Annotated in this window: 60 protein-coding genes (2 of these 60 only partly in view); 34 read left to right on the top strand and 26 right to left on the bottom strand. The window is 68.4% G+C overall.

What is annotated here, in order from left to right; translation table 11 throughout:
• From FSV73_RS13430 to FSV73_RS13395, 8 genes are all read left to right on the top strand, one after another.
• Positions 1-984, top strand: partial view of an SIS domain-containing protein gene (locus tag FSV73_RS13430; RefSeq protein WP_186309234.1) — the 3' portion only. Its footprint begins 27 nt before the window's first position; only the last 984 of its 1,011 coding nucleotides appear in the window; its start codon lies off the left edge, out of view; it ends in the stop codon at positions 982-984.
• 199 nt (positions 985-1,183) lie between these two features.
• The gene (locus FSV73_RS13425; protein WP_145008352.1) at positions 1,184-1,810 is read left to right on the top strand and encodes a helix-turn-helix transcriptional regulator; all 627 of its coding nucleotides are present in this window, start codon (positions 1,184-1,186) and stop codon (positions 1,808-1,810) included.
• Positions 1,807-2,190: a curli production assembly/transport protein CsgE gene (gene csgE, locus FSV73_RS13420; RefSeq protein WP_145008351.1), complete on the top strand. Its 384-nt coding sequence runs from the start codon at positions 1,807-1,809 to the stop codon at positions 2,188-2,190. The genes FSV73_RS13425 and csgE overlap by 4 nt, the downstream gene beginning before the upstream one ends.
• The gene (locus FSV73_RS13415; protein ID WP_145008350.1) at positions 2,187-2,594 is read left to right on the top strand and encodes a curli assembly protein CsgF; all 408 of its coding nucleotides are present in this window, start codon (positions 2,187-2,189) and stop codon (positions 2,592-2,594) included. The genes csgE and FSV73_RS13415 overlap by 4 nt, the downstream gene beginning before the upstream one ends.
• A gap of 15 nt (positions 2,595-2,609) precedes the next feature.
• The gene (locus FSV73_RS13410) at positions 2,610-3,449 is read left to right on the top strand and encodes a CsgG/HfaB family protein (protein ID WP_017641598.1); all 840 of its coding nucleotides are present in this window, start codon (positions 2,610-2,612) and stop codon (positions 3,447-3,449) included.
• A gap of 107 nt (positions 3,450-3,556) precedes the next feature.
• The gene (locus FSV73_RS13405; protein ID WP_145008349.1) at positions 3,557-4,003 is read left to right on the top strand and encodes a curli fiber surface-exposed nucleator CsgB; all 447 of its coding nucleotides are present in this window, start codon (positions 3,557-3,559) and stop codon (positions 4,001-4,003) included.
• A 23-nt stretch (positions 4,004-4,026) separates the two neighbouring features.
• A complete protein-coding gene (locus FSV73_RS13400) occupies positions 4,027-4,947 on the top strand; it encodes a hypothetical protein (protein ID WP_260856073.1) in 921 nt (306 codons plus the stop codon).
• Positions 4,944-5,276 (top strand): hypothetical protein, encoded by a 333-nt coding sequence (locus tag FSV73_RS13395; protein ID WP_145008347.1) that lies wholly within the window; start codon positions 4,944-4,946, stop codon positions 5,274-5,276. The genes FSV73_RS13400 and FSV73_RS13395 overlap by 4 nt, the downstream gene beginning before the upstream one ends.
• A gap of 32 nt (positions 5,277-5,308) precedes the next feature.
• Here the strand turns inward: FSV73_RS13395 and FSV73_RS13390 are convergent, their stop codons facing one another.
• Positions 5,309-6,262 (bottom strand): homoserine kinase, encoded by a 954-nt coding sequence (locus tag FSV73_RS13390; RefSeq protein WP_145008346.1) that lies wholly within the window; start codon positions 6,260-6,262, stop codon positions 5,309-5,311.
• A gap of 62 nt (positions 6,263-6,324) precedes the next feature.
• Positions 6,325-6,615: a DUF2782 domain-containing protein gene (locus FSV73_RS13385; RefSeq protein ID WP_145008345.1), complete on the bottom strand. Its 291-nt coding sequence runs from the start codon at positions 6,613-6,615 to the stop codon at positions 6,325-6,327.
• 111 nt (positions 6,616-6,726) lie between these two features.
• On the opposite strand from FSV73_RS13385, the gene polA reads away from it, so the two are divergent.
• Positions 6,727-9,474: a DNA polymerase I gene (gene polA, locus FSV73_RS13380; RefSeq protein WP_145008344.1), complete on the top strand. Its 2,748-nt coding sequence runs from the start codon at positions 6,727-6,729 to the stop codon at positions 9,472-9,474.
• A gap of 398 nt (positions 9,475-9,872) precedes the next feature.
• Here the strand turns inward: polA and etfB are convergent, their stop codons facing one another.
• The 7 genes from etfB to FSV73_RS13345 all read right to left on the bottom strand — a co-directional run bounded on the left by etfB (position 9,873) and on the right by FSV73_RS13345 (position 19,166).
• On the bottom strand, positions 9,873-10,673 hold the full coding sequence (gene etfB / locus FSV73_RS13375) for an electron transfer flavoprotein subunit beta (RefSeq protein WP_145008343.1): 801 nt from the start codon (positions 10,671-10,673) through the stop codon (positions 9,873-9,875).
• Positions 10,663-11,898 carry an electron transfer flavoprotein subunit alpha gene (gene etfA, locus FSV73_RS13370; protein WP_145008342.1) on the bottom strand — a complete coding sequence of 412 codons (1,236 nt, stop codon included), beginning with the start codon at positions 11,896-11,898 and terminating at the stop codon, positions 10,663-10,665. Before etfA ends, etfB begins: the two co-directional genes overlap by 11 nt.
• Positions 11,899-12,067: 169 nt before the next feature.
• On the bottom strand, positions 12,068-14,059 hold the full coding sequence (gene dgcB / locus FSV73_RS13365) for a dimethylglycine demethylation protein DgcB (protein ID WP_145008341.1): 1,992 nt from the start codon (positions 14,057-14,059) through the stop codon (positions 12,068-12,070).
• A gap of 184 nt (positions 14,060-14,243) precedes the next feature.
• Positions 14,244-16,304, bottom strand: a complete 2,061-nt coding sequence (gene dgcA / locus FSV73_RS13360; RefSeq protein ID WP_145008340.1) for a dimethylglycine demethylation protein DgcA — start codon at positions 16,302-16,304, stop codon at positions 14,244-14,246.
• Positions 16,305-16,409: 105 nt separating this feature from the next.
• Positions 16,410-16,940 carry a DUF5943 domain-containing protein gene (locus FSV73_RS13355; protein WP_145008339.1) on the bottom strand — a complete coding sequence of 177 codons (531 nt, stop codon included), beginning with the start codon at positions 16,938-16,940 and terminating at the stop codon, positions 16,410-16,412.
• Between the two features lie 118 nt (positions 16,941-17,058).
• The gene (locus FSV73_RS13350) at positions 17,059-18,036 is read right to left on the bottom strand and encodes a dipeptidase (protein ID WP_027597310.1); all 978 of its coding nucleotides are present in this window, start codon (positions 18,034-18,036) and stop codon (positions 17,059-17,061) included.
• 131 nt (positions 18,037-18,167) lie between these two features.
• The gene (locus FSV73_RS13345; protein WP_145008338.1) at positions 18,168-19,166 is read right to left on the bottom strand and encodes a GlxA family transcriptional regulator; all 999 of its coding nucleotides are present in this window, start codon (positions 19,164-19,166) and stop codon (positions 18,168-18,170) included.
• A 154-nt stretch (positions 19,167-19,320) separates the two neighbouring features.
• Between FSV73_RS13345 and choX the strand changes: the two genes are divergently transcribed.
• The 7 genes from choX (at position 19,321) to FSV73_RS13310 (ending at position 25,281) form a co-directional block, all read left to right on the top strand.
• Complete coding sequence (gene choX, locus FSV73_RS13340; protein ID WP_145008337.1) at positions 19,321-20,253, top strand: choline ABC transporter substrate-binding protein; 933 nt, start codon at positions 19,321-19,323, stop codon at positions 20,251-20,253.
• 16 nt (positions 20,254-20,269) lie between these two features.
• Positions 20,270-21,157, top strand: coding sequence for a 3-keto-5-aminohexanoate cleavage protein (locus FSV73_RS13335; protein WP_058772050.1), 888 nt, complete (start codon positions 20,270-20,272; stop codon positions 21,155-21,157).
• Positions 21,154-22,098, top strand: coding sequence for an L-carnitine dehydrogenase (locus tag FSV73_RS13330; RefSeq protein ID WP_145008336.1), 945 nt, complete (start codon positions 21,154-21,156; stop codon positions 22,096-22,098). Before FSV73_RS13335 ends, FSV73_RS13330 begins: the two co-directional genes overlap by 4 nt.
• Positions 22,099-22,107: 9 nt before the next feature.
• A complete protein-coding gene (locus FSV73_RS13325) occupies positions 22,108-22,578 on the top strand; it encodes a thioesterase family protein (RefSeq protein ID WP_145008335.1) in 471 nt (156 codons plus the stop codon).
• 36 nt (positions 22,579-22,614) lie between these two features.
• Complete coding sequence (locus FSV73_RS13320) at positions 22,615-23,769, top strand: gamma-butyrobetaine dioxygenase (RefSeq protein WP_145008334.1); 1,155 nt, start codon at positions 22,615-22,617, stop codon at positions 23,767-23,769.
• The gene (locus tag FSV73_RS13315) at positions 23,766-24,680 is read left to right on the top strand and encodes an alpha/beta hydrolase (RefSeq protein WP_145008333.1); all 915 of its coding nucleotides are present in this window, start codon (positions 23,766-23,768) and stop codon (positions 24,678-24,680) included. The genes FSV73_RS13320 and FSV73_RS13315 overlap by 4 nt, the downstream gene beginning before the upstream one ends.
• Positions 24,681-25,032: 352 nt before the next feature.
• A complete protein-coding gene (locus tag FSV73_RS13310; protein WP_145008332.1) occupies positions 25,033-25,281 on the top strand; it encodes a hypothetical protein in 249 nt (82 codons plus the stop codon).
• A 13-nt stretch (positions 25,282-25,294) separates the two neighbouring features.
• Here FSV73_RS13310 and FSV73_RS13305 read toward each other — a convergent pair whose 3' ends face one another.
• From FSV73_RS13305 to FSV73_RS13295, 3 genes are all read right to left on the bottom strand, one after another.
• On the bottom strand, positions 25,295-26,086 hold the full coding sequence (locus FSV73_RS13305; protein ID WP_145008331.1) for a phosphatase PAP2 family protein: 792 nt from the start codon (positions 26,084-26,086) through the stop codon (positions 25,295-25,297).
• Between the two features lie 104 nt (positions 26,087-26,190).
• Complete coding sequence (locus FSV73_RS13300) at positions 26,191-27,069, bottom strand: alpha/beta fold hydrolase (RefSeq protein ID WP_145008330.1); 879 nt, start codon at positions 27,067-27,069, stop codon at positions 26,191-26,193.
• Position 27,070: 1 nt separating this feature from the next.
• A complete protein-coding gene (locus FSV73_RS13295) occupies positions 27,071-28,156 on the bottom strand; it encodes a tartrate dehydrogenase (protein WP_145008329.1) in 1,086 nt (361 codons plus the stop codon).
• A 105-nt stretch (positions 28,157-28,261) separates the two neighbouring features.
• Between FSV73_RS13295 and FSV73_RS13290 the strand changes: the two genes are divergently transcribed.
• The 3 genes from FSV73_RS13290 (at position 28,262) to FSV73_RS13280 (ending at position 30,700) form a co-directional block, all read left to right on the top strand.
• Positions 28,262-29,158, top strand: a complete 897-nt coding sequence (locus FSV73_RS13290; protein ID WP_145008328.1) for a LysR family transcriptional regulator — start codon at positions 28,262-28,264, stop codon at positions 29,156-29,158.
• 71 nt (positions 29,159-29,229) lie between these two features.
• On the top strand, positions 29,230-30,069 hold the full coding sequence (locus FSV73_RS13285) for an AraC family transcriptional regulator (RefSeq protein ID WP_145008418.1): 840 nt from the start codon (positions 29,230-29,232) through the stop codon (positions 30,067-30,069).
• Between the two features lie 46 nt (positions 30,070-30,115).
• Positions 30,116-30,700 carry a LysE family translocator gene (locus FSV73_RS13280; protein ID WP_145008327.1) on the top strand — a complete coding sequence of 195 codons (585 nt, stop codon included), beginning with the start codon at positions 30,116-30,118 and terminating at the stop codon, positions 30,698-30,700.
• On the opposite strand, the gene FSV73_RS13275 is transcribed toward FSV73_RS13280, so the two are convergent.
• On the bottom strand, positions 30,697-31,605 hold the full coding sequence (locus tag FSV73_RS13275) for a LysR substrate-binding domain-containing protein (RefSeq protein ID WP_145008326.1): 909 nt from the start codon (positions 31,603-31,605) through the stop codon (positions 30,697-30,699). The genes FSV73_RS13280 and FSV73_RS13275 overlap by 4 nt on opposite strands.
• A 110-nt stretch (positions 31,606-31,715) precedes the next feature.
• Between FSV73_RS13275 and FSV73_RS13270 the strand changes: the two genes are divergently transcribed.
• Positions 31,716-32,318 (top strand): FMN-dependent NADH-azoreductase, encoded by a 603-nt coding sequence (locus FSV73_RS13270; RefSeq protein WP_145008325.1) that lies wholly within the window; start codon positions 31,716-31,718, stop codon positions 32,316-32,318.
• Between the two features lie 559 nt (positions 32,319-32,877).
• Here FSV73_RS13270 and FSV73_RS13265 read toward each other — a convergent pair.
• Positions 32,878-33,858 (bottom strand): aldo/keto reductase, encoded by a 981-nt coding sequence (locus FSV73_RS13265; protein ID WP_145008324.1) that lies wholly within the window; start codon positions 33,856-33,858, stop codon positions 32,878-32,880.
• Between the two features lie 119 nt (positions 33,859-33,977).
• Between FSV73_RS13265 and FSV73_RS13260 the strand changes: the two genes are divergently transcribed.
• Positions 33,978-34,406, top strand: a complete 429-nt coding sequence (locus tag FSV73_RS13260; protein WP_145008323.1) for an OsmC family protein — start codon at positions 33,978-33,980, stop codon at positions 34,404-34,406.
• Between the two features lie 113 nt (positions 34,407-34,519).
• Positions 34,520-34,648, top strand: coding sequence for a hypothetical protein (locus FSV73_RS25795; protein WP_260856072.1), 129 nt, complete (start codon positions 34,520-34,522; stop codon positions 34,646-34,648).
• A gap of 129 nt (positions 34,649-34,777) precedes the next feature.
• Here FSV73_RS25795 and FSV73_RS13255 read toward each other — a convergent pair whose 3' ends face one another.
• From FSV73_RS13255 to FSV73_RS13245, 3 genes are all read right to left on the bottom strand, one after another.
• Positions 34,778-35,050 (bottom strand): cupin domain-containing protein, encoded by a 273-nt coding sequence (locus tag FSV73_RS13255; RefSeq protein ID WP_145008322.1) that lies wholly within the window; start codon positions 35,048-35,050, stop codon positions 34,778-34,780.
• 171 nt (positions 35,051-35,221) lie between these two features.
• On the bottom strand, positions 35,222-35,455 hold the full coding sequence (locus FSV73_RS13250) for a hypothetical protein (RefSeq protein WP_145008321.1): 234 nt from the start codon (positions 35,453-35,455) through the stop codon (positions 35,222-35,224).
• A 65-nt stretch (positions 35,456-35,520) separates the two neighbouring features.
• Complete coding sequence (locus FSV73_RS13245; RefSeq protein WP_145008320.1) at positions 35,521-35,937, bottom strand: MarR family winged helix-turn-helix transcriptional regulator; 417 nt, start codon at positions 35,935-35,937, stop codon at positions 35,521-35,523.
• 54 nt (positions 35,938-35,991) lie between these two features.
• On the opposite strand from FSV73_RS13245, the gene FSV73_RS13240 reads away from it, so the two are divergent.
• Together FSV73_RS13240 and FSV73_RS13235 are read left to right on the top strand one after the other, a co-directional pair.
• The gene (locus tag FSV73_RS13240) at positions 35,992-36,786 is read left to right on the top strand and encodes a siderophore-interacting protein (protein WP_186309228.1); all 795 of its coding nucleotides are present in this window, start codon (positions 35,992-35,994) and stop codon (positions 36,784-36,786) included.
• Positions 36,783-38,129 (top strand): MFS transporter, encoded by a 1,347-nt coding sequence (locus tag FSV73_RS13235; RefSeq protein WP_145008318.1) that lies wholly within the window; start codon positions 36,783-36,785, stop codon positions 38,127-38,129. Before FSV73_RS13240 ends, FSV73_RS13235 begins: the two co-directional genes overlap by 4 nt.
• On the opposite strand, the gene FSV73_RS13230 is transcribed toward FSV73_RS13235, so the two are convergent.
• Positions 38,126-39,250, bottom strand: coding sequence for an aminopeptidase (locus FSV73_RS13230; RefSeq protein ID WP_145008317.1), 1,125 nt, complete (start codon positions 39,248-39,250; stop codon positions 38,126-38,128). The genes FSV73_RS13235 and FSV73_RS13230 overlap by 4 nt on opposite strands.
• On the opposite strand from FSV73_RS13230, the gene FSV73_RS13225 reads away from it, so the two are divergent.
• Both FSV73_RS13225 and FSV73_RS13220 read left to right on the top strand, forming a co-directional pair.
• Positions 39,249-39,671: a hypothetical protein gene (locus FSV73_RS13225; RefSeq protein ID WP_145008316.1), complete on the top strand. Its 423-nt coding sequence runs from the start codon at positions 39,249-39,251 to the stop codon at positions 39,669-39,671. The two genes, FSV73_RS13230 and FSV73_RS13225, sit on opposite strands and share 2 nt — an antisense overlap.
• Positions 39,672-39,705: 34 nt before the next feature.
• Positions 39,706-40,137: a hypothetical protein gene (locus FSV73_RS13220; protein ID WP_145008315.1), complete on the top strand. Its 432-nt coding sequence runs from the start codon at positions 39,706-39,708 to the stop codon at positions 40,135-40,137.
• Positions 40,138-40,179: 42 nt separating this feature from the next.
• Here the strand turns inward: FSV73_RS13220 and FSV73_RS25575 are convergent, their stop codons facing one another.
• On the bottom strand, positions 40,180-40,356 hold the full coding sequence (locus FSV73_RS25575; protein ID WP_186309227.1) for a hypothetical protein: 177 nt from the start codon (positions 40,354-40,356) through the stop codon (positions 40,180-40,182).
• A gap of 103 nt (positions 40,357-40,459) precedes the next feature.
• On the bottom strand, positions 40,460-40,690 hold the full coding sequence (locus FSV73_RS13215; RefSeq protein ID WP_145008314.1) for a DUF1161 domain-containing protein: 231 nt from the start codon (positions 40,688-40,690) through the stop codon (positions 40,460-40,462).
• A gap of 147 nt (positions 40,691-40,837) precedes the next feature.
• Between FSV73_RS13215 and FSV73_RS13210 the strand changes: the two genes are divergently transcribed.
• Positions 40,838-41,506 carry a hypothetical protein gene (locus tag FSV73_RS13210; RefSeq protein WP_145008313.1) on the top strand — a complete coding sequence of 223 codons (669 nt, stop codon included), beginning with the start codon at positions 40,838-40,840 and terminating at the stop codon, positions 41,504-41,506.
• Here FSV73_RS13210 and FSV73_RS13205 read toward each other — a convergent pair.
• Positions 41,488-42,717: a nucleoside recognition domain-containing protein gene (locus FSV73_RS13205; RefSeq protein ID WP_145008312.1), complete on the bottom strand. Its 1,230-nt coding sequence runs from the start codon at positions 42,715-42,717 to the stop codon at positions 41,488-41,490. The genes FSV73_RS13210 and FSV73_RS13205 overlap by 19 nt on opposite strands.
• A gap of 127 nt (positions 42,718-42,844) precedes the next feature.
• On the opposite strand from FSV73_RS13205, the gene FSV73_RS13200 reads away from it, so the two are divergent.
• The 3 genes from FSV73_RS13200 to ubiA all read left to right on the top strand — a co-directional run bounded on the left by FSV73_RS13200 (position 42,845) and on the right by ubiA (position 44,979).
• Entirely contained in the window at positions 42,845-43,414 is a 570-nt protein-coding gene (locus tag FSV73_RS13200) for a DUF2780 domain-containing protein (protein ID WP_145008311.1), read from the top strand.
• On the top strand, positions 43,398-43,955 hold the full coding sequence (locus FSV73_RS13195; RefSeq protein ID WP_145008310.1) for a chorismate--pyruvate lyase family protein: 558 nt from the start codon (positions 43,398-43,400) through the stop codon (positions 43,953-43,955). Before FSV73_RS13200 ends, FSV73_RS13195 begins: the two co-directional genes overlap by 17 nt.
• 76 nt (positions 43,956-44,031) lie before the next feature.
• The gene (ubiA, locus tag FSV73_RS13190; RefSeq protein WP_260856071.1) at positions 44,032-44,979 is read left to right on the top strand and encodes a 4-hydroxybenzoate octaprenyltransferase; all 948 of its coding nucleotides are present in this window, start codon (positions 44,032-44,034) and stop codon (positions 44,977-44,979) included.
• Here ubiA and FSV73_RS13185 read toward each other — a convergent pair.
• Both FSV73_RS13185 and FSV73_RS13180 read right to left on the bottom strand, forming a co-directional pair.
• Complete coding sequence (locus FSV73_RS13185) at positions 44,964-45,944, bottom strand: DMT family transporter (protein WP_145008309.1); 981 nt, start codon at positions 45,942-45,944, stop codon at positions 44,964-44,966. The two genes, ubiA and FSV73_RS13185, sit on opposite strands and share 16 nt — an antisense overlap.
• A 417-nt stretch (positions 45,945-46,361) precedes the next feature.
• Positions 46,362-47,315, bottom strand: a complete 954-nt coding sequence (locus tag FSV73_RS13180; protein WP_145008308.1) for a LysR family transcriptional regulator — start codon at positions 47,313-47,315, stop codon at positions 46,362-46,364.
• 246 nt (positions 47,316-47,561) lie between these two features.
• Between FSV73_RS13180 and FSV73_RS13175 the strand changes: the two genes are divergently transcribed.
• From FSV73_RS13175 to FSV73_RS13160, 4 genes are read left to right on the top strand one after another with little or no spacing between them, the layout of a single operon-like run.
• Positions 47,562-49,064 carry an efflux transporter outer membrane subunit gene (locus FSV73_RS13175; RefSeq protein WP_260856070.1) on the top strand — a complete coding sequence of 501 codons (1,503 nt, stop codon included), beginning with the start codon at positions 47,562-47,564 and terminating at the stop codon, positions 49,062-49,064.
• Positions 49,061-51,217, top strand: coding sequence for an FUSC family protein (locus tag FSV73_RS13170; RefSeq protein WP_145008307.1), 2,157 nt, complete (start codon positions 49,061-49,063; stop codon positions 51,215-51,217). Before FSV73_RS13175 ends, FSV73_RS13170 begins: the two co-directional genes overlap by 4 nt.
• The gene (locus FSV73_RS13165) at positions 51,207-51,407 is read left to right on the top strand and encodes a DUF1656 domain-containing protein (RefSeq protein ID WP_145008306.1); all 201 of its coding nucleotides are present in this window, start codon (positions 51,207-51,209) and stop codon (positions 51,405-51,407) included. Before FSV73_RS13170 ends, FSV73_RS13165 begins: the two co-directional genes overlap by 11 nt.
• 10 nt (positions 51,408-51,417) lie before the next feature.
• Positions 51,418-52,317, top strand: a complete 900-nt coding sequence (locus FSV73_RS13160; RefSeq protein WP_145008305.1) for an efflux RND transporter periplasmic adaptor subunit — start codon at positions 51,418-51,420, stop codon at positions 52,315-52,317.
• 303 nt (positions 52,318-52,620) lie between these two features.
• Here the strand turns inward: FSV73_RS13160 and FSV73_RS13155 are convergent, their stop codons facing one another.
• The 3 genes in view from FSV73_RS13155 to FSV73_RS13145 are tightly spaced (at most 29 nt apart) and all read right to left on the bottom strand, a layout consistent with a single transcriptional unit that may run on beyond the window.
• Positions 52,621-52,782 (bottom strand): DUF1328 domain-containing protein, encoded by a 162-nt coding sequence (locus FSV73_RS13155; protein ID WP_007160206.1) that lies wholly within the window; start codon positions 52,780-52,782, stop codon positions 52,621-52,623.
• A gap of 29 nt (positions 52,783-52,811) precedes the next feature.
• Positions 52,812-53,033, bottom strand: coding sequence for a hypothetical protein (locus FSV73_RS13150; RefSeq protein ID WP_186309226.1), 222 nt, complete (start codon positions 53,031-53,033; stop codon positions 52,812-52,814).
• A gap of 10 nt (positions 53,034-53,043) precedes the next feature.
• Positions 53,044-53,083, bottom strand: partial view of a hypothetical protein gene (locus tag FSV73_RS13145; RefSeq protein ID WP_007160204.1) — the 3' portion only. It continues 215 nt past the right edge of the window; the window shows 40 of its 255 coding nt (coding positions 216-255); its start codon lies beyond the right edge, outside the window — the gene reads right to left on this strand; its stop codon occupies positions 53,044-53,046.

The raw sequence follows: 53,083 nt of genomic DNA, 5'->3' as shown, positions 1-53,083 counted from the left end.
GCGGCGGTCGCTCGTCAACTGGCGACCATCGACCAGGCCCTGGCGGCGCTGGCCGACGATCTCCGGGCCGACCCGCCGCAACTGGCGCTGACCGTGGCCCGTGGCAGCTCGGACCATGCGGCCAGCTACTTCGCCTACCTGGCCATGGCCCATCTCGGCCTGCCAGTGCTGTCCCTGCCGCCCTCGCTGGTCACCCTGCGCCAGGCACCGCTGCGCGTCGAAGGCCAGCTCGCGCTGGGCTTTTCCCAGTCGGGTCGCAGTCCGGACCTGATCGAGACGCTCACCGCCCTGGATCGCTATGGCGCCCGCACCGCGGCCCTGGTCAACGAGATCGACTCACCGCTGGCCCTCGCCTGTCGCCACGCCATCGGCGTCCAGGCCGGGCCCGAACGGAGCGTCGCCGCCACCAAGAGCTTCATCGCCACCCTGGCCGCCGCGGCCCGGCTGATCGCCCACTGGCAGCAGGACGAGGCGCTGCTCGCGGCCGGTGCGGCCCTGCCCGCGGCCCTGGATGGCGCCGCCGAGCTGAGCTGGGCACCGGCCCTGCCGGTGCTGCGCGACGCCGAGCGCTGCATGGTGGTCGGCCGCGGACCCGGCTTCGCCATCGCCCAGGAGGCGGCGCTCAAGCTCAAGGAAACCTCGGCGCTGCAGGGCGAGGCCTTCAGTGGCGCGGAATTGCAGCATGGCCCGCTGGCCCTGGTGGAGCGTGGCTATCCGCTGCTGATCTTCGCTCTGCGCGGCCCCGAGCAGGCCGGCCTGCTGCAGCTGGCCCAGGACCTGCGCGGGCGGGGTGCGCGGGTGCTGCTGGCGGCGCCGGACGAGATCGCCGAACGCGACCTGCCCCTGGCCGTCGCCGGTCATCCCGACCTGGACGGGCTCCTGGCGATCCAGAGTTTCTACCGCATGGCCGCGCTGCTGGCCGAGGCCCGTGGCCAGGACCCGGACCAGCCGCGCCATCTGCGCAAGGTCACCCTGACCCGCTGAACGCGACCGGCGCCCTCCCCGGGCGCCGCGGCTCCATCCTTGGAGCTAAGCCCTTGGAGCTAGCAGCGAAACGCCAAGCTGGTGGCAATCTGCCAAGCGGTCCACAGAGCCGTCAAGTCGTTGGAAATCGGTCAATTTTTTCTTGTCGCCCTGCGCGATTTGTCTCAGCGTTCGCGCAACGGATGATGAGGCAGCACATATGGACATGCGCATGGAACCGGCGGGCAAGGTCCGCCTGACGACGGGAAACGTCCTCCTGGCGGAATTGCTCAAACCCTTCCTGGAAGAACGCCACGGTATCGAATTGGCCTGCGGCCAGGCGCTGGATGAGGCCGGCGAGGCCAGCCTGGTGCTGGTCGACCTCGGCAGCGTGCCGGAGGCACCCCTCGAGCGCTGGCTGGAAAGCCTGACGCCGACGGTGACGGTGGCCTTTCTCAACGCCACCCATGACCAGGCCCTGCCCTGGATCGAACGCTTTCCCGCCATCCAGGGCGTGTTCGCGCCCCAGGCCAGCCGCGAGCAGCTGCTCCAGGGGCTGGGCGCCCTGCTGGCCGGCGAGGACTGGCTGCCCCGCGCCATCCTGGCGCACCTACTGCGCCGCTCGCGGGAGCGCACCAGCAGCGCGGCCGATGGCCTGACCCGCCGCGAGCGGGAGATCCTGCGCCTGGTCGGCCGTGGCCTGTCGAATGCGGCCATCGGCGAGGCGCTCTGCCTGAGCACCCATACCGTCAAGAGCCACATGCACAACCTGCTGCGCAAGACCGGCGCCGCCAACCGGGCCGAGGCGGCGCTGCGCTTCCACGCCGGCCAGGACCTGCCGGGATGAAGGCGGCCTGGCTGCTGTTCGGCCTGTTGCTGGCCGGACCGCTGCGGGCCGACGGCGACCTCATCCAGGGGCTGCTGGTGGACAACACCATCTCGCGCTTCGGCCACGACTTCTATCGCCATTTCGCCGACCGCCTCACCGACACCACCGACCTAGACTTCAACCTGGTGGTCCGCGAAAGGCCCTCGGCGCGCTGGGGCAGCCTGGTCTGGGTCGAGTACGAGCAGCGGCTGCTCTACCGGCAATTCATTCCGCCGAACAACAGCGAACTCAAGAATGCGGCCTATGCCGCCGCGGACCAGGTCCACGAGGGCATCACCCGGCGCCGCCTGGAAAACCTGCTGCAGGACACTTTCGACATGGATAGGGACGAGTTATGACCGCGCACGCCTGGCAGGCCCTGCCACTGCTCTGGATCCTGGGAATCGCCTCGGCCACCGCGACCGAGCTGGTCTACACCCCGGTGAACCCGTCCTTCGGTGGCAATCCGCTCAACGGCAGCTACCTGCTGAACAACGCCACCGCCCAGGATCGCCACAAGGATCCGGACCTGCGCAGCAGTGCCAGCAGCCAGTCACCACTGGAGCGCTTCACCAGCCAGCTGGAATCGCGGTTGCTGTCCCAGGTGCTGACCGACATCAAGGACGGCAACTCGGGCACGCTCTCCACCGACCAGTTCATCGTCAATATCGTCGACGATTCCGGCAACCTCACGGTACAGATCACCGACCGCGGCACCGGGGAGATTTCGGAAATCTCCGTCAACGGCTTCAACCAACCCTGAGCACGGATGCCTGCCATGAACGCCTTTTCCCTGGCGGCGGCCCTGACCGCCGCCCTCGTCCTGACCGGCTGCGTGCGCGATCCCATGCCGGCCGAACAGAACGCCGCGCCGACCCTGACGCCGCGCGCCTCCACCTACTACGACCTGCTGGCGCTGCCGCCGCCCAAGGGGCCGCTGGTGGCGGCCGTCTACGGCTTTCGCGACCAGACCGGGCAATACAAGCCCAATCCGGCCAGCTCCTTCTCCACCGCCGTCACCCAGGGGGCCGGCAGCATGCTGGTGGACGCCCTGCAGGCCAGCGGCTGGTTCGTGGTGCTCGAACGCGAGGGCCTGCAGAACCTGCTGACCGAGCGCAAGATCATCCGCGCCACCCAGAACAAGCCGGACCTGCCGGAAAACCTGCAGCAGGCGCTGCCGTCGCTGCAGGCGGCCAACCTGCTACTGGAAGGCGGCGTGGTGGCCTACGACACCAACGTGCGCAGCGGCGGCGAAGGGGCGCGCTACCTGGGCATCGGCCTGTCCGAGGAATACCGGGTGGACCAGGTGACGGTGAACCTGCGCGCCATCGACACCCGCAGCGGCCGGGTGCTGGCCAATGTCATGACCTCCAAGACCATCTATTCCATCGGCCGTCAGGCCGGCGTCTTCAAGTTCATCGAATTCAAGAAGCTGCTCGAAGCCGAGTCCGGCTACACCACCAACGAACCGGCGCAGCTGTGCGTGCTCTCGGCCATCGAGGCGGCGGTCGCCCATCTGGTCGCCCAGGGCGTGGAGCGGCGCCTGTGGCTGGTGGCCGACGGCCGCGATCCGCGCGATCCGGCGCTGACCAAGTACCTGGAGCCGACCCGGCGCTAGGGCTTAAGCCTGGCGTCGAGCGGGTTTCGCTCCCTGGAGCGATAGCGATGGGCCAGGCGGCTCCGGACAATGCTTCGCGGAGAATCCACGCAATGACGGTGACAGCCATGCGCAGCCCCTTCCACGGCCTCGCCGTGATCCTCGCCCTGGCGCTCGGCCTGGGGGCCAGCGCGTCGGCCGCCGACCTCATGGAAACCGGTGACCTGGGGCAGCTGCCGGCCGCCCAGCGCGACGCCGCCATCCGCCAGTTCGGCGTGGGCAACCAGGCGCTCATCGACCAGCGTGGCACCGCGCTGCGCGCTCGGGTCGTCCAGAGCGGTGCCGCCCAGGAAGCCAGCCTGCTGCAGGACGGCAGCGACCTGAGCGCGGTCATCCTCCAGGGTGGCTATGGCAACGTCGCGCGCATCGAGCAGGTCGGCAACGGCAACCAGGCCGACATCCTGCAACTCGGCGTCCAGGGCAACGCCCGCATCGAGCAGCATGGCTCGGGCCTGTCCAGCCGCATCGTCCAGTACGGAAGCAACCAGAACACGGTGGTACGCCAGTACCGCTGATGGCACTCATGGAGATCAGACAGATGTTTCTACTCAGGCCCCTGGCCGCCCTGACGCTGGCCCTCGTGGCCGCCAACGCCCTCGCCCAGAACAGCACCGCCACCGTCCAGCAGGACGGCAACAGCGGCACGATCACCCTGGACCAGAGCGGCCCCGGTAACAGCGCCGCCCTCTATCAGCTGCAAGGCGAGAGCAACCAGATCAGCGTGGTCCAGACCGGCGCCAGCAGCGCCACCATCACCCAGGGCGGCGACGTCTACGGCTACGCCCAGGGCAACGTGGCGAGTCTGCGCCAGGAAGGCGGCAGCAGCGTCCATACCCTGACCCAGGACGGCTTCGGCAACCAGGCCACCCTCACTTCCGTGGGCAGCAACAGCGGCACCCTGGTCCAGTCGGCCTCCAGCGCCCAGCTGACCCTGGAGCAGAACGGCGACAACAACCAGGTACGCGTCGATCAGAGCGGCGATGCCGTGACGGCCACTCTCGCCCAGTCCGGCACCGACAACCGCATCGACCTGACCCAGCAGGGCTACTCGGTCGACACCGTGGAACTGACCCAGCGTGGCCAGGCCAATGCCGCCACGGTGCTCTCCTCCGGCAAGTTCAACGAACTGACCTTCACCCAGGACGGCAATCGCAACACCCTGAACGTCGACCAGGCCGGCCGCGGCAACCGCTTCAGCGGCAGCTCCACCGGCGACGACAACCTGGCCAGCGTCACCGTCCAGGGCGACAGCAACCAGACCAGCATCGTCCAGACCGGCAACGGGAACGAGGCGCGACTCGACGTCACCAGCGCCATCAGCACGGCCAGCGTCAGCCAGGTCGGCGACAGCAACCGCGCGAGCATCCTGCAGACCTCGGCCAACTTCAACGGCTTCAACGACAGCGCGCAAATCACGCAGAGCGGCTTCGGCAACAGCGCCACCATCAACCAGCGGTGACGCGCGCCGCCTGGCTGCTCGCGGCCCTCCTGCCCCTGGCGGGAGGTGCCGCGGCCAGCGCCAGCCTCGACGTGACGGCGCTGCCGACAGGGGCTCGGGTACAGCTGTGCTTCGCCGGCGAAGACGCGCCCCTGCGCTACGAACTCAGCATCGAATTGCGCGGGCCCGGGGGCATCGCCCGCACCCGCCAGGCCGGCGAGGCCAGGGGTGAAGGCTGCCCGGTCACCACGCGCCTGGGCGCGGCGCCAGGCAGCCTGATCAAGGCGACGCTGAGTTGGCAGCGGCAAGGCCAGGCGCGACCCGCCATCGAGCGACGGTTACAGCTGTAGCTCGGCGGCGAGGTTCCACGTGGAACCACGGATCACAGGGTCAGCGGCAATTCCAGCACGGCCTGCTGACGCGCCGCCAGGCGCTGCTGGAATTCGGCCGGATCGTGGATCAGCACATCCTGCCCGGCGAAGGCCTGGGCGGCGATCAGTCGTGACAGCCAGAAGCGTACGCAGGCGACGCGCAGCAGCACGGGCCACAGCTCGGCTTCGCGCGGCGTGAAGTGGCGGTCGGCGGCATAGGCCGCCAGCAGTGCCCGGGCCCGCGGCAGGTCCAGGGCACCGGCCTCGGTGGAGCACCAGTCGTTCACCGTGATGGCGAGGTCATAGAGCATCCAGCCCGAGCTGGCGTTGTAGAAGTCGATGACGCCCGACAGCCGCGGGCCGTCGAACATCACGTTGTCGCGGAACAGATCGCCGTGCAGGTTGGCCTCGGGCAGCGGCGGCTGCTCGGCCAGCAGGCTGCGAATCTCCGCCAGGGTGCGTTCCAGCAACGGCCGGGCGGTCGCGTCCAGGGTCGGCGCCAGGCGCTCGCCCTCGGCCAGCATCCAGGCCAGGCCGCGATCGCTGGCGCGCTCGATGCGTTTTTCCGCCGCGGTAGCCCGATGCAGATGGCCCAGCAGGTGGCCGACTTCGCCGCAGTGATGGGGATTGGGCGTGCGCTCGTGGCGCCCGGCCAGGCGCGGCTGCAACAGCGCCGGCTTGCCGGCCAGCTGGCGCAGGGCCTGGCCATCCTGGGTGCGCACCGCATAGGGCACCGGCAGGTCGGCGTCGTGGAGGACGTCGAGCAGCTCGATGAAGAACGGCATCTCCGCCACCGGGCCGCGCTCCACCAGGGTCAGGACGAATTCGCCACCTTCCAGGCTGATGAAGTAGTTGGTGTTTTCCGACCCCTCGGCGATGCCCCGGAAATCCCGCAGCCGGCCCAGGCCATAGGGCGCCAGGAAGGCTTCGAGGGTAGGACGATCGAGGGGCGTGAAGACGGACATGACGGGGCCTGGCGGGAGAATGTGCGAGCGGCGCGCAGTTTACCGGTCCAGGCGCCTTGCGCCTACCAGCTGAACAGCCGCCAGCTGGGGACGTGCAGCGTCGGCTTGTCGTTGGCGGCGGTGCTGCTGCCGTCGGCGGGCACCAGCTCGTAGGGCGCGCCATGCTTGGGAATGACCCGGGTGGACTGCAGCACGCCGCGGATGCGCGTCTCCTCGATGGTCTGCTCGCCGGCCTGGTAGCGGATCACCTTGATCTCGTCAGGCAAGGGCTTTTCCCCGGGCGGCAGCGGTTCCGCGGCCTGCACCAGCGGGGCCAGCAGCAGAGCGGCGAGGAGGAAGCGACGAGCACCCATGGTAACCTTTGACCTTTTGAACGGAGCGAGTGGTCGATTCTAGAACCCGGCCTTGCCGTCGTCGAGACTGGCCGGACAGACGCCGCACACGCCACGACAAAGGTCCAGACCATGAGCCACGCCCCTCTCGTCCTGGTGGACGGTTCCTCCTACCTCTACCGCGCCTTCCACGCCCTGCCGCCGCTGATGACCTCCACCGGCAAGCCGACCGGCGCGGTGAAGGGCGTGCTGAACATGCTGCTCTCGCTGCGCCGCCAGTACCCGGACAGCCTCTTCGCCGTGGTCTTCGACGCCAAGGGCCCTACCTTCCGCGACGAACTCTTCGCCGACTACAAGGCCCAGCGCCCGGCCATGCCCGACGACCTGCGCGGCCAGGTCGAGCCGCTGCACGCCTGCATCCGCGCCCTGGGCCTGCCGCTGCTGGCGGTCGAAGGGGTGGAAGCCGACGACGTCATCGGCACCCTCGCCCGCCATTGCGCCAGCGCCGAGCGCCCGGTGGTGATCTCCACCGGCGACAAGGACATGGCCCAGCTGGTCTGCCCCTATGTCACCCTGGTCAACACCATGAGCGGCAGCGTGCTGGACGTGGAAGGGGTGAAGACCAAGTTCGGCGTGGGTCCGGAGTTGATCATCGACTACCTGGCGCTAATGGGCGACAAGATCGACAACATCCCCGGGGTCCCCGGGGTGGGCGAGAAGACCGCCGCCGGCCTGCTCAACGGCATCGGCGGTGGTCTGGATGTCCTCTATGCCAACCTGGAGGCGGTGGCCGCCCTGCCCCTGCGCGGCGCCAAGTCGCTGGCCGCCAAGCTGGACCAGCACCGTGAGCAGGCCTACCTCTCCTACCAGCTGGCCACCATCAAGCTGGACGTGCCGCTGGAGCTGACCTTCGAGGAGCTCACTGTCGGCGAGCCCCATGTGGAAGCCCTGATGGCGCTCTACCAGGAGCTGGAATTCAAGTCCTGGCTGGATGACCTGATCCGCGACACCAAGCGCCAGGGCGCGCCCCTGCCGCTGGCCGAGGATGCCGCCACCACCCAGGTGGAAACCCACTACGACACCGTGCTGGAGCAGGCCGATTTCGACGCCTGGCTGGCGCGGCTGCAGGCCGCCGACTGCTTCGCCTTCGACACCGAGACCACCAGCATCGACGCCCAGCGCGCCGAACTGGTGGGGCTGTCCTTCGCCGTGGCGCCGGGCCAGGCCGCCTACGTGCCCCTGGCCCACAGCTACATGGGCGCGCCGACCCAGCTGGCGCTGGAGCCGGTACTGGCGGCGCTCAAGCCGCTGCTGGAAGACCCGGCCAAGCTCAAGGTCATGCAGCACGGCAAGTACGACCTCAATGTGCTGGATCGCTATGACATCCGTATCCAGGGCATCGCCTTCGACACCATGCTCGAATCCTATGTGCTGGACGCCACCGCCACCCGCCATGACATGGACAGCCTGGCGCTCAAGTACCTCGGCCACAGCACCATCCGTTTTGAAGACATCGCCGGCAAGGGCGCCAAGCAGCTGACCTTCGACCAGATCGCCATCGAGCAGGCCGGGCCCTATGCCGCCGAGGATGCCGACGTCACCCTGCGCCTGCACCAGACCCTCTGGCCCCAGCTGGAGGCCGTGCCGGGCCTGGCGGCGGTGCTGCGCGACATCGAGATGCCGCTGGTGCCGGCGCTGGCGCGCATCGAGCGCAATGGCGCCCTGGTGGATTCGGCGCTGCTCGGGGTGCAGAGCCGCGAGCTGGGCGAGAAGATGATCGCCCTGGAAAAGGAGGCCTATGAACTGGCCGGCCAGGAATTCAACCTGGGTTCGCCCAAGCAGCTGGGCGAGATCCTCTTCGTCAAGCTAGGCCTGCCGGTGGTCAGCAAGACCGCCTCGGGCCAGCCCTCCACCGCCGAGGCGGTGCTGCAGGAACTGGCCGACCAGGACTTCCCGCTGCCCAAGGTGCTGATGCAGTACCGGCAGATGAGCAAGCTCAAGAGCACCTACACCGACAAGCTGCCGCAGCAGATCAATCCGCGCACCGGGCGCATCCACACCAGCTATCACCAGGCGGTGACGGCGACCGGCCGGCTGTCGTCCAGCGACCCGAACCTGCAGAACATCCCGATCCGTACCGCCGAGGGCCGACGCATCCGCCAGGCCTTCGTCGCGCCCAAGGGCTATCGCCTGCTGGCGGCGGACTATTCGCAGATCGAGCTGCGCATCATGGCCCACCTGGCCCAGGACGAAGGCCTGCTGCACGCCTTCCAGAACGACCTGGACGTGCACCGCGCCACCGCCGCCGAGGTGATGGGCGTGCCGCTGGAAGAGGTCAGCAACGAGGACCGCCGGCGCGCCAAGGCCATCAACTTCGGCCTGATCTATGGCATGAGCGCCTTCGGCCTGGCCAAGCAGATCGGCGTCGGCCGCGCCGAGGCCCAGGCCTATATCGACCGTTACTTCCAGCGCTATCCCGGCGTGCTGGCCTACATGGAGCGCACCCGCGCCCAGGTGGTGGACCAGGGCTACGTGGAGACCCTCTACGGGCGCCGGCTGTATCTGCCGGACATCCACTCCAAGAACCAGGGCCTGAGACGCGCCGCCGAGCGCGCGGCGATCAACGCGCCCATGCAGGGCACCGCCGCGGACATCATCAAGCGCGCCATGATCGCCGTGGACGCCTGGCTGCAGGCGACCCCGGAGCTGGACGCTCGGGTGATCCTGCAGGTGCACGACGAACTGGTGCTGGAGGTGCGCGAGGACCAGGTGGACCGCCTGCGCGAAGGCCTGCTGCCGCTGATGAGCGGCGCCGGCCAGCTGGACGTGCCGCTGCTGGTGGAGTCGGGGGTGGGTGGCAATTGGGACGAGGCGCACTGATAGGCGTCGGAGGTTGGGATCGTTGGGCTTCGCAGGCTCAGCCCAACCTACGGGGTCCTGCACGTCGTGGTAGCTCCGTAGCGTGGAAAGCGGCGCAGCCTTCCACCTGAGGCTTGGGTACCGGGGCTTCCCTCACCCTAGCCCTCTCCCCGAGGGAGAGGGATGGTTTGGAGCGTGGCGTCGGCTCCGTAGCGTGGAAAACGGCGCAGCCTCTTCCACCTGAGGCTTGGGTACCGGGGCTTCCCTCACCCTAGTCCTATCCCGCAGGGAGAGGGAATGGTTTGGAGCGTGGCTTCAATATCGTAGCGTGGAAAACGGCGTAGCCTTTTCCACCCGAAGCTTGAGTTCCGAGCCTCCCTCACCCCAGCACTCTCCCCGAGGGAGAGGGGGTTACAGCTTCAACGCACCACGCCTTCCTCGCGCAGCACCTTGAGGATGGCGGCGGCCGCGGCTTCGGGAGCCAGATCCTTGAGGACCTGGCCGCCATCGCCGGAGGCCTTGGCCGTGGCGGCCTTGAAGCGGTCGGCGGCGGTCTTGGCCTTGATCACCTTGAGGCGCTTGGGACGGGCCTTGGCCGGTTGCAATTCGCCGTCCTCGAACAGGCTGTCCTGCACCACCTCGGTGGTCTCCACCTGCAGCTCGCCACGGCGCGCGGGGCCGAAGGCGCTTTGCCGGGGTGCCGGGGCGGCGCTGTCGACGCTGGCGACGAAGGGCAGGCGCACCCGCAGCCGGCGGCGTTGGCCGCGCGGCAGGGCTTGCAGTACGGTCGCCTGGCCGCCTTCCACGGCTTCCACCGCGGCGAGCCCGACCACCAGGGGCCAGCCCAGGGTTTCCGCGAGGAGATAGGGCAACAAGCCCGAGCCCTCGCCCGTTTCTGCCTGGCTGCCGGTCAGTACCAGGCCCGCGCCGACCTCGCGCAGGGTGTCACCGAGGGCCGGCAGGGCATCGGCGCCCGCCGGCTGCTCCAGCACGTGCAGGGCCGGCACGCCCATGCCCAGGTAGCCGCGCAGGGCTTCCTCGGCGGGATCGCCGGCGTGCAGTACGCGCAGCTTGTCGCCCACCAGGCGCAGGCCGAGTTCCACGGCACGGGCATCCTGCTCTGCGCGCCGTGCGCGACCAGAGGTGGGGTGGGCGCCGACCGAGACCAAGGCGACGACCTTGACGCCGTCCAGCGACGGCAGCTTCTGCTCAGGCGACATCCTGCAACTCCCCTGCCCGCTGTTGTTCGACCAGCCGCGCCAGGGCGGCCAGGATGGCGTCACCGTTGCCGATCACCGACAGGTCGGCGCGCTTGACCATGTCGCAGCCCGGATTGGTGTTGATGGCGATGACCTTGTCGCAGCTGGCGATGCCCTGCAGGTGCTGCACGGCGCCGGAGATGCCCACGGCCAGATAGACCCGGGCGGTGACCCAGGTCCCGGTGGCACCGACCTGGCGGTTGCGCGGCATATGGCCGTCGTCCACCGCTACCCGCGAGGCGCCCTCGGTGGCACCCAGGATGGCGGCGGTGCTGTGGAACAGATTCCAGTCGCTGATGCCGTTGCCGCCGGAGAGGATGAACTCCGCCTCGCCCAGGGGGATCTGCATGGGATCGACCGCCACTGGGCCGAGGTCCTCGATGCGGGGCAGATGGCGGGCGATGCCGCCGCTCAGCTGGACCGGCAGGACTTCGTGCCGGGTCTCGCCGACCGGCTCCGCGCATTCCGGCAGGGCCAGCACCAGGCGCGGCAGCGGCTGCTGCAGATCCTGGCGACCGGCACCGGCGCGGCCGATGGCCAGGCCGTCCTTGACCTGCCAGACGCGGGTGGCGGGACGTTCGTGCAGGGCCGCGCCCAGGCGTCGACCCAATTCGCCCCCGCCGCTGCGGCTGTCCGGCAGCAGCCAGTGACGCGGCTGCAGTTCGTTGTTCACCGCGCGCAGGGCGAGGACCCGCTGCTCGGGCGCATAGCCCTGGAATTGCTCGCCTTCCAGATGCAGCAGGCGATCCACGCCGGCGGTATCGAAGGCGCTTTCCTTGACCTCGCCGAAGACCACCGCCAGCACGGCGCCCTCGGCACCGGCCAGTTGCCGGGCCAGGCCCAGCAGGTCACGGTCGTGGGCGGTCAGGCGACCGCTGACCAGGTCCGGGACCACGGCGATGTAGAAGGCCGGTTCGACGATCCGGTGCAGCGGCAGTTGTTCTTCCACCGCCTGGGCCGCGCCACGGCGGCCACCGCCCTGCTGGGCGCCACTGCGGTCGATCCGCTTGACGCCCTGGGGGCCAAGGAAGCCGGCGGCCGCGGCATGGGGATTCTTGCGGACCAGGCCATTGGGGCCCATCCAGCGGACTTCGGCATCGGCGCTGCTGGCGATGCTCGCGTGCAAGGGATGCAGACGGTTGCGCGCGATCCACTCGCGGCGCGGATCGCGACGGATGATGCTCATGCTGGGCGCTCCGTTTGGAAATGGCAGGTGAGGTGCGCGGTGGGCCCCTCACCCCAGCCCTCTCCCCGGAGGGGAGAGGGGGCGAAAAGCGACTGAGCTTGCCGGACACCCGTAGCCATCCCCTCTCCCCTCGGGGAGAGGGCTAGGGTGAGGGGGCTACCAACCGTACTCACGACAAGGCCTCGGCCACCGGCCGCCGTGCCGCGGTCGGCTTGCTTTCGACCGGCGCCTCGACGATGGCCTCGGCCACCAGCTCGGCGATGTCCTTGATCTCCGGGCGCGGCGCGACCACGCCTTCCAGCATCAGGGTGCACTGGGGGCAACCCACGGCCACCAGCTCGGCGCCGGTTGACTGGATGTCGGCCATGCGCATGTCGGGGATCCGCTGCTTGCCGGGGATGTCGGTGATGGGGGCACCGCCGCCACCACCGCAGCAACGCGAGCGGAAACCGGAACGCTCCATCTCCTTGACCGCGATGCCCAGCGCCTTGAGCACCGCGCGCGGGGCCTCGTACTCGCCGTTGTAGCGGCCCAGGTAGCAGGGATCGTGATAGGTGATGGTGGCGCCCTGCTCGGCCAGCGCATGCTGGCCCAGGTACAGGGTGCCGCGGCTGAGCAGGGTCTCGATGAAGGTGCTGTGGTGCTGCACCTGGTAGTGACCGCCCAGGGCGCCGTATTCGTTCTTGAGCACGTGGAAGCTGTGCGGATCGCAGGAGACGATGGTCTGGAAGCGATATTTGCCCAGGGTCTCGATGTTGCGCCTGGCCAGTTGCTGGAAGGTCGCCTCGTCACCCAGGCGACGGGCCACGTCGCCGCTGTCGCGCTCTTCCAGGCCGAGTACGGCGAAGTCCACCTTGGCCGCCTTGAGCACCTTGACGAAGGCGCGCAGGGTGCGCTGGTTGCGCATGTCGAACGCGCCGTCGCCGACCCAGAACAGCACCTCGGCCTGGCCGCGGTCCTTCATCAGCGGCAGGTCCAGGTCGGCGGCCCAGTTCAGGCGACCACCGGGGGCGAAGCCGCCGGGGTTGTCGGTGGCGATGAGATTTTCCAGCACCTCGGCGCCCTTGTTCGGCGTCTCGCCGCGTTCCAGCGTCAGGTGCCGGCGCATGTCGACGATGGCATCGACGTGCTCGATCATCATCGGGCATTCCTCGACGCAGGCGCGGCAGGTGGTGCAGGACCAGAGGGTCTCGGCGTCCACCAGGGCCTTGCCCTGGCGGGCGACGATCGGCAGGTGCGGACCGCCGGCGTGCTCGCCGACCGGCTTGCCCGGGTAGGGCGAGCCGAAATAATGGGCATCGCTGCCGCCCTTGAGGCCGACCACCATGTCCTGAATCAGCTTCTTGGGATTGAGCGGCTGGCCGGCGGCGAAGGCCGGGCACATGGCTTCGCAGCGGCCGCACTGGACGCAGGCATCGAAGCCGAGCAGCTGGTTCCAGGTGAAGTCGGCGGGCTTTTCCACGCCCAGCGGCGCCTGGGGATCGTCCAGGTCCAGCGCCTTGAGGCCGCTGGAGCGGGCGGCGCTGGCGTTGTGTGGGGTGCTGAAGCGCTCGGCGCGGCGGTGCCAGGCCAGGTGCAGGGCACCGGCGAAGGCGTGCTTGATGGGACCGCCCCAGGTCATGCCGAGGAACAGCTCGGACACGCCCCAGGCCACGCCGACCGCCAGCACCGCGGCCAGCAGCCAGCCACCGAAGTCCGGCGGCAGGATGCCGGCGACCGGCAGGGTGGCGATGAAGAAGCTCGCGGCGAAGGCCAGCAGGCTCTTCGGCAGGCGCATCCAGGGGCCCTTGGACAGCCGCGCCGGCGGGTTGCGGCGGCGCTTGGCGACGAACAGGGCGCCGGTGAACATGCAGGCGGTGGCCGCCAGCAGCGCCCAGCCGAGGATGCGGCTGTGCAGGCCGAAGCCATGCACCAGGATGGCCAGCAGCGCCGCCAGGACGAAACCGCCGGCGGTGGCCACGTGGGTCTTGGAGATGTACTTGTCGCGGTCGACCACGTGGTGCAGATCCACCAGGTAGCGGCGCGGCATCTTCAGCAGCCCACCGACCCAGTCGACCTCGGCCGGGCGGCCCTGTCGCCAGAGACTGAAGCGGCGCACGGCACCGATCACGGTGAGGGCCAGGGCGGCGAAGAGCAGGATGGGGAGGATGGTACTGAGCATTGCGGGTCTCCCTACGGGACCTCGGGTGGCGGCGGATCGCCCGCTCTCCCTGGGGAGAAAGCCGGAATGAGGAGCCTGAGTTAACGCCTGGGCGTCAGCGCAGCTCCCTCACCCCCGCCCTCTCCCTCAGGGAGAGGGAGCTGTCCGTGCCGACCGGACGTTGCGAACCCTCACGGGGCGTGTCTTAGAAGTCCTTGCACAGGCGCAGGGCGTCGTAGATGGCGGCGTGGGTGTTGCGCTGGGCCACGCAATCGCCGATCCGGTAGAGCAGGTAGCCGTTGCCGGCCTCGTTCAACGCCGGCTGCGGCTCGATGGCGAACAGCGCCTCGATGTCCATCTGGCCCTTGTTGCGCGAGTCTTCCTTGAGGGCGTAGTAGAGGCCCTCGTCCGGGCGCACGCCGTTCTCGATGACGATCTGGTCGACCACGCGTTCTTCGCGGGCACCGGTGTATTCGTTCTCCAGCACCGCGACCTTCTTGTCGCCCTCGGCGTAGACCTTTTCCAGCATCAGGTCGCCGGTCATGATCACTTCCTTGGGATAGAGGCTGCGGTAGTAGGTCGGGAAGGTGGTCCCGCCGATGGCCACGCCCGGCTTGATGTCGTCGGTGACGATTTCCACCTGGGCGCCCTTGTCGGCCAGGTAGTCGGCCACCGACATGCCGGTGAATTCGCAGATGGTGTCGTACACCAGCACGTTCTTGCCCGGCTCGACCTTGCCCGAGAGGATGTCCCAGCTGCTGACGACCAGGCCGTCGGCGGCGTGCCAGTGCTCGACCTGTTCCAGGAAGGGATGGCCGCCGTTGGCCAGGATGACGATGTCCGGGCGCAGGTCGAGGATGGTCGCCGGATCGGCGGCGGTGCCCAGGCGCAGGTCGATGCCCAGACGCGCCAGTTCCAGCTGGTACCAGCGGGTGATGCCGGCGATCTGGTCGCGTTGCGGGGCGCGGGAGGCCAGGGTGATCTGGCCGCCGAGCTGCTCCTGCTTCTCGAACAGGGTGACGTCATGGCCGCGCTCGGCCGAGACGCGCGCGGCCTCCATGCCAGCCGGGCCGCCGCCGACGATGACCACCTTGCGCTTGGGCCCGGTGGACTTCTCGATGATGTGCGGCAGGCCCATGTATTCGCGGCTGGTGGCGGCGTTCTGGATGCACAGCACGTCCAGGCCATTGTACTGGCGGTCGATGCAGTAGTTGGCGCCGACGCACTGACGGATCTGGTCGACCTGGCCCATCTTGATCTTGGTGATCAGGTGCGGGTCGGCGATGTGGGCGCGGGTCATGCCGACCATGTCGACGTAGCCGCCCTCGAGGATGCGGGTGGCCTGGTTGGGGTCCTTGATGTTCTGGGCGTGCAGCACCGGCACGTTGACCACTTCCTTGATGCCCGCGGCCAGGTGCAGGAAGGGCTCCGGCGGATAGGTCATGTTGGGGATGACGTTGGCCAGGGTGTTGTGGGTGTCGCAGCCCGAGCCGACCACGCCGATGAAGTCGAGCATGCCGGTGTCGCTGTAGTACTTGGCGATCTGCTTCATGTCGTCGTGGGACAGGCCATCGGGGTGGAATTCGTCCCCGGTGATGCGCATGCCGACGCAGAAGTCGTCACCGACCTCGGCGCGCACGGCCTTGAGCACCTCCATGCCGAATCTCATGCGGTTCTCGAAGCTACCGCCCCATTCGTCGGTGCGCTTGTTGACCCGCGGCGACCAGAACTGGTCGATCATGTGCTGGTGCACGGCGGACAGCTCGACGCCGTCCAGGCCACCGGCCTTGGCACGGCGGGCGGCCTGGGCGAAGTTGCCGATCACCCGCCAGATCTCTTCCGGCTCGATGGTCTTGCAGGTGGCGCGGTGCACGGGCTCGCGGATGCCCGACGGCGACATCAGGGTCGGCCAGTGGCCGCCGTCCCAACGCGAACGCCGGCCCATGTGGGTGATCTGGATCATGATCTTGGCGCCATGCTTGTGCATGGCGTCGGCCAGATTCTGGAAATGCGGAATGATGCGGTCGGTGGAGAGGTTGACCGAACTCCACCAGTGCTGGGGGCTGTCGATGGCGACCACCGAGGAACCCCCGCAGATGGCCAGGCCGATGCCGCCCTTGGCCTTCTCTTCGTAATACTTGACGTACCTCTCGGTGGTCATGCCGCCATCGGTGGCATAGACCTCGGCGTGGGCCGTGGAGAGTACGCGGTTGCGGATGGTGAGCTTGCCGATCTGGATCGGCTGGAACATTGCTTCGAAGGCCATGACCTTCTCCTCGATCGGCTGGTGCGCGGTCTTGAGCCGCGCTCTTGCTCTGGGGTGTTGCTGGGGTGGCGGCGAGTGGGTCGGCGGCCACCCGGGGGCGTGGCGTTACTTCGGCCGGGTGACGAAAAGGCCGTCGTCGTGGCCCTCTTCGGAACCGCTGTATTCCTGCACGGTGACGGTGCGGATGGCACTGCCCTTGTCGGCCAGGATCTGGTCGATGGCGCCGGAGAACCAGCCGGTGAACATGTAGTCGACCTTGCGGTTGACCTTGCCGTAGACGTAGACGAAGGCGGAATGCTTGAGCTTGACCTCGGCATGACCGGTGTCCAGGTCGAGCTTCTGGGTCTCGAACAGGCCCCAGCCGCGCTGCGACAGGCGCTTCATGTAGTGCTCGAACACCGCGGCGCCCTGCAGGCCATGGCACTCGGCTTCCTTCTCGCACCAGTGCCAGGCGGACTTGTAGCCGGCCTTGTAGAGGATCTCGGCGTATTGGTCGGCGCCCAGGACTTCTTCGATGCCCATGTGGTTGTTGACGAAGAAATGCCGGGGTACGTAGAGCATCGGCAGGGCGTCGGTGGTCCAGACGCCGGTTTCGTCGTCGACCTGGATGGGCATTTCGGGGGCGTGGCTGGCCATGAGGTACTCCGGAGCAGAGAGTCGTAGGTCGGGCTGAACGTTAGCGAAGCCCGACGGTAGGAAAGGGGTGGTAAAGGTTTGTCGGGCTTCGCTGTGCTCAACCCGACCTACATCAGGATCATTCGCCCCAGACTTCGCCGAGGATCCTCATCCAGTTCTCGCCCATGACCTTGCGCACGGTGCGCTCGGGCATGCCGCGCTTGAGCAGGGTCTCGGTCAGATTGGGGAATTCGCCCACGGTACGGATGCCCAGCGGGTTGACGATCTTGCCGAAGTTGGTCAGGCGGCGGGCGTAGCCCTTGTCGTGGGTCAGCCACTCGAAGAAGTCGTGGCCATGGCCCTGGGTGAAGTCGGTGCCGATGCCGATGGAGTCTTCGCCGACCAGGTTCATCACGTACTCGATGGCCTCGGCGTAGTCGTCGATGGTCGAGTCGATGCCCTTGGCCAGGAAGGGGGCGAACATGGTCACGCCGACGAAGCCGCCGTGGTCGGCGATGAACTTGAGTTCGGCATCCGACTTGTTGCGCGGATGCTCCTTCAGGCCGGACGGCAGGCAGTGGGAGTAGCAGACCGGCTTCTTCGACTCGAGGATGACTTCCTCGCTGGTCTTGGAGCCGACGTGGGAGAGGTCGCACATGATGCCGACGCGGTTCATCTCGGCGACGATCTCGCGACCGAAGCCGGATAGGCCGCCGTCACGCTCGTAGCAGCCGGTGCCCACCAGGTTCTGGGTGTTGTAGCACATCTGCACGATGCCCACGCCGAGCTGCTTGAAGATCTCGACGTAGCCGATCTGGTCCTCGAAGGCATGGGCGTTCTGGAAGCCGAACAGGATGCCGGTCTTGCCCTGGGCCTTGGCCTGGCGGATCTCGGCGGTGGTGCGCACCTGGACCACCAGGTCGCTGCACTCGCGGATCAGTTTCTGGCTGGCGGCGATGTTGTTGACCGTGGCCTGGAAGCCCTCCCATACCGAGACGGTGCAGTTGGCGGCGGTCAGGCCACCCTTGCGCATGTCCTCGAAGAGTTCGCGGTTCCACTTGGCGATGATCAGCCCGTCGATGACGATGCTGTCGGCGTGGAGTTCGGTGGCATTCATGACGGGCTCCGGCGGAAGTCTTGCGCCGGAACGGGTGCCGGCGATTCGAGGCCAGCATAGCCCCGGGGTTCCCGCCGACCGGATGCAAAAACGACAGGGGTATCACCAGAAGCGTCAGCGCCGGGGTCGTCCTAGGCCGGCGGGAGGGCCACGGCCGTCGCCAGGACGTCCGCCGGCGACGAGCGGCCGGGATCGCGGCGGGGCCGGTCCTCGCGCGGACTCAGGCCGAAGCGCTGGCGGTAGCAACGGGAAAAATAGGAGGCGGATTCGAAACCGCAGGCCAGGGCGACCTCCAGCACGCTGGCGTCACCCTGCTGCAGGAGCTGGCGCGCCTTGTCCAGGCGCAACTGCAGGTAGAAGGTCGAGGGCGTCGTATCCAGATAGAGGCGGAACAGCCGCTCCAGCTGGCGGCGGGTCACCTGGATGCCGGCCGCCAGTTCCAGGGTGCCCAGGGGCGTCTCGGTATGCCGCTCCATGCGTTCCACCACGCGGATCAGCTTGCGATTGGCGATGCCGTAGCGTTGCGCCACCTGCAGCCGCTGGTGCTCGCGCGGCGGGCGGATGCGGCCGAGGACGAATTGCTCGGAAACCTGCACCGCCAGGTCGCTGCCGTGGCTGCGACCGATCAGCTCCAGCAGCAGGTCGAGACTGGCCGTGCCGCCGGCGCAGGTGATGCGGCCGCGGTCGATCTCGAACAGCTCGCCGGTGACCTCCAGCTGCGGCCAGGCTTCGCGAAAGGCGGCCACCGCTTCCCAGTGCAGGGTGACTCTATGGCCGTCCAGCAGGCCGGCGCGGGCCAGCACCAGGGTGCCGGTATCGATGCCACCGAGGGGATGGCCGTGGCGGGCGACCTGGCGCAGCCAGCTGGCGAGGCCGTCGTCGTAATGGGCGAGGGCCTCGAAGCCGGCCACCACGAACAGGGTGGTGCCGGGGGCCAGGGTTTCGAGGCCGCCGTCGACGTTGACCGACATGCCGTTGCTGGCGGTCACGGCGGCGCCCTCGCGCCCGAGGATGCGCCAGGCGTAGCTGCCCGGGCGAAAACGATTGGCCACCCGCAGCGGCTCCAGGGTGGCGATGAAGCCCAGGGCGGAAAAACCGGGTAGCAGCAGGAAGGCGAAGGACTGCGGCATGGGGGACCCTGCTCGGTAACGATGGCTACTGGCAAGCAAGAAGGTCGCCAGGATGCAAATTCCGGTCGTCGGGCTGCGCATGATCGCCCAGCGAGGCGCCTAGGGTAGAAGGCACCGGCAGTCATCCTCGGCAAGCCGCCACCAGGAGTTCGCCATGCCTCCCAAGACGCTTTGCTCCACCCTCCTCGCCTGCGGCCTGCTGGCCGCCACCCTCGGCAGCGCCCGGGCCGCCGAGCCCGACAGCTGCCAGACCGTGCGCCTGGGCATCGTCGGCTGGACCGATGTGGTCGCCACCAGCGCCCTCGCCGAGGTCATGCTCGAGGGCCTCGGCTACGGGGTCAAGCCGACCACCGCCTCGCAACAGATCATCATGGCGGGCATGGGCAACAAGGACCTCGACGTCTTCCTCGGCTACTGGCAGCCGACCATGCAGCCGGTGGTGCAGCCCTTCGTCGACAAGGGCCAGGTCAAGGTGCTGGCCCCGCCGCTGCTGGCCGATGCCCAGTCCACCTTCGCGGTGCCCGACTACGTCTACGAAGGCGGCCTGAAGACCTTCGCCGACATCGCCCGCTTCAAGGACAAGCTCGGCGGCAAGATCTATGGCATCGAGCCGGGCAGCGGCGCCAATCGCGCCACCACCGAGATGATCAAGACCAACAGATTCGGCCTCAAGGACTTCCAGCTGGTGGAGTCCAGCGAGGCGGGCATGCTCAGCGCCGTGCGCCGCGCCGAGAAGCGCCAGGAGTGGGTGGTGTTCTTCGGCTGGAAGCCGCACCCGATGAACCTGCAGATCAAGATGCACTATCTCACCGGCAGCGAGGACATCTTCGGCCCCAACGAAGGCCAGGCCACCGTCTCGGTGGTGACCACCGCGGACTACCCGCAGCGCTGCCCCAATGTCCAGCAGCTGCTCACCAATCTGCACCTCGACAGCGCCGAGGTCAGCGCCGTGATGGCCCCCATCCTGGAGCGCACCGCGCCCAAGGACGCCGCCCGCGCCTGGCTCAAGGCGCATCCGCAACGCCTCGACGCCTTCCTGCAAGGCGTCACCACCCATGCCGGCCAGCCGGCCGCCGTCAAGCTCTGATCGCCAAGGAAAGACCATGAACACCGATGTCATCATTACCTGCGCCCTGACCGGCGCCGGTGATACCGTAGGCCGCAATCCCCATGTTCCCGTTACCCCGGCGCAGATCGCCGAGGCCGCCCTGGAGGCCGCCCGCGCCGGCGCCACGGTGGTGCACGCCCATGTCCGCGATCCCGCCACCGGCAAGCCGAGTCGCGACGTGGCGCTCTATCGCGAGGTGGTCGAGCGTATCCGCGAGGCGGACGTCGACATCATCGTCAACCTCACCGCCGGCATGGGTGGCGACCTGGAGATCGGCCCGGGCGAGACGCCCACCGAATTCGGGCCCGGCTCCGACCTGGTCGGCCCGCTGACCCGCCTGCTGCACATCGAGGAGCTGCGCCCGGACATCTGCACCCTGGACTGCGGCACCCTCAACTTCGGTGACGGCGACTTCATCTATGTCTCCACCCCCGCGCAACTGCGCGCCGGGGCCAAGCGCATCACCGAGCTGGGGGTGAAGGCGGAGCTGGAGATCTTCGACACCGGCCACCTCTGGTTCGCCAAGCAGTTGCTCAAGGAAGGCCTGCTGGAAGACCCGCTGTTCCAGATCTGCCTGGGCATTCCCTGGGGCGCGCCGGCCGACACCACCACCATGAAGGCCATGGTCGACAACCTGCCAGCGGGCGCCTGCTGGGCCGGCTTCGGCATCGGCCGCATGCAGATGCCCATGGCCGCCCAGGCCATGCTGCTGGGCGGCAACGTCCGCGTCGGCCTGGAAGACAACCTCTGGCTGGACCGCGGCGTCCACGCCACCAACGGCAGCCTGGTGGAGCGGGTCATCCAGATCATCGAGCGACTGGGTGGCCGGGCCCTCAGCCCCGCCGAAGGGCGCAAGAAGATGAAGCTGGGAGGTGCCCAATGAGCGCCGTCTTCGCCGCCCTCGGCACCGGAGTGATCGGTGCCGGCTGGATCGCCCGGGCCCTGGCCCGCGGCCTCGACGTCCGCGCCTGGGACCCGGCGCCCGGGGCCGAGGCGGCCCTGCGTACCCGCCTGGCCAATGCCTGGCCGGCACTGGAGGCCCAGGGCCTGGCACCAGGCGCCAGCCTGGAGCGCCTGACGTTCCATACCGACCTGGAAGAAGCCGTGGCCGGCGCCGATGTGATCCAGGAAAGCGCGCCCGAGCGCCTGGAGCTCAAGCGCGACCTGCACGCCCGGGTCAGCCGGGCGGCTCGGCCCGACGCCCTGATCTGCTCCAGCACCTCGGGGCTGCTGCCCAGCGACTTCTATGCCGATGCCGAGCACCCCGAGCGCTGCCTGGTGGGCCATCCCTTCAACCCCGTCTACCTGCTGCCGCTGGTGGAGGTGGTGGGCGGGACCCAGACCTCAGAGGCCAATCTGGCGCGTGCCGAAGCCTTCTATCGCGAGCTGGGCATGCGGCCGCTGCGGGTGCGCAAGGAGGTGCCCGGCTTCATCGCCGATCGCCTGCTCGAAGCCCTGTGGCGCGAGGCCCTGCACCTGGTCAACGACGGCGTCGCCACCACCGGCGAGATCGACGACGCCATCCGCTATGGCGCCGGCCTGCGCTGGTCGTTCATGGGCACCTTCCTCACCTACACCCTGGCCGGCGGCCCGGCGGGCATGCGTCACTTCATGCAGCAATTCGGTCCGGCGCTGAAGCTGCCCTGGACCTACCTGGAAGCCCCGGAGTTGACCGATGGCCTGATCGACGCCGTGGTCGAGGGCACCCAGGCGCAACAGGGCGACCTGGAGCTGGCCGCCCTGGAGCGCTATCGCGACGACTGCCTGCTCGCCGTGCAGGCGGCCATCGCCGAGTGCAAGACGCGCCATGGCATCCGGGACTAGGAGAACAGCATGCTGATCCATAGCACCGCGGTCGCCCCCGACTGGGTCGACTACAACGGCCATCTGCGCGATGCCTACTACCTGCTGATCTTCAGCCACGCCACCGACGCCCTGATGGACGCCATGGGCCTGGACGCCGCCGGCCGTGCAGCCAGCGGGCACTCGCTGTTCACCCTGGAGTGCCACCTCAATTTCCTCCATGAGGTGAAGGCGGACGCCCAGTTGGAGGTGCGGGTGAGGTTCCTGGCCCTGGACGCCAAGCGCCTGCACCTGCACTTCGGGCTGTACCACGCAGGCGAGGCCGAGCTGCTGGCGGCCTCCGAGCAGTTGCTGTTGCACGTCGACCTGGCCGGTCCCAAGTCGGCGCCCTTCGCGCCGGCGGTACACGACTGGCTGGCGACCCGGCTGGCGGCGCAGCGGGACGAGCCCTGGCCGGCGCACGTCGGGCGGGTCATCGGCCTGCCACCCGCCAGGCACTGACCGTCCACCATCCAGGCTAGATGGAGCCACCGGGCCATGAGCGCTATCCCCGACTACAGTACCTACGAGGTCATCAGTCCAATAGGCAGCGCCCGCTGGGATGGCGCCCAGGTCACCGTCGAATGGCGGGACGGCCGGCACAGTCCCTACCACCTGCTCTGGTTGAGGGACAACTGCCCGTGCCCGCACTGCGTCTATCCCGTTACCCGGGAGCAGGTGTTCGAGATAATGGATATCCCGGAAGATCTGCAGGCCGCCCAGGTGACCCTCACGGATGAGGGTCACCTGGAGGTTCTCTGGGACGACGGACATGCCAGTACGTACCACGCGGGCTGGCTGCGCGCCCACGCCTACGATGAAGAGTCCCTGGCCGAGCAGCTCCGGCTGAGACCCCGGAAAAAGCTCTGGGACAGCCACCTCGCTGTTCCGACCTTTGATTACGCCGAGATCATGACCGACGAGGCGGCGCTGCTGGCCTGGCTGATCGAGGTGAGGGACACCGGCCTGTCGCTGCTGCTTGGCGTGCCCGTGGAAGAGGGATCTCTAGCTGCGGTGGCGAGACGGATTTCCTTCATCCGCGAATCCAACTTCGGCACCCTCTTCAACGTGCAATCCAAGGCCGACGCGGACAGCAACGCCTACACCGCCTTCAACCTCCCGCTGCACACCGACCTGCCGACCCGCGAGCTGCAACCGGGGCTGCAATTCCTGCATTGCCTGGTCAATGACGCAAAAGGCGGCAGCAGTACCTTCGTCGACGGCTTCAAGCTCGCGGAAGTCTTGAGAGAAGAGGATCCGCAGTCCTTCGCGATCCTCACCACGCTACCCGTCGAATTTCGCAATCGCGGGAAATCTTCCGACTATCGCTACCGGGCCCCCATCATCGCCCTGGACGAACACCAGGAGGTTACGGAAATCCGCATGGCGAATTTCCTGCGCGGCCCCTTCAGCAGCCAGCCGGAAACCATGCCGCTGCTCTACCGCGCCTACCGGCGCTTCATCGCCCTGACCCGGGACGATCGCTTCAGATACCGGCATCGCCTCACCGCGGGTCAGCTGTGGTGCTTCGACAACCGGCGCGCCCTGCATGCCCGGGATGAATTCGACCCCACCAGCGGCGCGCGTCATTTCCAGGGCTGCTATGTCGACCGGGATGAGCTGCATTCCAGAATTCGCGTGCTGCAACGATGAGCCAGCCACCGCTGACGGCGGACATGGCCGCCTTCGTGCAGGCCAGCCAGGCCTTCGCCGTCGAGGATCCGGACATCGCTGCCCAGCGTCGGGCCTATGCCCGGCTCTGCGCGGCCTTGGCACCAGCGGATTACCAGGGATTGGCGGTCAGCGAGCACCGGGCCGGTGGAGTACCGCTGCGCCTGGTGGCGCCACCAGAATCCGCCAGCGACCGCCCCGCCCTGCTCTACCTGCACGGCGGTGGCTGGATGCTCGGTGACCTAGACTCCCACGGCTTTCTCGCCGCCCGCCTGGCGCGGCGGCTGGGGCTGGCCGTCTTGCTGGTGGATTATCGCCTGGCCCCGGAGCATCCCTACCCGGCGGCCCTGGAGGACGCGCTCCAGGCCTGGGATTGGCTAGTGCAGGAGGCCCACGCGCTGGGGCTCGACGAGACGCGCCTGGCGGTGGCCGGCGACAGCGCCGGTGGCAATCTGGCCGCGGCGCTGTGCCTGGCGCTGCGCCGGCAGGGGCGGGCCCCGCCCAGGGCGCAGGCGTTGATCTACCCGGCGCTGACGGATCGGCGACTGCCCAGCGAGCGCCGCCACGCCCAGGCTGCCCTGCTGAGCGCGGCCGACTGGCGCGCCTGCCTGGACAGCTATTTGCCCAGGCTGGAGGATCGCCACGACCCCCTGGCGCTACCGCTGCGGACGAGGGATTTCACCGGGTTAGCGCCTGGCTTCATCGCCGTTGCCCGCCGTGACCCCCTGGCGGACCACGGCCGCGCCTATGCTGCGGCCCTGCGCGAGGCGGGTCGTTCATGCGAGCTATGGGAGGGTGCCGGTCTGCTGCATGGCGCCTTGCGGGCCGGGGGCCCGCGCGCCGAGGCCCTGCGACTCGCCCTGGAGAGCTTTCTCGGCCGCCAATTGGGATGAGTTACGGCCACCAGAGCGGCCATGAGTGCCCAGAAGACAAAAAAAAACCTCAACCGCTGGAGACGGAAGAGGTTCAAACGCCCTGATGGGCCTCAGTGTGTAACCGTTGGATTGCACGCTCTGGCGGCGAACAACCGAAAATATCGAGGAATGGCGCTATTCTATCGGCTATCGTCCGCTTTGGCCCTGCGGCAGATTGTCCGGGCCCGATGTAGTAATAAACCTACATTGCCTGGGCGCCAATCGCGCTGCTGTCCAAAAGCGACATCCAGCTATGCACCGACGCCAGGCCGGCTTGCCGTCCACGGTGCCAATGGGAGAATCCCGGCATTCCACCGGAGAGGGCAGTGCCATGATGATCGCCGACTTGATCGACCAGGACGATTTCCGCGACCGCCTACGCGCGCTGGGTTTCAACGTAACGCCCCAGGCGTCGGCCGACGAGGCCTGCCGCCAGGCCGTGACGGCACTCACCCAGGAGCGCGCCCTGGTACTGCGGCAACTGATCCAGGACTTGCTCTCCGGCAGCGCCGCCCTGCTACCGGCGGTACGCCAGGCCATCGACCAGCAATTGCTGCCGGCCCTGGCCCAGTCGCGCTAGCGGTGACCCTGGACTAGGGCTGTAACAGGCTCAGGCGGCCGAGCAGCGGCAGCCGCGCAAGGCCGCGCAGGGGTGGCGCCAGCAGCCGCTCACCCTGGCGGGCGAACCAGGCGGCCAAGGGTGTGTGCACGCCCAGGCCGATGACGCTCAGCGCTAGCGCCAGGCCGCCCACATAGTCATCCGAGCCCCAGTGGGCACCGGCCACCAGCCGCGGCAGCATGAACAGCACCGCCAAGGCGGCGACTACCAGCCGGCGTCCGCCGCGGGTGAAATGGGCCATGAACAGCGCCCAGAGCAACAACACCGAGGCATGGTCGCCGGGAAAACTGGCGCCGGATCTGTCCTTCAACTCCCATCCGTGTTCCAGCCCCGGAAAGCGATCGCTGAGCAGGTAGGCGCCGGAGAGCACATCGGAGGGACTGGCATGCTGCAGGCCAGCGGCTTCGATGCCCTTGGTCAGCAGGGTGCGCATGATCAGTAGGATCACCAGCAGGCCGACGAAGGCCGCCAGCGCCGGCCGTACCTGCCGGGCTGGATAGGCCCAGCCGCCGCGGACCAGCAGTGCCAGGAGGATCAGGCCGACCAAGGCATCCACCGGCCTCAGGCTGAAGAAGGTCCAGAGATAGAGCCAGGCGGTCGAATGCGCCAGGGGCGCATTGAGGGCGTGGAACAACCCGGCGTCGAAGGCCAGCAGCTGGCTGCGCACGCCAGGAACCAGCCAGAGCAGCAGCAGGCCCAGGGCCAGGCCCTGGCATAGCGCCAGGCGGCGCCACTGCCAGGTGGAAGGGAAGAGTGGAGCGTTCATCAAGGTCTCTTTTCACGAAAATTTCACAAATAGACCCGCTCGACCTTGATAACGTCACACTTTGTTACAGTCAGATGACGCAACACTCCTTTGCAGTCACCGCGTCAACCGAAGAAGGCCAGGGCCTCGTCGGCGACCAGCTCTGGTAGCTCCTCCGCCAGGTAATGCCCGCCCGGCAAGGCGCGGCCAGTGACCTGGGTCGCCACCTGGCGCCATTCGGCGAGGGGATCGAAGCAGCGCCCCACGGTACCTTCCGCGCCCCAGAGTATGCGCAGCGGCAATTCCAGCCGCCGGCCGGCATCCAGGTCGGCCTGGTCATGCACCAGGTCGATCCCGGCGCTGGCGCGATAGTCCTCGCAGATGCCGCGGGCGGTGCCAGGCAGGCTCAGGCAGCGCAGGTATTCGGCCAGCACCTCCGGGGGAAAGGGCGCCAGGCCGGCACTGCGGGTCCCCATCACGCCTTTCAGATAGCCTTCCGGATCGGCCTCGATCAGCCGTTCCGGCAGCGGCGCCGGGCGGATCAGGAAGAACCAGTGCCAGTAGGCGCGGGCGAAGGCCTCGTCGGTCTGGCGATACATGGCCAGGGTCGGCGCGATGTCCAGCAGCATCAACCGCTCCACCGCCGCGGGATGATCCAGCGCCAGGCGATGGGCGACCCGGGCGCCACGGTCGTGGGCCAGCACGGCGAAGCGCTCATGGCCCAGCAGGCGCATCAGCTCGACGTTGTCCCGCGCCAGGGTGCGCTTGCTGTAGGCCTCGTCGCCCGCGGCCGGCTTGGCGCTGTCGCCATAGCCGCGTAGGTCGGCGGCCACCAGGGTGAAGCGCTCGGCCAGCCGCGGCGCCACCTTGTGCCACATCACATGGGTCTGGGGATGGCCATGGAGCAGCAGCAGCGCCGGACCCTGGCCGCCGACCCGGCAATGGAGTTCGACACCATCGACGCTCAGCCGCCGCGTTTCGAATCCCGCGAAGAAGCCGTCCATCTCAGGCCAGGGCCGCGGCGATGGCCTGGCCCAGGCTCTCGGTGGTGCCCTGGCCGCCCAGGTCGCGGGTCAGGGGCGCCTGCTCCGGACCCTGGCTCAGCACCGCCTCGATGGCCGCTACCACCGCCGCGCCGGCCTCGGCATGGCCGAGGTGCTCGAGCATCATGGCCCCGCACCAGATCTGGCCGATGGGATTGGCGATGCCCTGGCCGGCGATGTCCGGCGCCGAGCCGTGCACCGGCTCGAACAGGCTGGGGAAATTGCGCTCCGGGTTGATGTTGGCCGAGGGCGCTATGCCGATGGTGCCGGTGCAGGCCGGGCCCAGGTCGGAGAGGATGTCGCCGAACAGGTTGCTGGCCACCACCACGTCGAACCAGTCGGGGTGCAGGACGAAGTTGGCGGTGAGGATATCGATGTGGAACTTGTCCACCGCCACGTCCGGATAGGCCTTGCCCATCTCTTCCACGCGCTTGTCCCACCAGGGCATGGTGATGGCGATGCCGTTAGACTTGGTGGCCGAGGTCAACTTCTTGCGTGGGCGCTGCTGGGCCAGGTCGAAGGCGAACTTGAGGATGCGGTCGGTGCCGTGGCGGGTCATCACCGTTTCCTGGATCACCACCTCGCGCTCGGTGCCCTCGAACATGATGCCGCCGACGCTGGAGTACTCGCCCTCGGTGTTCTCGCGCACCACATAGAAATCGATGTCGCCGGGCTGGCGATTGGCCAGGGGCGCCCTGACCCCCGGCATCAGCCGGCAGGGTCGCAGGTTGACGTACTGGTCGAAGCGGCGGCGGAATTGCAGCAGCGAACCCCAGAGGGAGATGTGGTCGGGCACCACGTCCGGCCAGCCGACCGCGCCGAAGTAGAGGGCGTCGTAGCCCTTGAGGGTCTCGAACCAGTCGTCCGGCAGCATCTTGCCGTGGGCCTGGTAGTAGGCGGCGCTGGCGAAGTCGAAGTGATCGAACTGCAAGGCGATGCCGAAGCGGCGGGCGGCAGCTTCCAGCACCCGGATGCCCTCGGGCATGACTTCCATGCCGATGCCGTCTCCGGCGATGACCGCGATCTTGTGGGGCTGGGACGCTTGCATGAGGATGCTCCGGCAGTTCGAGTGGGATGGCCCCAGTGTAGTCCCATGCTGGAGGCGTACAATCCCGCCTAGAGGAAAGCCATTCTTAACCTGGAATCAAGAATCTTGTCCGCCGACGATCTCGCCTTCTTTGTCCATCTGGCCGCCCATCCCAGCCTGACCGCCGCAGCGCAGGAGTCGGGGCTGTCGCTGGCGGCGGTGAGCAAGAGACTCACCGCCCTGGAGCGTCGCCTGGGCGTGCAGCTGATCCGCCGTACCACGCGGCGGCTGGACCTGACCCCGGAAGGCCTGCGCTACCTGGAGGGGGCCCGTCCCCTGCTGAGCCAGCTGGAAGACCTGGAGGCCGCGGTCGGCCGGCCCGACGCGCCCCTCAGCGGGACGCTCAATCTCAACGCCACCTTCGGTTTCGGCCGGCGGCACCTGGCGCCGCTGTTGTCGGACTTCGCCCGCCGCCATCCGCAGCTGGAACTCAACCTGCACCTCTCCAGCCATCCGGTGAATCTGCTGGAGGGCCCCTTCGACCTGGATATCCGTGTCGGCGAACCACCGGATGCCCGGGTCATCGCCCATCGCCTGCTGGACAACCGCCGCCTGCTCTGCGCCGCCCCCGCCTACCTGGCCCGCGCCGGTGTGCCGGAGAGCGTGGCAGACCTGGCACGGCACAACTGCCTGGTGCTGCGCCAGGACGCCGGTGACTACGCCGTCTGGCGCTTCACCAAGGCTGGCCAGCACTTCGCCCAGAAGGTGCGCGGCAGCCTGAGCAGCAACGACGGCGAGGTGATGGTGCGCCTGGCGCTGGACGGCCACGGGCTGATCCTGAGGTCGGAGTGGGACGTAGCCGAGCTGATCGCCAGTGGCGCCCTGGTGCCGCTGCTGACCGATCACGAGGCGCCGGCGGCGGCCATCTATGCGGTCCATCGCCAGCAACGCCACGTGCCCCGCCGGATCGCCGAACTGATCCGCCACCTGGCGCGGGAGCTGCCGGCACGGCTGGGGCGCTAGGCTGCACGAATCTTCCAGACCGCCGCGGGATCAGACTCTAGACTGACCAGCCCGAACCTCTTTTGCCCGCCATGGCCGACGATCACTGGATCCAGCTGCAACAAGACGCCGAGACCGGTATCGAGACCCTGCGCGCCCATTTCGAGGGCCATGCCTACGATCCGCACTGGCACGACGCCTACCTGGTGGGCTACACCGAGCAGGGCCTGCAGCAATTCCACTGCCGCGGCCAGCGCCACCTGAGCACCCCCGGCCAGGTCTTCCTGCTGGAGCCCGGCGAGTTGCACGACGGCCAGGCGCCGGAGGCTGAGGGTTTCACCTATTCCATGCTCTACCTCGATCCCCAGTGGCTGGCGCGCGAGCTGCAGGGCCTGCATGGCGATGCACGCCCTCTGGGCGAACCTGGCTTCGCCCGTACCCTGGTGGACCAGGCCGAGTTGCATCGCGCCGTGGCCTGGGCCCATGAGGTGCTGAGCCGGCCGGAGCTGCGTATCGTCCGCCAGAGCGCCCTGGACGCCCTGCTCCTGCGCCTCTTGCCGCAGCTGCAGTGGCGGGCACCGCAGGCCGGCGATCCGCGCCTGCCACTGGTGGCCCTGCGCGCCCGCGACTTCCTGCACGCCCACCATCACCAGGACATCGGCCTGGAAGACGTGGCCCGGGCCTGCCGGGTGGACCGATTCCGCCTGACCCGCGCCTTCAAGGCGGCCTTTGGCCTCGCGCCCCACGCCTACCTGGTGCAACTGCGGCTGTCCCGCGCGCGCCGGCTGCTGGCCGATGGCCTGTCACCGGCAGACACCGCCGCGGCCCTGGGCTTCGCCGACCAGAGTCATCTGGGTCGCTGGTTCCGCCGCGCCTATGGCCTGACGCCGGCCGCCTACCGCGCCCGTTGCTCGAATCTTCCAGACCGCTAGCGACCGGGCTGCGACGCTGGAAGCTCAGTCCTTCCAGGAGTCTCCCATGTCCCTGCTGCCCTTCCTGCTGTTCGCCCTGGTCGCCTCCATCACGCCGGGGCCAACCAATGTGCTCATCCTCGGCCATAGCGCCCGCCATGGCGCCCGGGCCAGCCTGCCCCTGGTGCTGGGGGGCAGCCTGGGCGCGGTCGCCCTGGTCCTGGTGGTGGGCTTCGGCCTGGGCCAGACCCTGGCCCGGCATCCCGACTGGCAACGCGGCCTGGCCTGGGCCGGGGTGCTCTGGCTGAGCTGGCTGGCCTGGCAACTGGCCCGCGCCGGGGCCCCCGAGGTCACGGAAGCCAGCACCCGCCCGGGCTTCGGCGGCACCGCCGGCCTGCAGCTGCTCAACCCCAAGAGCTGGAGCATGGCGCTGGCGGTGGTGACCGTCTACGCCGAACCGGGCGCCGATCTCTGGCAGCAGGTGCTGATCCTGGGACTGGTGTTCCTGCTGGTATCCGTCCCCTGCCTGGGTCTCTGGGCCCTGCTCGGCCGAGCCGCCGCGCGCCGGCTGAACTCGACCCGGGCCTGGCGCGGTTTCAACCTGGGGATGGCCGGCTTGCTGCTCGTGTCGGCCTGGGCAACGGTGGTCTAGACCGGCGCTCCGTCGTGCGTCTGGAGGCTGGTCTCCAGATGCTCCAGCCAGGCGCGCACGGCTGGCAGTTGGCCGCGGCGGTGGGCATAGGCGGCCTGCAGATGGCCACCGGGGATGGACCAATCCGGCAACAGGCGCTGCAGGCGGCCCTCGGCCAGTTCCGTCTGGCAGTAGATCAGCGGCAGGACGGTGTAGCCGAGACCGGCCAGGGCGGCGGTCTTGCGGACGCCGAAGTCGTCGATGCCCAGCCGGGCTTCCAGGACCAGTTCGCGCCGTTCGCCCTGGGGGCCCACCAGGCGCAGATGCACCTTGCGATCCACTTCGAGGGCGCCGAGCAGCGGCAGGCCCAGCAGCGCCTCCGGTGCATCCAGCGGGCGGCCGGCGAGCAACTCGGGGGGCGCCACCAGCACCACCGCGGCCTGGCGCAGGCGCCGTACCACCAGGCCCGGCTCCTCGTCGTCGAGGTCCCGGACGCGCAGGGCGACGTCCACCCCTTCGTTGATGATGTCCACCCGCCGGTTGACCAGCAGCAGATCCAGTTGCACCAGGGGATAGCGCGCGAGGAACTGCGTCACCACCTCCGGCAGGTACTGCTGCGCCAGGGCCACCGGGCAAGACACCCGCAGCGGCCCGCGCGGTTCGCTGGACAGGCTGGCGGCGGTCTCGGCGGCGCTTTCCGCTTCGCGCAGCAGCGCCTGGCAGTGCACCAGGTAGCGTTCGCCCAGGGTGGTGAGCGTCAGGGTGCGGGTGGTGCGCTGCAACAGCCGGGCACCCAGGCGCGTCTCCAGCTCGGCGATGCGGCGCGACAGCCGCGACTTGGGAATGCCCAGCAGCCGCCCGGCGGCGGCGAAGCCGCCAGCCTCCACCACCTTGGCGAAGTAGGCGAGATCATTGAGGTCTTGCATGGCTGACTGTCCTACCCATGGGACGATGCATCGCATTTTAGCCGGCTAATCAGGCATTCGTCTTATCGGTAGTCTGGGCTCATCTTCCCGAACCCTAGAGGGCCGTCGCCATGAAACTCCTGCACATCGATTCCAGCATCCTCGGTGAGTATTCCGCCTCCCGCGCCCTGAGTGCCAAGGTCGTCGCCGCACTGAAGGCCAGCCATCCCGAGCTGGACGTGACCTACCACGATCTCGCCCATGACTCCCTGGGCCACTTCTCCGCCGCCAGCCTGGCCGCCGGTGCCACGCCCGCCGAGCAGCGCAGCGCCGAGCAACGCGCCGAAGCCGAGCGCAATGCCCGTGCCCTGCAGGAATTCCTCGCCGCCGACGTGCTGGTGCTGGGCGCGCCCATGTATAACTTCACCATCCCGACCCAGCTCAAGGCCTGGATCGACCGCATCACCGTGGCCGGCACCACCTTCCGCTACGGCGAAGCCGGTCCGGAAGGCCTGTGCGGCGGCAAGAAGGCGATCATCGTCGCCACTGCCGGCGGCATCCACGCGGGCAAGCCCACCGGCATCGCCCACGAGGACTACCTGAAGCTGCTGCTGGGCTTCCTCGGCATCACCGACATCCAGATCGTCCGCGCCGAAGGCCTGGCCTATGGCGACGAAGCCAAGGGCGCCGCCCTGGCCAGCGCCGAACGCCAGATCGCCGAGCAGTACGCCTGAGTCTGGGTTGCCCTCACCCCCGGCCCCTCTTCCTAGGGGAGAGGGGAGAGGGAAGCTAACAGCTCCTCGTCCTGGGGCGGGGGCAGTCCGCGAAGTCTGAGTCCGAATGAAGCGGCCCTCACCCCCAGCCCCTCTCCCTGAGGGAGAGGGGAGCTAACAGCTCCTCGTCCTGGGGCGGGGTTAGTCCGCAAAGTCTGAGTCCGAATGAAGCGGCCCTCACCCCCGGCCCCTCTCCCTGAGGGAGAGGGGAGCTAATAGCTCCTCGCACTCGGAGCAGGGCAGTCCGCGAAGTCCGAGTCCGAGTGAAGCGGCCCTCACCCCCCAGCCCCTCTCCCTGAGGGAGAGGGGGCTGATAGCTTCTCGCGTCGGGCAAGGGCAGTCCGCGAAGTCCGAGTCCGAGTGAAGCGGCCCTCACCCCCCAGCCCCTCTCCCTGAGGGAGAGGGGGCTGATAGCTTCTCGCGTCGGGCAAGGGCAGTCCGCAACAACGAGTTCAAATGCCGCTCCCGCTCTTCCCCCTCTCCCTTTGGGAGAGGGCCGGGGTGAGGGCGACACCGCTCCTCAGCTAAACCCCACCACCGGGTGCGGCACATAGGGCGCTTCCAGGGCGGCGATCTCCTCTTCGCTCAGCTGCAGCTCCAGGGCCGCCACCGCATCGTCCAGATGCTGCGGCTTGGACGCGCCGACGATGGGCGCATCGATCCCCGGCTTCTGCAGCAGCCAGGCCAGGGCCACCTGGGCGCGGGGTACGCCGCGGGCTTCGGCGATGCGCGCCACGGCTTCGACGATCTGCCGGTCGGAATCCTCGCTGGCGGTGTAGAGCGTCTTGCCAAAGGCGTCGCTCTCGGTGCGCCCGGTGCTGGCGTCCCAGTCGCGGGTCAGGCGGCCGCGGGCCAGGGGACTCCAGGGAATCACCCCGATACCGGCGTCACGGCACAGCGGCAGCATCTCCCGCTCCTCTTCGCGATTGAGCAGGTTCACGTGGTTCTGCATGGTGGCGAAGCGCGTCCAGCCGTGGCGCTCGGCGGTATGCAGCGCCTTGGCGAATTGCCAGGCGTGCATGCTGCTGGCACCGATGTGTAGCGCCTTGCCGGCCTTGACCACGTCGTGCAGGGCTTCGAGGGTTTCCTCGATGGGCGCGTCGTAGTCCCAGCGATGGATCTGGTAGAGGTCGACGTAGTCGGTGCCCAGGCGCTGCAGGCTGGCGTCGATGGCGGCGAAGATCGCCTTGCGCGACAGGCCCCCGACATTGGGCTTGTCCCTGAGCGGGAAGTACACCTTGGTCGCCAGCACGATTTCCTCACGCACGGCATTGGCCTTGAGGAAGCGGCCGACGATCTCTTCGCTGGTGCCATCGGAATAGCTGTTGGCGGTATCGAAGAAGTTGATGCCCAGGTCCAGGGCCTTCTTCAGCAGCGGCAGGCTCTGGTCTTCCGGGAGCGTCCAGGGGTGATTGCCCCGTTCGGGCACGCCGTAGGTCATGCAGCCGAGGCAAAGGGGCGAGATCTTCAGGCCGGTACGGCCGAGGTTACGGTACTTCATGGGGGCCTCCAGAGGTTGTCGAGAGGGGTTGACCACGCACGCCGCGGATCGACTGCAACGAACTTACCGGCTGCCGCCTGGTTCTAGATGAATTCTCTACCCACAACCGGAGACGCTCCATGAAGAAATATGCTTCCGCGGTCTGGCAAGGCGGTCTGAAGGATGGCAAGGGCCACATCACCACCGAGAGCGGCGCGCTCAAGGACAATGCCTACGGCTTCAACACCCGTTTCGAAGGCACTCCGGGCACCAACCCCGAAGAGCTGATCGGCGCTGCCCATGCCGGTTGCTTCTCCATGGCCTTCTCCATGCTGCTGGGCCAGAATGGCCTGACCCCCGAGCGCATCGAGACCAAGGCCGACGTGACCCTGGACAAGGTCGGCGACGGCTTCGAGATCACCACCATCGACCTGACCATGAAGGCCAAGATCCCCGGTGCCACCCAGGAGCAGTTCACCACCATCGCCAACCAGGCGAAGGAAGGCTGCCCGGTGTCCAAGGTGCTCAAGGGCGCCAAGATCAACCTGAACGCCACGCTGGAAGGCTAAGGCTCAGGTATTTGCCGGTGTCATCCAGGCACCGGCAATATTGCGTCACGAAGGCCGCGAGCACAGCCGCGCCCAGCGGTTAAACTGCTCCGATCCCGCCTTCGGAGAGCCCGATGAACGACTCCATCTTCATGGCCATCTTTTCGGTCCTCGCCCTGCTACTGCTAGGTGGCGGCGTCTACGGCTGCGTGATTCTCAATCGGCAGCGCAAGGACATCGAGAAGAACGACAGCGAAGGCTAGCGCGCCGATCCCACGGGTGCTGGCGGCCAGGCTCGTAACGTCCCGGAGTCAGGCGCTCCAATAGCTCGACGAACGCCCTGCCACGATTCACACCTCAGAAGCGCCATCCCAGGCGACGTCGTGCCCTGTTCAGACCTTTCGTCTACCTGCCAGATAACGAACGCCCTCGGCACCGAACACCTCGGAATGGGGTTCGTTGGCGGCCAGGTGGAAGACGTCGCCGACGCGATAAAGACGTTCGCCCTCCTCGCTCCGAATGCGCAGCTCCCCGGCGATGACCAGGGCCTTGGCTTCGAAGTCATGGGCATGGGAATCCAGGTGGCCGTGGGCTTCGCGCTCCACCAGAACCGGCGGCTGGAAGCCCTCGCGGGCAAGCTGTTCGCTGAAGGTGGCTCGGTCCAAGGCAGACTCCGGAGGGACATTGAGTGCCGCCAAGACTAGACTCTTGGCGTCCTGGCGACCATCGAAAGCCCTCTATCGCGGGCCACCGCGCAGGCTATGAACACCAGCAACGCGTGGCTCGGATTGAGCGGGCAACGGAAACCCCGGTCGCCCGAGGTTCCACGTGGAGCATCAGCGCTCCAGCTTGCGCTCGACCTCGGCGGTCTTCTGTCGCAGCTCTTCCGCCTCCTGTTCCTTGGTCTTGATGTCGGTCGGGGTGATGACCTTATCGATGCCATCGGTCGGACTGGATTCCGGCTGCTGGATGTCCTTCTTCACCACATCCACGGGCCGGCCCGCCTCATCGACGGCGGGTTCGTTGGGCGGGGTCTTGCCCAGGTGGGCATCGGAACGCTGGTCGCTCATGGCAACAACTCCTCGGTAGGTACCCAGATTCGAGCCCAACGACCACCGCGGAGTTCGCCGCTCCGTCAGCGGGGTGTCCGGACCCGCTCCAGGTAGGCCAGCAACTGTTGCTGCTCGGCGGGCGCCAAGGGTGCGAACACCGCTTCAAGGGCCTGCTGGCGCGGCGCCTGGGCATGTTCCAGCGCCTCACGCCCTTGGTCGGTGAGATGGACCAGCAGCGCCCGGCGATCCTGGGGATGGGGTTCCCGCCTGACCAGGCCATCGCGCTCCAGCGCATCGAAGGCATCGGTCAGGGTACGGGGGGCATGGCGCAGCTGTTCGGCGACCTCACCCGGGCGGCAGGGCCCCAGCCGTTCCAGCACCATCAGGACCTTGTAGCGGGCGAAGGACAAACCGGAGGCCTTGAGTGTCTCATCCAGTTGTTGGCGCATCTGCCGTTTGAGATCCAGCAGGGCCTCGGCGATGGCGGCAGCGGTTGACATGGAGATTTCTTACCTCGAATATAGTGAGGAACCTCAATGAATGGTACCTCTGCAATGGCGACATCTTTTCACAGCCCCGCGGGCGATGCCAGTGCCCGTCACCTATTCCAGCGCGTCCGCTTCGACTTCAAGCGGCGCTGGGCGACCGTCATCCGCCGCGAAGAGCTGGGCGGCGACCTGCTGCGCCTGACCTTCGGCGGCAGCGACCTGGCCGATTTCCAGAGCGCGGCCTTCGACGAACACGTGAAGCTGTTCGTCCCCAGCGACACCACGCCGATCCGCGCCGCCAGCCCCGAGCAGCTGGTGGGCCGGCACTACACGCCGCGCCACTACGACGCCACCCGCGGCGAGCTGGCCATCGACTTCTTCCTGCATGAAGCCGGGGTGCTGACTACCTGGGCGCGCCAGGCGCAGCCCGGTGCCGAGCTGATCATCGGCGGACCCAAGGGCGCCCTGGTGCCACCGGAGGACTTCGACTGGTACCTGCTGGCCGGCGACGAGACCACCCTGCCCGCCATCGCCCGGCGGCTGGAGCAGCTGGCAGCCGGCGTCCGGGTCCAGGTCGTCGCCGAAGTGGCTCGTCCTGGCCTGGAGATCGCCTTGCCGACGGCCACGGCCGCCGAGATCCGCTGGGTCTATCGCGAAACCTCGGCCGATGCCCTGGTACAGGCCCTGGAGCAGCTGCCATTACCCGCGGGCGAAGGCTATGCCTGGATCGCCGGCGAAGCCACGCAAGCCCGCGCCGCACGCCAGGCACTGCTGGCCAAGGGGCTGCCGCGGGATTGGGTCAAGGCGGCCGGCTACTGGAAGCTCGGCGAAAGCGACCAGCACGTGAAGGTCGAGGATTGAGCACCAGCGCCCCCCTGGCCGACGGCCTGCCGACGCCCCGCCGTTACCGCGCGGTCGCCGCCCTGCTGCTGGCCATCAGCATGACGGTGCTGGACAGCGGCATCGCCAACCTGGCCCTGCCCAGCATCGCCGAGGCACTCGACGTGTCGGCCGCGGCGGCGGTGTGGATCGTCAGTGCCTACCAGCTGAGCCTGGTCGCCCTGGTCTTCCCCCTGGCCGCCGTGGCCGAGCGCCTGGGCTTGCGCCCGGTGTTCGCCGCGGGCGTGGGTATCTTCGGCCTGGCCTCCCTGGGCTGCGCCCTGGCGCCGGGCCTCGGGGAACTGGTCGCGGCCCGCGCCCTGCAGGGCGTCGGCGCCGCCGCCATCATGTGCGTCAGCGCGGGGATCGTGCGGCTCTCCTATCCACGGGATCGCCTGGGGCGCGGCATCGCCGTCAATGCTCTGTGCGTCGCCCTGGGATCGGCGGCCGCCCCCAGCCTGGGCGCGGCGATCCTCGCCGTGGGTGGCTGGCCCTGGCTGTTCGCGGTCAATGTGCCGGTCGCGCTGCTGATCGGCCTGCTGGTGCGCGCCCTGCCCGACAGCCCGCGGGCGCACCGGCGGCTCGATCCGGTCAGCGTGCTGCTCAATGCGCTGGTGTTCTGCGCGGGCATCGGCGGTCTCGAACGCCTCGGGGCCGCCCCCTGGCAAGGCCTGGCCTTGCTGATGCTGGCGGCCGCCAGCCTGCTGCTGCTGATCCGCCGCGAACGGGGCCTGGCGGCGCCGCTGCTGCCGGTCGATCTGCTGGGCTTGCCGGCCATGCGTCATTCGGTGCTGGCGTCGGTGTGCTCCTTCGCCGCGCAGATGCTCTGCTTCCTCGCCCTGCCCTTCTACCTGCAGCACCAGTTGGGCCTGGTGCCCCTGCAGGTCGCCCTGCTCATGCTGGCCTGGCCGCTCACCGTGGCGGTGTCGGCACAGGTGGCCGGGCGGTTGGCCGACCGTCATCCGCCGCAGCGGCTGTGCATGCTGGGCGGCCTGGGGATCGCCCTGGGGCTGGCAGCGGCCGCGGTGATGCCGCTGGAACGCTCGACCGCCCTGCTGATCCCCTGCCTGATCGTCGGCGGCATCGGCTTCGGCTTCTTCCAGGTGCCCAACAACAGGATCATGCTCACCGCCGCGCCGGCGGGTCGCAATGGCGCCACCGGCGGCGTCCAGGCCACCGCGCGCCAGACCGGCATGGCGCTGGGCGCGGCGGCCCTGGCGCTGCTGCTGCACCTGGATGGCAGCCTGGCCCCGCGGCTGGGGCTGGCGCTGGCGGCGACCCTCGGCCTGGTCGCGGCCTGGTCCAACTGGCGCGCGCCGCGCTAGGGCGTCTGCCTGACGCCGGTCGCGAGCAGTGCCGCGAGCCCTTGCTCGCGCTCGGCGGCGGGGCGCTCGCCCAGCAGCTGGACCCGGTGGAAGAACGCCGGCCAGTTGCCCGGATGCTGGGCATAGAGCACGGCGAAGGCCGGGACCCACTGCTCGTACAGGCCATAGGGCACCAGCCGCGCATTGTTGAGCGGCTGGCTCATCCAGCCATCGAAACGGCGATCCCCCTGCCAGGCCGGGGTGGCGCGCAGGCGCTGGTAATCGGCTCGCAGCTGCGCGAAGCGACGGGCCTTGGCGGTACGCATGAGCGCTGGCGCCAACGGCTGGGCATAGAGCCTGGCCAGGTCCTCGCGGGTGGTCAGCAACAGATCGCGAAACTGCTGGTAGCGGGTCTCACGGCCCGCCTCCGGCGGCGGCAGGCCGCGGCTGGCGCGCCATTGCCTCAGGCCTTCCCGCTCGACGAAGGTGGCATAGGATTCGTTGAAGGCGGTATCGCCCGGCAGATAGAAGCGCTGGTGCGCCAGCTCGTGGAAAATGGTGGCGGCCACCTGGTCGTCGTCCCAGCGCAGCATGCTGCTGAGCAGCGGATCGCTGAACCAGCCCAGCGTCGAATAGGCCGGCACGCCGCCGACATAGGTGTCCTGACCCTGGCGATGCAGGTCGTCGGCCGCCGCCTTGGCCGCGGCCTCTTGGTAGTAGCCCCGATAGGCCACACAGCCAGCGATAGGGAAGCAACGGGTGGTGGGCCGGGTGGAAAACTCGGCGGTGGCGAAGACGTTCCACAGCACGAAGGGGCGCTGCAGCTCGACGAAGCTGCGATAGCTAGCATTGTCCGGCAGGGCCAGTTCGGCACTGGCGAAGCGCCGGGCCGCCGCCGCCGCGGCGAGGCGCTGGCGCAGGGCGGCCGGGCGCGACGGATCCGCGACGACCGTCGCAATGGGCTCGCGATCACGGATCAGCGCCCCCTGGCCCTGTACCATCTGGCCGTAGTACCCGATCGAGGTACAACCGCCCAGTCCGATCGCCAGGGACAGCAGCGCCAGCCAGAGGCCGACGCGTTGCGCAGGCAGGGTGCCTGACTGGGTGGCGCGCCCTTCCCTGCCCGGAGTTGTAGCCGTCATGCGTAGACTGTGCCTGCTGTTGCCTGTGCTGTTTCTAGGTGGCTGTTCCCTGTGGCCCTTGCCCAAGCCCGATCCGGCGCAGGCCTGGATCGATCTGGACAGCGACGGCAAGGCCAAGCTGGAAGCCCTGAGTGCCGACCGCAAGGCACTCGACGACAAACGCTACTTCCAGGTCTGGCCAGGGAGCCACGACCTGCAGGTACGCTACCAGTTCGAGGTGCAGCCCACCAACATCGGCGCCCAGGTCGCCGATCCGCTGGCGCGCACCTGCCTGGTGACCCTCAACTACAAGACCTTCGCCGCCGGCGAACGCTATCGCCTGGAAGCCGGCCAGACCGGTTGGCGGCCCTGGGCGCGCCTCTATGACGAGCGCAACCAGGAAGTGGCGCGCAGCACTGCTAGCCGTTGCGGCGACGTGTAGACTCGGCTGATCTTCCCTTCGCGAGTCGCTGTCCATGCGCCTGCGCTTGCTGGCTCTCCCGCTGCTGCTCGGCGGCTGTACCACCCCACTGCCGCCCGTCGATCCGCACCAGGCATGGGTCGACCTCGAGCTGCGCGAACCCGCCGTGGGCGCCTCGCTGCTGGCCGAATCCCAGGATGGCCGGCGGCTGGACGACGGCCGCTATTTCCAGCTCGCGCCCGGCAGCCACCGCCTCAAGGTGAGCTATCGCTACGAACTCTATGGCGGCGGCGGCTTCGGTCCACGCTTTGGCTGGAACGAACCCTTGCAGATCCAGTGTTACCTGGAACTCGACTACGGCGATTTCCAGGCCGGCCGGCGTTATCGGCTGGAAGCCGAACACACCTTCGGCCAGGGCGAGATCAGCCTCTACGATGGCCAGCGCGAGCTGGTCAGCTCCGCGCGCGGCATCTGCTCGCCCTTCTAGCCGGCCGCTGCCTGCGCCGGAAGGGGCGCAGAAGCCTGGTGGCTAGGCCGGCACGCTGAGCCAGTCGTCCTGGCCTCTGTCCAGGGTGCGGAGCGGCGCGGGGCGCCCCTTCTGCTCCCGCAGCTGCCGACTCAGGCGCAGAAAGTCCTCGCGTTCCATCCAGCGCGGCGCGGGCTGGGCAAGAGACAGAGCTTGGCGAATCCGGGCGAACGGCGACATGGCATTACCCTCTTGGCTAGATACTGTATGCGCAGACAGTACTAAGCCAAGCGGAACTGTACAAGTATCCAGCTGATGAACGGTTCGCTCGCTGCGCCGAGGCTCAGTCGTTGCGCTGGTAGATGATCTTGTGGGTGCCGTTGGCGCAACTGCCGACCACCATGTTGGGATCCCGGACCTCGGCATTGGGTACCGCTTCGAGGGTATAGGCGGTCACCCCGGCCGACTGGATCTTCACCTCGATGTCGGCCTTGAGCTGTTCGCAGGACAGCGGCTCGGCCAGCACGGAGGCGCTCAGCAGGGCGGTACAGCAGAGTAGTGATAGACGCAGCATGGCGAATTTCCTTGGCGTGAGGACCTCTCAGGCTTGGACGCCTGAGCTGTGGCGATGTTCTCAGGGCGGCCCTTTGGCCAGCGAAGCGGTGGAACCCGGCACCCGAACGGTCTTTCCGATGGTCATCCCGTCCCGTGAAGAGCCTCCATGTTCCAGTGGTTGAAAGACAATTCCCAGGTGCTCACCCTGTTCGCCCAATGCTGCACCCTGGGCGTCTGGATCCTCTACGCCCAGCTGCTGCTCAACAACTACAAGCGCCAGCGCCAACCCCGGCTGATCATCAACCGCGGGGCCGGCAAGGGCGTGGGCGCCCTCTGCCTGCTGTCGAACATGAGCGCCGAACCGGTGTTCATCAACCAGCTGACGGTGATCCTCAAGACCAATCGCGAGACGCTCTACACCGATGTCACCGACATCCGCGAAAGCGGCCAGGATGACTTCGATCCCGATCTGGTGCTGGGTCAGGCGACCCACCAGGGGCCGCTCAATACCGGCGACTTCACCCACATCGGTACCTTCCAGGGCCTGATCCGCCGCGCCGCCGAGCACAATGGCCTGACCCTGGACAACCATCGCCCGCCGCAAGGCTGGGTGTTCGAGGGCATGGAGATCCGCGCCGTGGCCTTCTATGGCTCGGACCACGACCCCATCGGGGTGCGCCGCCGCTTCCGCCTCGGCCAGCACGATGGCGAGTATTGCGCGCTGATCGCCGAGGACTGGCAGACCCAGCAGCTCACCTCACGCCGCCAGCGGCGCATGGTGCAGGACGACTGGATGCGCGAGCCGGAGCACCGGACTCAGCCGAAGAACCAGTAGCAGATTAGGATCGACGCCGTGACCCCGGTGAATTCCGCCAGCAGCGCGCAGCCCACCGCGTGGCGCGCACGCTGGATGCCCACCGCGCCGAAGTACACTGCCAGCACATAGAAGGTGGTCTCGGTACTGCCCTGGATGGTGGCCGCCACCAGCGCCGGGAAGCTGTCCACGCCGTGGGTCTGCATGGTCTCGATCAGCAGGGCGCGGGCGGCGCTGCCGGAGAAAGGCTTGACCAGGGCGGTGGGCAGGGCCTCGACGAAGCGGGTGTCCCAACCCAGCCAGGTCACCGCGTGGCGGATGCCTTCGAGGATCGCTTCCAGCGCCCCGGAGGCGCGCAGCACGCCCACCGCGCAGAGCATGGCCACCAGGTAGGGCAACAGCGACTTGGCGACGTCGAAGCCCTCCTTGGCGCCTTCGACGAAGGCTTCGTAGACCGGTACCTTGCGCAGGGCGCCGAGGATCATGAACGCCAGGATGATGCCGAACAGGGTCAGGTTGCCGAGCAGCGACGACAGCCCCGCCAGCGCCGTGGCGGTCAGGGTGAAGAGAAAGGCGACGAAGGCGCCGAAGGCCAGGGCGCCACCGCCGATCCAGGCCAGCACCACCGGATCCAGCAGCTTGAGGCGCTGCATGAAGGCCACCGACAGCAGCCCCACCAGGTTGGCGCAGCTGTGCGCCAGCAGGATCGGCAGGAACACCAGGGTCGGATCCGTGGCGCCCTGCTGGGCGCGGTACATGAACACGGTCACTGGCAGCAGGGTTAGCGAGGAGGCGTTGAGTACCAGGAAGAGGATCTGTGCATTGCTCGCCGTGGTGCTGCTGGGGTTGAGCTCCTGCAGGGCGCGCATGGCCTTGAGGCCGATGGGGGTGGCGGCGTTGTCCAGGCCCAGGCCATTGGCGGCGAAATTGAGGGTGATCAGCCCCAGCGCCGGGTGACCGCGCGGCACCTCCGGCATCAGGCGGGCGAACAGCGGGCCGAGCAGCCGCGACAGGGCATCCACCAGCCCGGCCTTCTCGGCGATGCGCAGGATGCCGAGCCAGAGCGTCAGGGTGCCGAACAGCAGCACCATGACCTCCACCGACAGCTTGGCCATGGCGAACAGGCTCTCCACCATGGCGGCGAAGACCCCGGCGTTGCCGGCCACCAGCCACTGGCCGAGGGCGCTGATCGCGGCGACGATGAAGAAGCCCAGCCACAACCCGTTGAGCATCTCTGTTCTCCCGGCAAAACGGCGATGATAACCGTAGCGTCGGGTCCCTGCAGGGACGCCGTTCAGTCCATGGTCATCGCCGCCGGGTTATCCTCTGGGCTTTCGAGAAAATCGCTGGAGCCCCCTCATGCGTCTGCCCGTCCTCGCCCTGCCCTTGGTGCTCGCCGCCAGCCCGGTGTTCGCCTTCAACCTCAACGACGCCGTCAACGCCTACAACAGCGCCAATGGCAACGACAACGCCAAGGCCACCGCCGCGGCCGCCGCCACGCCTCAGGCACAGGGCCTGCTGCAGGCGCTGACCACCCAGCTCAAGGTCACCCCGCAACAGGCGGTGGGCGGCACCGGCGCCCTGCTCGGCCTGGCCAAGAACCAGCTGGTCGGCAACGACTACAGCCAGCTGGCCAAGGCCGTGCCGGGCCTGGACCAGCTGGCCGGGGCCAACGCCGCCGGCGGCCTGGCGCAACTCGGCGGCCTGGGCAACCTGCTCGGCGGCGGTGGCCAGGACGCCAAGCAGAGTCCGCTGGGCAGCCTGCTGGGCAACGTCGACAGCCGCCAGGACGTCAACAAGACCTTCAACGCCCTGGGCATGAACAGCGGCATGAGCACCCAGTTCGCCCAGGTGATCCTGGGCTACCTCGGCAAGCAGGGCACCCAGCCGTCCCTGCTGAGCACCCTGGGCAATGTCTGGGGCCTGTGAGCCGCAGCCGCGCTGGCTGAGCCGCGAGGCGGCCGGCCGGGAGGCGGACTATGCGTCGGCGCCGCTCGACTGGCTCTACGCCGACCGTGGCTCCCTCACCGAGCGGCTCACCGCCCTCAGCGCCGGCCGCTTCGCCGTCGAGGTGCTCGCCGAGGGCTGGCAGCCATTGCGCGCCGATGAATGCCAGGCGCTGGACGTCCCGCCGGCCAGTCCGGGCTGGGTTCGCGAGGTCCGGCTGCGTGGCCAGGGCGAGGCCTGGGTGTTCGCCCGCAGCGTGGCGGCGCGCAGCGCCCTGGAAGCGGCCGATTTCGACCTGGCGGCGCTGGGCGACCGGCCGCTCGGCCACTGGCTATTCCAGGCGCCGGCCTTCGTCCGTGGACCGCTGGAAGCCTGTCGCTATCCGCTAGCCTGGCTGCCGGACGGTGCCGAACGACGTGCCTGCTGGGCGCGGCGCTCGGTGTTCCGCCGTGGGCCCCTGGCGATCCTGGTAGGCGAGGTCTTCCTGCCGGCCTTCTGGCCGCATACCCGGCGCGAGTCCTAGCCCGGACCATCACGACGGCAGCGGCGAGGCGATCTCGCCCTTATAATCGCCGGGCCCTTCGCCATGCAGCCGTCCGATGAAAAAGAACGCTTCCCGCCCCCGTGATCGCCGTCCCGCCGCGCCCCGCAGCCCCGCGCCCAGCGCCCGGGTCATCGCCACGCGCCCCCGCAGCGAAAGGCTCAAGGATTTCCTCCAGCTCACCCGGCTGGATCGCCCCATCGGCATCTACCTGCTGCTCTGGCCCACCCTCTGGGCCTTGTGGATCGCCGCCAAGGGCATGCCGAGCCTGAAGAACCTGGTGATCTTCGTGCTCGGCGTGGTGCTGATGCGGTCGGCCGGCTGCGTGATCAACGACTTCGCCGACCGCAACTTCGACGGCCACGTCGCCCGCACCAAGAATCGGCCCCTCGCCACCGGGCGGGTCACGCCCCGGGAGGCGCTGATCCTCTTCGCCGCCCTGGTGCTGATCAGCTTCGGCCTGGTGCTCTGCACCAACGCCACCACGGTCTGGCTGTCCTTCGGCGCCCTCGGCGTGGCGGCGCTATATCCCTTCATGAAGAGATACACCTACTACCCCCAGGCGGTACTGGGGGCGGCCTTTTCCTGGGGCATGCCCATGGCCTTCACCGCCGAGACCGGCCAGTTGCCGGCGGAGGCCTGGCTGCTGTTCGTCGCCAACGTGATCTGGACGGTGGGCTACGACACCTACTACGCCATGGCCGACCGCGAGGACGACCTCAAGATCGGGGTGAAGTCCACCGCCATCCTTTTCGGCGACGCCGACCGGGTGATCATCGCCACGCTACAGGGCCTGACCCTGCTCTGCCTGGCGCTGGCCGGCGGCCGCTTCGGCCTGGGCCTGCCGTTCTACCTGGGCCTGGTGGTGGCGGCCGGCTGCTTCGCCTGGGAATTCCACGTCACCCGCGGCCGCGACCCGCTGGTGTGCTTCAAGGCCTTCCTGCACAACCACTGGGCCGGCCTGGCGATCCTGCTGGGGATCATCGCGGACTACGGGCTGCGCTGAGCCGGGGCGCCCTCGGCGGCGTCGGCCACCACCTCCGGCAGTGCCTCGGGCTGCGGCGCCGGCACCGCCTTGGCCTTGGACGCCTTGCGGCTCTGCTGCCAGGCTACCGCCAGGCCGCTGGCGCAGATGATGAGGATGCCGATCAGCGCGCCGCCGTCCGGCACGTGGCCGAAGACGAAAAAGCCGATGATGCCGGCGGTGACGATCTGCCCGTAGCTGAAGGGCGCCAGCAGCGCCGGCGGCGCATAGCGGAAGGCCTGGGTCAGCAGCAGGTGGCCGGACATGCCGAAGAAGCCGAGCAGCGCCAGCATGCAGCCGTGGCCGAGGGTGGGGATCTCCCAGAAGAAGGGCACCACGCTGCTCAGCACCAGGGTATTGATGATGCCGGTGAGGAAGTTGCTGGTGGTGGGGCTGTCGATGCCGCTCAGCAGGCGCGTCAGCAGCTGGTAGAGGCCGAAGCAGACCGCCGAGCAGACCGGCAGCAGCACCGCCGGGGTGAACAGCTGGCCGCCCGGCCGCACGATGACCAGCACCCCGATGAAGCCGGCCAGTACCGCCGCCCACTGGCTGCGGGTCACGGTTTCCTTAAGCAGCGGCACCGACAGCGCCGTCACCATCAGCGGGGCGAGGAAGTTGACCGCCGTGGCCTCGGCCATCGGCAGGTAGCGCAGCCCGGTGGTGAAGAACAGGCTGCAGCCGATCAGGCACAGCGCCCTGAGCACCTGCAACCCGGGCCGCTTGGTGCGGATCACCGCCAGTCCCGAGCGCGGGATGAAGATGCCCATCATCAGCAGGGTATGGGAGAGGTAGCGGGCCCAGACCACCATGACCACCGGATAGAAGCCGGACAGGTACTTGGAGAGGGCATCGTGGGACGCGAACAGCCAGACCGCGAGGCAGATCAGGGCGATGCCCTTGAGCGGCTGGTCGGCGAATCTCAGAGTGGGTCCTGCTGGGGCGCTCATTGGACTCCCGTGGCGCTTGGAGTCTGTCCAAAGTCTGCTGCGCGTCGGCCAAACGTCGTTGAAAATGCCCTGGAAGGCCAGCCCCGTCGGAATGCTCATTTACCCTCGTAAACTCGGGCGCGAGTCCGATCCGCTTCCTCAGGCATTTTCGCCTTGTTTGTCTCTAGCTCGCGAGACTTTGCACAGACGCTGACGGCGGTCCCTGACCGCCTGCATGATCCGGCCGTCCTGCACGGCGGTCCGTCGACGTGACCGCCGACTCGGGACATGGACCTCGGCGGCCGCGGAGCGTGCCGGGAGGAAGCCGTCCTGTCGCCCTCAGGACCGCGATACCGGGCGATATTTCAATAGCTTACTAACTATGACCCGGCGCGCAGCCCGGCCTCTTCCGAGCTTAGTCCAAGCGCCCCGCCGATCTCAATGCGCTTGGCCGACGACTTCGCTGACGGCGCGCACGAAGGCCTCGTCCGCTTCCAGCGCGCCGGGGATCTGTTCGCGCAGGTAGGCCACCCAGGTGCGGATCTTGGCGTCCAGGTACTGCCGCGAGGCATAGAGCGCATAGGCGTTTAGCCGCTGCAGGCGATAGGCCGGCAGCACCCGTACCAGGCTGCCGTCGCGCAGGCCGTCCACCGCCGAATAGATCGGCAGCACGCCGATGCCGAGGCCCTGGCGCAGGGCCTCGGTCATGGCGTCGCCGGTGTTGACCTGGAACGGGGTCTCGCCGATGCGGAAGGTCTCGGTGCCGGCGGGCCCCTCGAATTGCCAGCGATCGAAGGACACCACCGGGCTGATGAATCTCAGGCAGGCATGGTCGGCCAATTCCGCCGGCGTCCGCGGCTGGCCGTGCTCGCGCAGGTAGGCGGGCGAGGCGCAGAGGATGCTGTAGGTCTGGCCGATCTGCTGGGACACGAAGCCGGAGTCGGGCAGCTCGGCCGCCACCACGATGGCCAGGTCGAAGCCCTCCTCCAGCAGATCGGGAATACGATTGGCCATGGTCAGGTCGAAGCGCACCTCCGGGTGCAGCTGGCGATAGCCGGCGATGGCGCGGATCACGTAGTGCTGGCCGATGCCGGTCATGCTGTGCACCCGCAGCCGGCCCTCCGGTCGCGCCTGGGCGTGCCCCGCCTCGGCTTCGGCTTCCTCGACATAGGCAAGGATCTGCTCGCAACGCGCCAGGTAGCGCTGGCCAGCCTCGGTCAGGGCGATGCGTCTCGTGGTGCGGTGCAGCAGCCGGGTGCGCAGGTGGGTTTCGAGATGGGCCACCGCGCGGGAGACGTGCGCGGTAGTGGTCTGCAGCGTCTGGGCCGCACCGGTGAAGCTGCCGCTCTCCACCACGGCGACGAAAACGCGCATGTTGTGCAGGGTGTCCATGCCGCCTCGAGGATCCGCAAAACCGTCATTCTCCATATTATTTCAGTATGTGAAACAAAGATTCGCGGGTTGGCGCGCTAATCGATTCCCCTGGAATTTTATAGAATCGTTAGCAGCCTAATGGTAACGTCCATCGATCGCCCGATCCGGTAGGCGTCCTCGTTCAGTTCCAGCTCATCTCGCCGACCCCACGCCGCCCCTCGGGCGCGACCTGGCGGTATGGCCCTGTTGCATACGGACCCCCACGTGTCGCCTTTCCCTAGCAGAGCCTGGCCTGCGCTCTCGGTGGTCGCCCTCGCGACCCTGCTGGCCGGCTGTATCGGTACCGGTCACAACGCGCCCCAGGCGCAGCGCCTCGACGATCAGGCGCTGGCCACCGACGCCGCCATCCGCACCGCTGCCGGGCAGGCCGCCTGGCCCGACCGCCAGTGGTGGCGCGCCTATGGCGATGCCCAGCTGGATGCCTGGATCGCCAGCGCCCTGGCGGACAACCCGCGCCTGGCCACGGCCGCGGCCCGGGTACGCCGCGCCGAGTCGCTGGCCGGCCTCGCCGAATCCCGCGAAGCCCTGCAGGTCGAGGGCAAGGGCGCCTTCAAGCGCTACAGCTGGCCCACCGACGGCTTCTACGGTCCGGGCGAACTGGCCGATCGCACCACCTGGAACAACAACGCCGAGCTGGGGCTGAGCTACGCCCTGGACTTCTGGGGCCGCGAGCGCGACGCCAGCGCCCAGGCGCTGGACCAGGCGCACCAGGCCGCCGCCGAGGTGCGCGCCGCCGAACTGGAGCTGACCGGCAACATCGTCCGCAGCTACATCGGCTTCGCCCTGCACCACGACCAGCGCGACATCCTCGCCGCCACCCTGGAGCAGCAGCGCCAGCTGGCGCAACTGGCCCAGCGGCAACTGGACGGCGGCCTCGGCACCCAGTTCGAGGTCAGCCAGGCCCGTGCCCTGCTGCCCGAGACCGAGCGCCAGCTGGAAGCCCTGGACGAGACCCTGGCGCTGGATCGCAACCAGCTCGCCGCCCTGGCCGGCAAGGGCCCGGGTGCCGGCGCCGGCCTGCAGCGACCGCGGCTGACCCTGGGCGCGGCGCCGCGCCTGCCCAGCGCCCTGCCGCTGGAACTGGTCGGCAAGCGGCCCGACGTGACGGCGCGCCGCTGGCAGATCGCCGCGGCGGCCAAGGGCGTGGACGTCGCCCGCGCCAGCTTCTATCCCAACATCGACCTGGTGGCCAACGTCGGCCAGTTCCTCACCCTGGGCCGGCTCAGCGAGATGCTGACCCATGCCAAGACCGGCTCCTTCATAGGTCCGGCGGTTTCCCTGCCGATCTACGACGGCGGCGCCCTGCGCAGTCGCCTCGGCGCGGAATCGGCGGCCTACGACGTGGCGGTCAGCGCCTACAACCAGACCCTGGTGGACGCCCTCAAGGAGATCTCCGACGCCCTGATCAAGGCCGACTCGGCGGCCAAGCAGGCCACCCTCGCCGACCAGGCCAGCCAGGAAGCCCAGCGTACCTACGACATCGCCCGCGAGGCCTTTCGTCGTGGCCTGACCGACTACCTGCACGTGCTCGACGCCCAGACCCGGCTGTTCGCCCAGCAGCGCGTCACCGCCCAGGTGCACGCCCTGCGCCTGGCCGCCCAGGCCGCCGCCCTGGTCGCCCTCGGCGGCGGCGCGGACCTCGAACCCGGACCCGCCGATAACGCCCTGGTACCGGCGCGCGTCGCCGTCGAACGGGCGGCCCGGTGAGCGGCAGCGGCACCGTGGCGGCACCGCTGCGCCAGGCCCTGGGCGCCTGGGCGCGCAGCGACGGCAGCCTCTGGCTGTACCAGGCCAAGATGCTGCTCGCCGCCAGCCTGACCCTCTGGCTGGCCATGCGCCTGCAACTGCCGCATCCCAGTTCGGCGGTGATCACCGTCTTCATCGTCATGCAGCCGCAGAGCGGCCAGGTGCTGGCGAAGAGCTTTTACCGGGTCATGGGGACCCTGCTGGGGCTGGCGGTGATGCTGGTGCTGATCGGCCTGTTCGCCCAGGAGCGGGTGCCCTTCCTGATCTGCCTGGCGCTGTGGATCGGCCTCTGCGTGGCAGGCTCGGCGCGCTACCGGGACTTTCGCAGCTACGCCTGCATGCTGGCCGGCTACACCGCCGCCCTGATCGGCATTCCCGCCGCACTTAACGCCGACACCGCCTTCATGTCGGCGGTGATGCGGGTACTGGCCATCACCCTGGGGGTGCTCTGCAGCGGCGCGGTGAGCGCGGCGGTCTTCCCGCAGACCAGCGCCACCGCCATGCGCGCTGCGCTCTATCGGCGCATGGGCGGCTTCGCCGGCCTCGCCGCCGACGTGCTGCGTGGCCGGCTCGACCGTACCACCCTGGAAGCCGCCGGCGTCCGCCTGGCCGCCGAAGCGGTAGGGCTGGAGAACCTGCGCAGCGCCTCGGCCTTCGAAGACCCGCACATGCGCATGCGCAGCGGCCGCCTGGCGCGGCTGAATGCCGAATTCATGGGCCTGACCACCCGCCTGCATGCCTTGAGCCGGCTGCTCATGCGCCTGCGCGAGCGTGATGCCCAGCGGCCGCTGGCGGCGCTCGAACGCCTCTGGGCGCCGCTGCTCGAGCTGTTCGAGGACTGGCGCGGCCAGGCCCTCGACGAAGGTGCCGCGGCCGCCGCCGCCGCGCGCCTGGATCTCCTGCAGCAGGGCCTGAGACCGCGCATTCGCGCCCTGCGCGCCGAGTTGCCGCCGCTGGACGAGGTCGATCGGCGGGACTTCGAGACCGCGGTGGAACTGCTCTTTCGCTTCACCGGCGAATGGCACGACTACCTGCAGACCCATGCCTCCCTGGCCGCCGCCCGGCACAGCCGCGAGCAATGGAAGCCGCGCTTCGTGGCCAAGGCCAACGCCCTGGGCGCGGCGGTCACCGGCCTGCGCAGCGCCTTCCTGGTCCTGGTGCTGGGCGCCTTCTGGATCGCCAGCGCCTACCCCAGCGGCGGCATGCTGGCGCTCAACGCCGCGGCCGTCTCGGCGCTGGCCTCGGCTTCGCCGGATCCCAAGCGCACCGCCATGCAGATGGCCGTCGGTGCCGGCGGCGGGGTGTTGCTGGGCTTCTTCCTGACCTTCTTCGTCTTTCCCTGGATCACCGGCCTGCCACTGCTGCTGCTGACCCTGGCGCCGGTGTTCATGCTCGGCACCTGGATCTCCCTGCGTCCGGGCTGGATGGGCTATGGCCTGGGTTGCCTGGTGTTCTTCTGCTTCACCTCGATTCCCGACAATCCGCCGGTCTACGACGCCTATGCCTTCATCAACAACGGCATCGCCGTGGTGCTGTCGATGGTGATCACCGCGGCGGTCTCGGCGGTGCTGCTGCCGCCCAACAGTCCCTGGCTGTGGCGGCGCCTGGAACGCGACCTGCGCCTGCAGCTGGTACGGGCGGTGAGTGCGCCCCTGCCGCACCTGGCACCGGCCTTCGAGGGCCAGACCCGCGACCTGCTGAACCAGGCCTATGGGGTCAGCGCCAGCCAGGGCGAGGCCCAGCGGCGCCTGATCGGCTGGGCCTTCTGCGTGCTGGAGATCGGCCATGCGGTGATCGAGCTGCGCGAGTTGCAGGCGCGCCTGCCCCTGGCGCCGCACTATGCCGAGCGCAGCCCCTGGCGCCAGGCCATCCGCGTGGTCGGCCGCGCCCTGGTGCGCCTGTTCCTCAAGCCGGGTACCGAGAATCTGCGCCGCGCCCTGGCTGCCGTGGACGCCGCCCTGGCCACGTTGGCGGCGGTGACCGAGCCGCCGCAGCTGCCCTATGACGAGTCGCCCCTGCGCCAGGTGCAGAGCGACCTGCACTTCATCCGCAGCGCCCTGCTCGACCCCCAGGGGCCACTGGCCCACTACCGCGAGATCCCCCATGCCGCGTGAAATCGCCTTCCATGGCCTCTACCTGCCCACCGTGACGGTGCTGTTCCTGGTCGCCGCCCTGCTCGCCTGGGCGCTGGACCGGGTCCTGGCCGCGGTCGGCCTCTATCACGTCGTCTGGCATCCGGCGCTGCTGCGCCTGGCCCTGTTCACCTGCCTCTACTGCGCCCTGGCGCTGTGCGTCTATCGCTAGGATTCCTGCCATGATTCTCAAGAAACTCTTCGGCGTGCTCTTCACCCTGCTGGTGGTCTGCCTGGCCCTGATCCTCGGCCGGCTGCTGTGGGTGCACTACATGAACGATCCCTGGACCCGCGATGGCCGGGTGCGCGCCGAGGTGATCACCATCGCCCCCGATGTGGCCGGCCTGGTCACCGAGATCGCCGTGCGCGACAACCAGTGGGTCAACAAGGGCGACCTGCTGCTGCAGATCGACCCCGAGCACTACGAGATCGCCGTGCATCAGGCCGAAGCCTCGGTCGCCGCGCGCAAGGCCACCCTGGCCATGCGCCAGCAGAATGCGCGCCGCCGCGCCGACATCGACAGCCTGGTGGTGTCCCGGGAGAATCGCGAGGATGCCAGCAGCGCCGCCCTGGCCGCCGAGGCCGACCTGCGCCAGGCCCAGGCTCAGCTGGAGTCGGCACGCCTCAATCTCAAGCGCACCCGGGTGCTGGCCCCGGTGGACGGCTACGTCACCAACCTGTCGGTGTTCAAGGGGGACTACGCGGCTGCCGGTGCGCCCAAGCTCGCCGTCATCGACGCCCACTCCTTCTGGGTCTATGGCTACTTCGAAGAGACCAAGCTGCCCCATGTGCGGGTCGGCGCCGCGGCCGAGATGCGCCTGATGAGCGGTCAGGTGCTGCATGGTCATGTGGAAAGCATCGCGCGGGGCATCTACGACCGGGACAATCCCCAGAGCCGCGAACTCACCGCGGACGTGAACCCCACCTTCAACTGGGTGCGCCTGGCCCAGCGCGTGCCGGTGCGGATCGCCCTGGATCCGGTGGCTGACGGGGTACTGCTGGCGGCCGGTACCACCTGCACCGTGGTGCTCGAGGACGCTCGCGGCGAGCGCTCCTGGTGGGATGCCTTCTGGCAAGGCTGAGCGATTTTTCCGATGCCCAAACGACGACACCCCTGACGCCGGCCGGTAGCGCCAAATGGCGATACCTTTCGAATTCAGGGGTGTAATCGTAACCAGCCCAGTCCGCCGCGAGTGCGAAAGTACTCCCTGTACTCTTGGAACCCTCCCGATACCGCAGAGCGTCCCGACCATGTGGCCATCGCGTCCCGTGGTGCGGGACGACTTCGAGGTTGCTATTGAACCGGCCTAAGGCTGCAGTTCGATGACAGAGCCTCGGTCGCCGGTCTTCACGACCGGCGACCTGTTGCGCTCACAGGTCCGGCATCAGGGACGACGACGACCCATGAAGAACGACACCACGAACAGCACCAGGAACAGCACGAACAGGATCTTGGCGATACTGGTGGCGGTACCGGCGATGCCACCGAAACCCAGGACGCCTGCGATGATCGCGATGATCAGGAAAGTGATAGCCCAGCTCAGCATGGTGTTTCTCCTATGTATTGCAAGTGCACTCAGCGGACGACAGCACCTGTCCAGCGAGCAGTGGTTTTATTAGCGAAATCCTGGGTGTCCAGACTCGCCATCCGTGGTTCCACAGCGGCCAGATCGAGATCCAGACCGTTGAGGTTGTGCGTCTGATTGAGCGCACGACCCATCATCAAAGCACTGAGCAACATCCCGAGTACGACCGCCGCTGCCACGAACAACAGAATCATCAGCAGCATCCACATCATGGTCATGACCTCAGAATACCCAGCGGGTCTGCTTCACCAGGCGGTCACCA

The organism is Pseudomonas oryzihabitans, from assembly GCF_007665395.1.
Lineage (GTDB): Bacteria > Pseudomonadota > Gammaproteobacteria > Pseudomonadales > Pseudomonadaceae > Chryseomonas > Chryseomonas psychrotolerans_C.
Note: the sequence above shows the minus strand (reverse complement) of the source record. Positions and strands in the feature narration are given on the sequence as shown.

Excerpts from the sequence above, each read along its gene's own strand:
- dgcA (WP_145008340.1), bottom strand. The coding sequence starts at position 16,304 with ATGGCCTTCGAAGCAATGTTCCAGCCGATCCAGATCGGCAAGCTCACC.
- FSV73_RS13285 (WP_145008418.1), top strand. The coding sequence starts at position 29,230 with ATGGCCGACGATCACTGGATCCAGCTGCAACAAGACGCCGAGACCGGT.
- FSV73_RS13305 (WP_145008331.1), bottom strand. The coding sequence starts at position 26,086 with ATGAACGCTCCACTCTTCCCTTCCACCTGGCAGTGGCGCCGCCTGGCG.
- FSV73_RS13205 (WP_145008312.1), bottom strand. The coding sequence starts at position 42,717 with ATGCTCAACGGGTTGTGGCTGGGCTTCTTCATCGTCGCCGCGATCAGC.
- etfB (WP_145008343.1), bottom strand. The coding sequence starts at position 10,673 with ATGTCGCCTGAGCAGAAGCTGCCGTCGCTGGACGGCGTCAAGGTCGTC.
- FSV73_RS13155 (WP_007160206.1), bottom strand. The coding sequence starts at position 52,782 with ATGCTGAGCTGGGCTATCACTTTCCTGATCATCGCGATCATCGCAGGC.
- FSV73_RS13275 (WP_145008326.1), bottom strand. The coding sequence starts at position 31,605 with ATGCAAGACCTCAATGATCTCGCCTACTTCGCCAAGGTGGTGGAGGCT.
- FSV73_RS13335 (WP_058772050.1), top strand. The coding sequence starts at position 20,270 with ATGAACACCGATGTCATCATTACCTGCGCCCTGACCGGCGCCGGTGAT.
- FSV73_RS13165 (WP_145008306.1), top strand. The coding sequence starts at position 51,207 with ATGCCGCGTGAAATCGCCTTCCATGGCCTCTACCTGCCCACCGTGACG.
- FSV73_RS13390 (WP_145008346.1), bottom strand. The coding sequence starts at position 6,262 with ATGTCCGTCTTCACGCCCCTCGATCGTCCTACCCTCGAAGCCTTCCTG.
- FSV73_RS13245 (WP_145008320.1), bottom strand. The coding sequence starts at position 35,937 with ATGTCAACCGCTGCCGCCATCGCCGAGGCCCTGCTGGATCTCAAACGG.
- FSV73_RS13310 (WP_145008332.1), top strand. The coding sequence starts at position 25,033 with ATGATGATCGCCGACTTGATCGACCAGGACGATTTCCGCGACCGCCTA.
- FSV73_RS13320 (WP_145008334.1), top strand. The coding sequence starts at position 22,615 with ATGAGCGCTATCCCCGACTACAGTACCTACGAGGTCATCAGTCCAATA.
- FSV73_RS13315 (WP_145008333.1), top strand. The coding sequence starts at position 23,766 with ATGAGCCAGCCACCGCTGACGGCGGACATGGCCGCCTTCGTGCAGGCC.
- csgE (WP_145008351.1), top strand. The coding sequence starts at position 1,807 with ATGAAGGCGGCCTGGCTGCTGTTCGGCCTGTTGCTGGCCGGACCGCTG.
- FSV73_RS13200 (WP_145008311.1), top strand. The coding sequence starts at position 42,845 with ATGCGTCTGCCCGTCCTCGCCCTGCCCTTGGTGCTCGCCGCCAGCCCG.
- FSV73_RS13410 (WP_017641598.1), top strand. The coding sequence starts at position 2,610 with ATGAACGCCTTTTCCCTGGCGGCGGCCCTGACCGCCGCCCTCGTCCTG.
- FSV73_RS13220 (WP_145008315.1), top strand. The coding sequence starts at position 39,706 with ATGCGCCTGCGCTTGCTGGCTCTCCCGCTGCTGCTCGGCGGCTGTACC.
- FSV73_RS13295 (WP_145008329.1), bottom strand. The coding sequence starts at position 28,156 with ATGCAAGCGTCCCAGCCCCACAAGATCGCGGTCATCGCCGGAGACGGC.
- ubiA (WP_260856071.1), top strand. The coding sequence starts at position 44,032 with ATGAAAAAGAACGCTTCCCGCCCCCGTGATCGCCGTCCCGCCGCGCCC.
- FSV73_RS13225 (WP_145008316.1), top strand. The coding sequence starts at position 39,249 with ATGCGTAGACTGTGCCTGCTGTTGCCTGTGCTGTTTCTAGGTGGCTGT.
- FSV73_RS13355 (WP_145008339.1), bottom strand. The coding sequence starts at position 16,940 with ATGGCCAGCCACGCCCCCGAAATGCCCATCCAGGTCGACGACGAAACC.
- FSV73_RS25575 (WP_186309227.1), bottom strand. The coding sequence starts at position 40,356 with ATGTCGCCGTTCGCCCGGATTCGCCAAGCTCTGTCTCTTGCCCAGCCC.
- FSV73_RS25795 (WP_260856072.1), top strand. The coding sequence starts at position 34,520 with ATGAACGACTCCATCTTCATGGCCATCTTTTCGGTCCTCGCCCTGCTA.
- FSV73_RS13160 (WP_145008305.1), top strand. The coding sequence starts at position 51,418 with ATGATTCTCAAGAAACTCTTCGGCGTGCTCTTCACCCTGCTGGTGGTC.
- FSV73_RS13405 (WP_145008349.1), top strand. The coding sequence starts at position 3,557 with ATGCGCAGCCCCTTCCACGGCCTCGCCGTGATCCTCGCCCTGGCGCTC.
- FSV73_RS13345 (WP_145008338.1), bottom strand. The coding sequence starts at position 19,166 with ATGCCGCAGTCCTTCGCCTTCCTGCTGCTACCCGGTTTTTCCGCCCTG.
- FSV73_RS13260 (WP_145008323.1), top strand. The coding sequence starts at position 33,978 with ATGAAGAAATATGCTTCCGCGGTCTGGCAAGGCGGTCTGAAGGATGGC.
- FSV73_RS13330 (WP_145008336.1), top strand. The coding sequence starts at position 21,154 with ATGAGCGCCGTCTTCGCCGCCCTCGGCACCGGAGTGATCGGTGCCGGC.
- FSV73_RS13185 (WP_145008309.1), bottom strand. The coding sequence starts at position 45,944 with ATGAGCGCCCCAGCAGGACCCACTCTGAGATTCGCCGACCAGCCGCTC.
- FSV73_RS13195 (WP_145008310.1), top strand. The coding sequence starts at position 43,398 with ATGTCTGGGGCCTGTGAGCCGCAGCCGCGCTGGCTGAGCCGCGAGGCG.
- FSV73_RS13350 (WP_027597310.1), bottom strand. The coding sequence starts at position 18,036 with ATGAATGCCACCGAACTCCACGCCGACAGCATCGTCATCGACGGGCTG.
- etfA (WP_145008342.1), bottom strand. The coding sequence starts at position 11,898 with ATGAGCATCATCCGTCGCGATCCGCGCCGCGAGTGGATCGCGCGCAAC.
- dgcB (WP_145008341.1), bottom strand. The coding sequence starts at position 14,059 with ATGCTCAGTACCATCCTCCCCATCCTGCTCTTCGCCGCCCTGGCCCTC.
- FSV73_RS13265 (WP_145008324.1), bottom strand. The coding sequence starts at position 33,858 with ATGAAGTACCGTAACCTCGGCCGTACCGGCCTGAAGATCTCGCCCCTT.
- FSV73_RS13270 (WP_145008325.1), top strand. The coding sequence starts at position 31,716 with ATGAAACTCCTGCACATCGATTCCAGCATCCTCGGTGAGTATTCCGCC.
- FSV73_RS13180 (WP_145008308.1), bottom strand. The coding sequence starts at position 47,315 with ATGGACACCCTGCACAACATGCGCGTTTTCGTCGCCGTGGTGGAGAGC.
- FSV73_RS13230 (WP_145008317.1), bottom strand. The coding sequence starts at position 39,250 with ATGACGGCTACAACTCCGGGCAGGGAAGGGCGCGCCACCCAGTCAGGC.
- FSV73_RS13325 (WP_145008335.1), top strand. The coding sequence starts at position 22,108 with ATGCTGATCCATAGCACCGCGGTCGCCCCCGACTGGGTCGACTACAAC.
- FSV73_RS13210 (WP_145008313.1), top strand. The coding sequence starts at position 40,838 with ATGTTCCAGTGGTTGAAAGACAATTCCCAGGTGCTCACCCTGTTCGCC.
- polA (WP_145008344.1), top strand. The coding sequence starts at position 6,727 with ATGAGCCACGCCCCTCTCGTCCTGGTGGACGGTTCCTCCTACCTCTAC.
- FSV73_RS13385 (WP_145008345.1), bottom strand. The coding sequence starts at position 6,615 with ATGGGTGCTCGTCGCTTCCTCCTCGCCGCTCTGCTGCTGGCCCCGCTG.
- FSV73_RS13240 (WP_186309228.1), top strand. The coding sequence starts at position 35,992 with ATGGCGACATCTTTTCACAGCCCCGCGGGCGATGCCAGTGCCCGTCAC.
- FSV73_RS13400 (WP_260856073.1), top strand. The coding sequence starts at position 4,027 with ATGTTTCTACTCAGGCCCCTGGCCGCCCTGACGCTGGCCCTCGTGGCC.
- choX (WP_145008337.1), top strand. The coding sequence starts at position 19,321 with ATGCCTCCCAAGACGCTTTGCTCCACCCTCCTCGCCTGCGGCCTGCTG.
- FSV73_RS13415 (WP_145008350.1), top strand. The coding sequence starts at position 2,187 with ATGACCGCGCACGCCTGGCAGGCCCTGCCACTGCTCTGGATCCTGGGA.
- FSV73_RS13250 (WP_145008321.1), bottom strand. The coding sequence starts at position 35,455 with ATGAGCGACCAGCGTTCCGATGCCCACCTGGGCAAGACCCCGCCCAAC.
- FSV73_RS13300 (WP_145008330.1), bottom strand. The coding sequence starts at position 27,069 with ATGGACGGCTTCTTCGCGGGATTCGAAACGCGGCGGCTGAGCGTCGAT.
- FSV73_RS13425 (WP_145008352.1), top strand. The coding sequence starts at position 1,184 with ATGGACATGCGCATGGAACCGGCGGGCAAGGTCCGCCTGACGACGGGA.
- FSV73_RS13150 (WP_186309226.1), bottom strand. The coding sequence starts at position 53,033 with ATGATGTGGATGCTGCTGATGATTCTGTTGTTCGTGGCAGCGGCGGTC.
- FSV73_RS13280 (WP_145008327.1), top strand. The coding sequence starts at position 30,116 with ATGTCCCTGCTGCCCTTCCTGCTGTTCGCCCTGGTCGCCTCCATCACG.
- FSV73_RS13215 (WP_145008314.1), bottom strand. The coding sequence starts at position 40,690 with ATGCTGCGTCTATCACTACTCTGCTGTACCGCCCTGCTGAGCGCCTCC.